This window comes from Suilimivivens sp., from assembly GCF_037359455.1.
In the GTDB taxonomy this organism is placed as follows: Bacteria; Bacillota; Clostridia; order Lachnospirales; family Lachnospiraceae; genus Suilimivivens; species Suilimivivens aceti.
In genome coordinates this window covers 1-46,767 of record NZ_JAXXXI010000056.1, presented here as the reverse complement: position 1 = coordinate 46,767, position 46,767 = coordinate 1, and the positions used below count along the sequence as shown (strand labels likewise).

The window sequence follows — 46,767 nt, the reverse complement described above, 5'->3', positions numbered from 1 at the left end:
ATTCTGTTGTTTTGTCCATTGCCTAAGTTCCATCATCTGTTTCCCGAAAATTTGATCAGTGTCTTTCTCCCTTTTGCCAGTTCTCATAATACATAAAATCCGTATACTCCGTACTGGTTATCCGCTGTGATGTATCATTATATTTATGGTTTTTATCGCTTACAAGGGTATCTTTTTCCTGTGCCTGCCTGAAGTAATAGCTTGCATAGCCTGCAAGAAAATCTCTGTCTACCTTATCCTCTTTGATCCCGGAAAGCTCTTTCTGCTCAGCCTCCAGAATCGCCTGTACAATTCCCCTGTTTGCCTTAATCGTTCCCGAAGTAGATACCGTGATCTTTCCACCGGCAATGACAAGACCCTCTACGCTGCCGTTAATGATAACATCACCTTTACAGATGATAATCCCTTTAACATTGCCATCAATTTTAGAAGGATCAGAACCATTAATTGTTCTAATTTTAATATCATATCCTTTCAATTTTCTGTCTTTATCATTCACGATATTATCAAATTTAATAAAATAACCTGCCGGTAATTCTGCTTCCGATAATCCTTTCGCTGAAATATCAGAATTCAGGCTATCCAGAACCAGCGTATCGTCTACCATCCCATACGCCTCTGCCGGATCCAGCCTTTTCGTGAAATATACAAAATGCTTTGCCATATTCAGGCTTTCTGTATATACTTCCGGTTTCGGAGCCGTATTATCTATAACACTTCCATCTGTTGTACTTGTCACTGCACCCTTAGTATAGATCTTGCAGCCACTGCCATCGATCTGAATGTCAGATTCAATTCCTGTTTTTTCTGCTCTTTTTAAAACACTCTGTTTTAATTCCCACTTCTGTCTTTCTTTTGTATATTCTGCCGAAGTTTCTACAGGCTCTGTAGCCTTCATGACCTCTTCCACATATTTGGCTTTATTTGATTCACTTTGGAAATTCAGGTAAAAATAAACATAATTCTTTCCATTCACCTTATATTCCACTGCCGTAACGGGATCAGCAGAATTGAGTTCTCCACTTCCAAACCATTCTGTCAGCTTTGATTTTTCATCCCCCACTGGTGGGCACGCCTCTTTCACATTAATATAATCTGCTGCACCTGCGTTTTTCGTCTGTCCCTCCACCGGATTGGTTTCATACAGAATTTCCTGTGGTGCCAGATATAAAAGCTGATTATAGCGAAGCGCCAAGGATTCTCCCGTCTGATACTCATCCAGCTTATCTCCTGTGCCTTCTGTATCTGCATAGGAAGCTTCCGGATCTTTGAGATCCACATAAGCAAGCCCTGTAACAATAAGGCTGTCAAGTCCGGTCAGATCTAAGGTTGTATCATTGGCATTCAGGATAATTGATGAGCTACTGGCATGCGCTGCACCATTGCCTTCTGAATCTCTCTTATATTGATCACGAATCTCACTTTTCCCTGATGTCTCATAAGCAGAATTCACACCACTGACAATTTTATTATTATTGTAACCATAATAATTGCCACGAAGAGATGCTGAGCTCCCTCTTGCATTCAGTTCCAGATCGTCAGCAAGATAGAAATTAGCATCTGCTGATAATGTACTTGTACTTGCAGGTGCATCTTTTCCTGTTACCAGTGCTCCGGGATGATTATTTTCAACTGTTCTGATATTTTCCGCCCACAGATTTGTAACCGCTTTTTTCCCACTTGGAGAAGATATCGTCAGATCTGACTCGCACAGGTTCAGATCTCCTTTCGTGATCACATAATTGGTATTTGCAAAGGTAATCTTACTTTGATAAAGGTTCATGCCATCATATACCTTGCCTTCAGAATAATGATATCCCTGATACGCAGCATTCTTATCTTTGGAATCCGTTCCGGCATAAACATTTCCTTCAATCCTTGCATCCGCATTTTTGAAGTAAATACCCTGATTTCCAATCAGAACATAATCAAGTACTCTGGAATAATCCTGAAAAAAGCTGATATAAGGCACCTCAACCACGATATCTGTCGTCACGGTTGCTTCAAACCCCGTTGTTGCATTACTTGCCACTTCCCGGTACCTGACTGTCACACCTTCAAAAGTATATCTTGCCATGCTGCCAGCAGCGTCATTTTCCACTTTCGTCTGTATATAATCCAATACCTCTGCCTGCTTTGCCGTACTGCCATCCGCATTCTGCCCTGTTGCAGCTACCGTCAGATAGCTTTGCAGAATAGCAAGGGTTTCGTCCCTGTGCTCCCCATCAGCTCCGAATTTACTTTCCAGCCTGCCCCCAAACAGGTTTACAAACTGCTGATAAGCTGCTGTCTGACTTCCATATTGTGAAGTCCCGTCTGCCATCGTTACCATAGCAAGGGTATCGTTATACGCCTTGGCCAGATATTCTGAAATATCTCTTCCAAGTCCGTTATACACATCATCCAGCACCTGTTCATCCTCATAAAAGTTTCTTTTATTCCGATACTCCAGCTGCTTCATCTTCAGATTGGAAAAGCTGACTGACAGAATAATTGATGCCAATACCACCATAAAGCTGACTCCAACCAGTACTGTGATCAATGTTGAGCCGTCATTTTTCCGGTACTTACCTTTACTTTTTTCTTTAACTATCACGCCATATCCCGACATTAACAATCCCCTTGTCTTTATCAGATTTCCTATTTCTTCTCTATCTTGGTAGACTCTACCCTGACTGCAGCTTTTCCATCCTCATCCAATAGTTCCACCGTTATCTTATAACAGCGTGCTTCATAATTCCCTTTGCCGATCAGCTTCTCCAATTCTGAAGACTCATCATCAATTTCCCCGCTTCTATCCCACAGATTGCTTTTGATATTAGTATAAAATGTGCCGACATCTCCATTTTCAACTTCGCCATTTTTATAATAAGATTCACTGCTGAAATAACTGATGCCAAATACTGTAATCTCATCAAAATTGTAATCCGTCTTGTTTTTACCATTTTTCGTATATCCTCTGATCAGGTATACATTTACAGGCATATTCTCCGTCCCGCCACCAGTAATTGTAATCGTATTTTTGCAATGCTCTGATGTTGTTGGTGTAATTCCCTCCGGCTGAAAAGCTCTGGCAAAAATAAATACATTTCCTCCGCTTCCTTCACCGCATTCCTCTGAAATGGAAGAATCAGCATTTTTTTCACTTTTCGTCGGGGAATACGGATAGGTTCCCGTATATACTCTGTAATTCAGTTCTTCTCCGCCGCACCGGTACGTTACATCACAGTTCACACTGATCGTGGCACTGCCGGAATCATCTGTTTTAATTTCTATATTAATGTCTTTCTCAATCTGCCTGCTGATCTCATCTGCAGTCATGGAAATCCCTTTGGCAGACAATCGGTTCTGAAGATTCCTTACTACTGCACTGACTGAGCCGGAAGCAGCCTCATAGCTGTTGATTTCATCTGAGATCACAGGATATCTGGACGCATCTGCATCCGTCACGTTCACCAGTGCTGATACATTTATATCTGATGCCATTCCCGCTGCATTTTCCTGACTGTACACAGCAGGCTCAAAAATTGTCCTCATGGTATATGTCCTGCCAGATATCGTCACATCATCCTTCTGGAAATAAAAGGGCGTAAAGAGTTCCTTCTGTTTCTCTGCATCAACTGTACCACTGAATGCCGCCTTAATGCTTTCTGCATTATTATAAACGTCCGGGAACAGATCTCCATTGACAATGTCTGTCCTTGCTACTCCCTCCGCACTCATTTTGTCCGTGTACTGCTGAACTGTCAGTGCTTTGATCTTTTCGATTTCCTCCTGTGCATATGCAGTAGCCTTCTGGGTTTTATTTGCTTTGAAATTCAGTGTCGCTGCTGTTCTCATTCCCTGAAGAATAGGGATACTGATAATAGAAATAATAGCAACGCAAACAAGGACTTCAACCAAGCTAAAGCCCTCATTTGCGTTTTTACCATTTCTGCTGTTAAATTTCATTGCCTTCATGGAATCGCTTCCTTTTATCTCTTGCTACTTTGTAAAAATATCCCCCGTCTTTCCCTTGATCGTTACTCTGGGATTTTCTTCATCATCATTCTGTACAGAAAGATATACGATCGTATCTGTGTTGTTAACAATATCTACCTGAACAGATACCTTGTCCTTATCATCTGCCCTTTCAGAACTTAAAATTTCAAATCCGATCTGTCCATCTGCAGTAAAAGGAATTCCTTCTTTTACTGTTTTCTCTTTTCCCACGCTGTAATATGCTGTATACTCGCCATCCGTACCTTCAAATTCGATCGCAGCCTTCTGTAATTTGTTTTCATCATTTACAAGATAGGTTTTCTCTGCCACATCTGACATCTGCCCCATGATAAAGGCTTCATCATCTGCGTCCGGCTGATTCAGCATCAGGAAAAACTGAGCACTCTGATTAGTTTCCTCATTAAACACCCCGCTTGCCTGCGTAAATATATTATTGGTTCCCTGAATCATCTCAGGTTCCAAAAAGCTGACAGGATTCCGGTCTTCTCCCTTTAATGCATACTGGATCAGTGTAAAATTACCGTTTACCTGATTCATATCCATTGCATAGCTTGCTGTAAGTGAGGTAATAACCATTCTGTCATTATAATTCTCTATATAATCCAGGAACTCTTTGAATTCCTCATATCCAGCCGTATATGAAAAATCTGTACTTGTTGATATTCCGGTCAGTCCCGACGTAACTGCTGTCTGACTGGTTGTATCTGCATAGACAGAATCATCCGTCACATCCCCAGTATCTGCCTCTACCTGATCAATTGCTTCCTGCGTTGGCGCCGATGTCATCTGCATTGCTACATCTTCACCAAATCCCACCTGATATAATGAGATCGGTAATTTTTTCTCTGTATTATCCATAAAAAGCAGACTGGCTTCCTGCGGAATATCTGAAGGGAAACGGTTCATCAGCTCTTCTTTTTTCACTGCAATATTTTCGGCTTCCTCCTGATAAGTACTGCCTGCTGCTACAATCTGATCCAGGTAGCTTTTTCTGCTCTGCAGTTCACTGATCTCACGCGTAAGAGCTTCACATTTATTCATTGCCGGCTGTACCAGCAATACAAGAGGCAGACAAAAAGCTGCAATTACAGCAAGAATCAATAACAGGTTTTTATCCTTTTCCGTTAGTTTCATGACTCACTGTCCTCCCCTGTACTTTGTTCTGTATTTTCCTCTTCCGTCACTTCCTCACTATTTTCCTCAGGAAAATTCAATTGAAGGTTAAGATTATAAGCAGATGTACTATTTCCAAATTCATCATACGTATCTGCTACATTTTCCACCCTTACATTGGATACATAGGAAAGCTTCTTCAGTTCAATCACAAACTTGCTCAGTGCGCTTTTCCCTCCTGCAACACCAGTAATATCTACCGCTCCATTTTCTGCAGTCAGGTTTGTAATTCCGACGCTTTCCGGCATCACCTCTTCCAGATCAAGAATCATCGTATACAACATCTCATTACTGTTCTTCGTACTGTCATAATATTCTTTTATCTGTGTATAATCCGACTGTGCGTTATTATATGCATTATAGACTGCCTCTGCCGGTTCTTCTGCTGCGATCTGTGTTTCCAGATTAGCCTTTACTTCCTTCATAGTAAAGTATTGCCAGATAAAGAATCCAGCCATGGCTGCATTGGCAAGCAGTGCAACTGCGATCAGCAGGTAAGCGATCCTATGCCAGTCCGTACCTTTCTTCTGTTCCCCTGCCTTTAAATTCAGGGACTGCATCATGCTTCCAAGAAGCGGCAGATAGTCAGCCAGCAGCTCATAATTCAGTCCGTGCAGATTCTTCTTGGCAATCTTTACCCCATTCAGCTCCTTGATGGTCACTACCTCAAGTCCCAGCTCCTTGCCAAGGATCTCAGTAAAGCCGATCAGATTGATTCCGGTTCCCATCAGCCGGATCTGTTCGATCACAGTACCAGGATTCCTGCTGGTATGGAATTCTGCCATTCTTGTTACGGAAGATGAGAAATCGCGGATCACTTCACTGTATTCCTCCGGTGTCAGCTCCTGACCCAGTTTTCTTGGATCTGACAGAATCGCTTCTGCCTCTTCCTCGTCTATGCTCTTAAATTCAGCCAGGTTTCTGATAATAGTCTGCTTTCCATAAGGTATGGATCTTTTGAAAAGCTGCACCTTGTCCCGCATGATGCTGACCATGGTTGCATTTTCGTCCATCTGGATAGCCAGTACAACACCCTGCGTCAGCTGCTTTCTCAGAAGCTGGTACAGAGAGTTATTATAATAATCGACTGTTTCCACCGGCATTTTCAGCATGGAAGCCAGGCGGTAATATTCCTCTACCATCTGCTTCTGCACCGCTGTTACCAGAATGTTATTATTCTTTCCTTCGGCATTCTCTACCGTTTCCAGTACCGTATGCCGGATAATATAATCTTCCAGATTATTCATCGGGAAGTAGTCTTCTATGTTAGCTTTGATCATTTCTTCAATCTTGGCTTCGCTCTTTACATAAGGAAGGATTACTTCCTTATTTGCGATTTTTCTTGAAGTAATGACAAAAGCGATCTTTCCACGTTTAATGTTATTATTCTTCAGTGCAGCATACAGTACCTTTGCGACAGCTTCCACGTCTACAATAACACCATCATCTACTGTGCCGGATGGCAGCTCCACCTGAAAAGCATTTTTCACAGTGATCGCAGCACCGCTTTTGGCAATTTCGCAGATCCTCATATCACTGTTTTCTATTAATACGGAGAGTATATTTCCCATGAATAACTCTTCTCCCTTCTTCTGTGTTTTGAGCTGTTTCTCCTACATATAAATATCTTTACGGGCATCCGGGCATTCAACCGTCCATCATTTCCCGTCTTTGTTCTAAAAAAACAGACGTAAGTACCATGTTATTATAGCATTCCCATATAACATTGCAAAGAAAATTCCCAGTGCAAGATATGGTCCAAATGCCAGCACTCTGTCTTTTTTCTGTACCTTCATCAATATCAAATGAATGACAGATCCTGCTACGGATCCGATCACCAGTGCAAGCAGGATCTCCTTCCACCCAAGCAGAAGTCCTGCTGCCGCCATCAGCTTGATATCACCGCCGCCGATTCCATTGCCTCTGGTGATCCAGTAAATAATCATAAAAATCCCACTGACAGTAAAAAAACCTATCACATAGCTATACCAATGTGGCAGGTCTAATATAAGCCGGACAGCACCAAGAGCCAGAATAACCAGATTACATCCAAAAGGTATCTCGTAGGTTCTGAAATCGATCATGCTGATCACTATCAGAGTAGATGCACATGCACAAAACAGTACACTTTCCAGTTCAAAACCCTTTACAGCAAAGATCCAGATATAAATCAGTCCGTTTGCCAGTTCAATAAGCGGATACTGCAGGGAAAGCTTTGTCTTACAGCTTCTGCATTTCCCACCCTGTATCAGGAAGCTGATCACCGGGATCAGCTCATACCACTTCAAAACGTTCCCACAGCTCATGCAGTGGGAACGTTCTAAAACGATATCTTCTTTCCTTGGAATCCTGTATATACATACATTCAAAAAGCTTCCAATGGTGATCCCGAAAAGGAACACCATGAGAAATAAGATTAGGTTGATCATTACCATTTATTACTTAATTTCCAGATTAGCTGCCACTGACGCATCTGCTGTGGGAATTGAAACTGTAACAGCACTATTGCTGGTTACCTGATACTTAATTCCCTGACCCTTATATGCCTTGGATTTCAGTTTTGCTTCAACATTAGCTGCTGTGTCACCCATAATTTCTTCTACTAATGCACCAAACTTCTTACTTGTATCAATTGATGTAATATCTTCTGCAGTACTCATTGTTGAAGGAGCACTTCCATCATCTACTGTAGGATCAAGCATGGCTGTAACGATTGCTGTTCTTACTGTATCTGCTACCTGTGTGTCAGCTGAAACTCTACTTCTCTCAACATACTTCAGTAACTGGGGTGCCAATACACCAACCAAAATTGCCATAATGGCAATTACAATAATCAGCTCCACTAAGGAAAATCCCTTGTTTCCCATACTCTTTTGTTTCTTCATAACAACTATCTCTCCTTTTTCCTTTTTAGCAGAACATGTTATTTATCGCATAATTCCGCTTAATTCTTTTTCATTCTATCACTTTATCGTCATAATGTACAGATTGATTTAGCATTTTCTTCGATTTTTTTACATTCTGCTGTATCATTTTTCCTATTCTGCTATTTTACAGGCATTTTTTCCCTTATCTCGTCGATTGTTTTCTGTCTGCACTTCACTGCTGCCCTGATATCTTTATCCGTAAAATTCCGGTTGATCATATTCTGGATTATTGAGGTCTTTCCTTCTTCTCTCCCTCTGGCTCTCTCGTCTGCCAGTATCTCTTTCCATGCACTGTCCATATCGTATCCTTCTCCTTCCTCTTCCGTTTTCTGATACCTCTTCTTTTTCTTTAATAGTTCCGGCCAGTCTGTCAGTGTCACTATCGTCTCCCATGTTTCTTCCGTCAGGTTTCCATAGGCTTTCTTATATCTGATCCAGTGCTCCCGGCTTATCTCGCTGCCTGGCAGGCATTTTTCTCTCTTACCTCATCGATTGTTTTCTGTCTGCACTTCACTGCTGCCCTGATATCTTTATCTGTAAAATTCCGGTTGATCATATTCTGGATTATTAAGGTCTTTCCTTCTTCTCTCCCTCTGGCTCTCTCGTCTGCCAGTATCTCTTTCCATGCACTGTCCATATCGTATCCTTCTCCTTCCTCTTCCGTTTTCTGATACCTCTTCTTTTTCTTTAATAGTTCCGGCCAGTCTGTCAGTGTCGCTATCGTCTCCCATGTTTCTTCCGTCAGGTTTCCATAGGCTTCTTATATCTGATCCAGTACTCCCGGCTTATCTCTCCGCCCGGCAGGCATTTTTCTCTCTTATCTCGTCGATTGTTTTCTGTCTGCACTCCACTGCTGCCCTGATATCTTTATCCGAAAAATTCCGGTTGATCATATTTTGGATTATTGAGGTCTTTCCTTCTTCTCTTCCTTCTTCTCTTCCTTCCTCTCTCCCTCTGGCTCTCTCGTCTGCCAGTATCTCTTTCCATGCACTGTCCATATCGTATCCTTCTCCTTCCTCTTCCGTTTTCTGATACCTCTTCTTTTTCTTTAATAGTTCCGGCCAGTCTGTCAGTGTCGCTATCGTCTCCCATGTTTCTTCCGTCAGGTTTCCATAGGCTTTATCCTGCAGCAGATTCAGAATTCCCTGTTTGTTTCCACGACAGTTCAGGATCTGAAACACTTCCCTGATATCCGTATGATAGTGGCTCAGATCTGTCTGTTCATTGACACAGACAAGCCACATCGGATAATCCCTGAACAGCAGACTGTCCTCACGTCCTCTCCCTGCAGCTTCAAAGTTCATCATATGCCAGAGATCTCTCGGTCCATCCCATGGCTCCCTTCCATAATACAGGCACATGGTATAAACCGGATGCAGACGGTCTGTTTTCATCACCCTGCAAAGTCTTTCTGCCGTAGTCGGCATTACCTTCTTTTCCAGGATCAGCCTGCTGTTCTTCTGCTGAAGCTCCCGGAGCTGCTTCATATATTCCTGTGCATCATAGTTCATACAGCGCACCGGCATGCTGTAATCCACATATTTCTGTGCTTCCACTGCCAGGATCCGGAGCTGTGTGCCGCAGGATAAATACATCTTCACATCCCGTTCTCTTCTTTTCTTCTGCAGGGGACTTTCTTTTTCTCTCTGCTCTGCATATTTTTCAGAGGCTGACAGCAGCTCCTCCGGAAGTATCACCCGCTTTCCCAGAAACAGGCTCCCGTTAAAAAGATCTGCAAACCGCTCCTTATCCTGCAGGAATTCCTCCATACATATTGCATCCTTCCCCATAGATCTCCTCCTTTTCTCCAGAAGATCCACCAGGTATAAAATGGATGCAGGACTGTCCTTCAAAAATATACAGTCCATCAGTATCAGACAGGATCCTCTGCTTTTCATGTTTGGAATAAAAGCACGGACTTTTCTGATTTCTGACAGATCATTCAGAAGGGAAGATTCCCTGTAGACCAGCCTGTTTCCAGCATCAGCATGAAACCGTCTCTGACATCCTTTACAAATGTCATTAAAACAAGCTGTAAAAAAAGAAAACTTCTATGCTTTGATTTCAAAATATCATAGAAGTTTTCATTTGTCAATAAACGTTATTTCGTTTATTCTATCTGTTTGTTATGTTTTATTTCTAATTTCAGATCATCTGATAGCTGAGCCACTCATACTTAAGCCTGCTGCCCTCCTGGATCTCAGGTGGAAGCAGTGCCCTTGCCACCAGCTTCAGCTCATCACTTTCAATATCGGTACGTTTCAAATTGGCATAGTCACCATCTATACTGACTACTTCATAATAAAAAGTCTCCATTTTCCCTCCCTGGTCACACAGTATCCGGAACGCCTGACGGCTTAACCGATCGATTCATATAAGGTAAGCATAGGCTGCATGATCGCCATGATCAGGACACCTACTACGATTGCCATGACAACAATGATCATGGGCTCCATCAGTGCCATAACCTGCTCTGTGGCCACCTGTACATCATCTTCGTAGTAATTGGCTACATTTTCCAGCATGGTTTCAATATTACCGGTTTCTTCACCAATAGATACCATATGTACTACCATCGGAGGAAAAAGTCCACAGGTCTTTAGTGGTCTTGACAGTGCCATACCTCTCATAACCTGATCTTTGGCATCCATCATGGCCTTTTTATAGTGGACATTTTCCATGGATCTTCCTGTGATCTCGATCGCATCCATCATTGGCACTCCGGCACCAAGCAGTGTACATAAGGTTCTTCCCAGTCTGGCACACTCACTCTTTGTCTGGAGCTTTCCAAAAACGGGGATTTTCAGTGCAATGCCGCCAAGTACAAATTTACCCGACGGGCTTGCCGCATAAGCCTTAAATAAAGCAATCGCTGCTGCCACTACCAAAAGGATCAGCCACCATTTGGCTATTACAAAATCACTCATATTTACAACTGCCTGCGTGATCGGTGGCAGCTCTGTATCCAGCTCCGCAAACATTCCCATGAAATTCGGGATAACCCAGATCATCATAAGGAAAAGAACGCCAACCATAACTACTAACAGTACAATCGGGTAGATCATGGCTTTTTTTACTGACTGTTTCAGTTTGTTTTCTTTTTCGAACTGTACCGCCATACGCTCAAAGGCAACCTCCATGCTTCCGGAAGCCTCTCCTGCCTCTACCATATTGCAGAGCATGCTTGGAAATACCTTGGAATGCTTCTTCATGGCTCCTGCCATGGATTCACCCTTTGACACATCTTCATATACTTCACCCAGAGCTTTTTTCAGCGTTCTGTTTTCAGTCTGATCCCTCATCATTTCCAGCGCATTGATGATGCTGACACCGGCACTGATGATACTGACAAACTGCCGGCAGAAAATACTGTAATCCCTGGCACTTACCCTGCCTCCCAGAGAAAAATTGATATCTCTGTTCATCAGACTGGCTTCCGATACACTTAAGATAACATTTTTTTGTGCTTTCAGGACACCGGTAACCTGCTCTATACTTTTCCCCTCCATGGTGCCCTTTTTTTCTTTTCCTTCCGGGGTGATCACCCGGTACTGAAATTCAGCCATTTTGCTTCTGCTCCCCTGTCCTTTTCTCTTTAATCTGCTTCATAATCATAGGCAACCTTGATCATTTCAGCACAGCTTGTAATACCTTCTTTGACTTTTTTGGCTGCTGCCATACGAAGTGTACTCATTCCTTCGGAAACAGCAATTTCCTGCAGTTCATCTGCTGTCACTTTATCATGGATCCGGTTACGGAGCTTTGCAGTAACCGGCATGATCTCATAGATCGCAGTACGTCCTCTGTAACCAATGCCTCCACAGTCTTCACAGCCTACCGGTTCATATACCGTCTGAGGCATGCTTGCAGGCACCATCAGAAGCTTCTTTTCCTGATCTGTAGCCTCTCTTGCCTTGCGGCACTTTGGACAGAGCTTTCTAACCAGACGCTGTGCAATAATACCCACCACAGAATCACCGATCAGGTAGGGCTCCACACCCATATCGATCAGACGGGTAATGGATGCTGCTGTTGAATTTGTATGCAGTGTGGAAATAACAAGGTGTCCGGTAATGGAAGCCTTAACGGCGATGCCGGCTGTTTCTCCGTCTCGGATTTCTCCGATCATTATGATATCCGGATCCTGACGGAGAATGGAACGCAGGGCATTGGCAAAGGTCAGGTCTGCCTTGACATTTACCTGCACCTGGTTTACACCATCCACATTGGCTTCCACAGGATCTTCTACGGTGATAATATTAACCTCTTCACGGTTCAGTTCGCTCAGAACAGTATAACAGGTCGTTGATTTACCACTTCCGGTAGGTCCCGTTACCAGAATGATTCCATGAGGATTTTTCAGGATACCATCCAGTCTTTCCTCATCCTCCGGTGTAAGGCCGAGATATTTCTTTTCTCTGGAAAGACCATCCTTGGCGGTAAGACGCATAACCGTCTTTTCTCCAAATACAGTAGGAAGCACGGAAACACGGACATCATATTCCCGGTTATCTACCTGCAGGGTCAGCCGGCCGTCCTGTGGCTTTCTCTTCTCGGAAATATCAAGTCCTGACATGATCTTGACCCTGGCTACCATAGCCGGCAGGAGTGTGGTGTTGTAATCCATCACTTCACGCAGGGCACCGTCAATACGGTAACGGATCCGCAGGTTTCTCTCCAGTGGTTCAATATGGATATCACTGGCTCCCTGACGGATCGCCTGCTCCAGCATAGTCCTTACGATCTTTACAATCGGTGCATTGTCTACTTCTGCGTTGGATGCACTCTCTTCTTCCTCTCTCAGTTCATCCGCATGCTCCAGCTGATACTGGGCTGCAGCCTCCATCGCCTGCTTCTTACCAAACATACGGTCAATCTGCATGGCGATCTGGGCGGTCGGTGCAAAATAAGGCACAACCTCCATACCTGTGATCAGGCTGACATCATCAATCGCCGGCAGATACATGGGATCCGACATGGCAATCTTAAGGATATTGGAATTATTCTCATCTATGGCAAAGGGTACCAGTTCATATTTCTTCATGATATCCTCCGGCACCAGACGGATCGCAGCATCCTGCAATCCCTCCTTCCGGAGGTCTACTGATTCTACGCCAAGCTGCCTGCTCAGGACATCAGCAAAATCCTTCTGCGACACATATCCAAGTGCGATCAGTGTTTCCCCAAGCTTCGTCTTTCTGATCTTCTGCTCCGAGAGTGCGGTATCAAGCTGCTGCTGTGTGATCATCCCCTGTGAAAGCAGCAGATCTCCGATTCGTACTCTTTTTCCAAACAATGCCATACCTACCTATACCCCTGTCTGTCTTTTCTTTTGTTCTTACTTTGCTTATTATACCGTTTCTGAACAGTTTCTGCAATCATGGAGATGAAGCAGGAGCTGTCTCTACACCAACGTCATCAGTTTGCTTTCTGCTTCCTTGTACTCATCTTCCGAATACTCAAGTTCCAGAATAAGTGACTTGTCAAATCCTTTTTTTATCAACCGTTGTATCGCACTGATTCTTTCACGAGTTCTTTCTTCCTCAAGGCACTCTTCCATTATTTTACACATAGTTGATACACCCCTTTCGCTTTTCAGTTCCTGAAATCTTCTTGTCACCGCCGGAAATGCAGTGCTAGAAACCATTTCCGCTTTAAAGCATTTCATCAATTCTGCAATATTGCTCCCATCATCAACTGCTGTATTGACAAATATTTCATGCAGTCCATCATCAACTGTTGTTCCAGTCTCCCGGATGGTCTTGTCAACATGATACACCGTCAGTCCTTCTTTCAGAAAGTCAAATTCTGAAATATACACGATATATAAAGTAACAACACCCTTATACTTTTCTCCCGTCTGTGACTCTCTGACCGTTATGCTGGATGCATTAAACCTTGCCCTTTTCAGATGATCATCATTATCCATTCGTTGTACTTCAATATTACATCTTATACCACTTCCAAGGGTACAAAGTGCATCTAGTCTCACTGATCTGCCATACAGATTCCGTTCACTGCTCTGTACGATAACGTCCTGTACTGTCAGGTTTACGTCTTCCAGTATTGTCCTTAAAATTTCCTGACAGGCCGGAATATCTTTTGCAAACACTTCAAAAAATACATCGTCTATCAGACGAAATTTCTGTACTCTTTGTACTTTTTCCTGTAAATCCATGTTCTTCCCTATTATACCATCTCAGTCAGAATACGCAACTGCTCTGGCAAACCAGTTGCCGGATACCTGTCTGGCTTTTCCTTCTATGCACAGGCCAATCAGCTCTGTCAGCAGTTCCTGCATGGTCAGCTTCATTCCCTTTTGCCTTGCTGACTCATACAGGGCATCCGCTGACTTTGGTTCCAGATCAAGAAGTCCCAGTATCCCATCCTCCGCTGACAGTTCAAGGCTCATTTGTCCGCTGATCTGCTTATCCTGCTCCTGCCGCCTTCGTTTCTTCTGCAGGTCTTTTGTCCTGTCACTGCCATTCCCCCTGTTTTTCAGCATCACAAGCTCTGCGATCAGATCTTCCGGAGACAGTACCAAACCACAGCCCTGCCGGATCAGAAGATTGCAGCCATCGCTGAGGCGGTCAGTCAGTCTCCCCGGCACTGCATACACATCCTTTCCCTGTTCCAGTGCCATATCTACCGTAATAAAGGTACCACTTTTCTGTCTGGCCTCTATCACAAGGACTGCATCTGAAAGACCTGCCACAATGCTGTTCCTGTAAGGAAAAAGCTGCTTTTTCGGCGGTGTTCCCGGTACAAAAGGGGAAATCACACCGCCCTGTACACAGATCCTGTCATAAAGTCCCCGTTGGGACGCCGGATAGCAGACATCTGCGCCGCACCCAAGTACAGCATAGGTTCTTCCACCGCCATCAAGTGCCGCCTTCTGTGCAATACCATCAATCCCTCTCGCCATGCCGCTGACTACCCGGATTCCAGCCCTTCCCAGCCGTTCCCCAAATGCACTAGCCGCATAGCTTCCATATTCAGAACAGTCTCTGGCACCGATCACCGCTACCGTACAGTCCCTTTCCCTCGGCAGTTCTCCCATGCAGTAAAGTGCCATGGGCGGGCTTGCCATGGCAAACAGCCTCCTTGGATACTCCCTGTGAAAAACCGTGATCATACGGATCTGTTTCTTCTGCAGCTCCTCAAAGGCCTGTTCCAGCTTCCACTCCTTCCGAAACTGCTCAAAAGCCTCGGCCTTTCTTTCTGCCACCTTATCCCGCCAGCCCCAGCCTATCAGCTTTTCCTTCAGCTCCTGCCTGCTCATCTGGTAGATCTGTGACGGGCTTTCACAGTTCTCCAGCAAAAGCACAGCCGCTTTTTCCGAAAGCTCCGGTATATTGTGGAGCCAGAAAAGATATGGCTCCTCCTTCTTCGTTATTTTCATATGTATTAATTCCTTTTCACTCCTGTCCCTGACAGTAGCAGGCTGCCTCCAGAAGATCCTCCTTCCTCACGATCTCACTGCCTGCAAGATCCGCAATTGTTCTTGCCACCTTCAGCAGCTTATGGCAGGCTCTTGCTCCCAGCTTCATGGAAGTATAAATCTGTTCCAGTACCTGTTCTTCCTTTCTACCAAGCTTACAGAAGCTGCGGATATTTCCTGCTGTAAGCTGTGCATTGAACCTTATCCCTGTGTCCCGGTACCGGAAGTCCTGCCGGCTTCTTGCTTCCATCACCATATTTCTCATACCTTCACTGCTTTCCCCTCTTTTTCTGTTCTCCGGATCCCGCAGCATGGAAAATTCCGTTTCCTTCAGCCGGATCTGCAGATCGATCCGGTTCAGGATCGGCCCGGAAAGATGGGAAATGTACTGATGGATCTCATACGGCGTGCAGCGGCACCTGTTTCTGTCCGGAAAGTAGCCACAGGGACAGGGGTTCATCGCCCCTACCAGCATAAATTCTGTAGGATAGGTAACATTCCCCCGGGTTCTGGTAATCTGTATCTTCCTGTCTTCCAGTGGCTGTCTGAGCAGATCCAGTGTCTTTCTGGAAAACTCCGGCAATTCATCAAGAAACAGTACCCCTCTGTGTGCCAGACTGACCACGCCAGGGCTTGGACGCACACCGCCGCCCGCAAGAGCCTGCGGTGTCAGGGAATGATGAGGACTGACAAAGGGACGCCTTCTTGAGGATGCCCGCGTTCCATCGAGAAGTCCGGCTATGCTGTAAACAGAAGCAACCTCCAGTCTCTCCTCTTCCGAAAGAGGAGGCAGGATCGTAGGGATCCTCCTTGCCAGCATGGTTTTGCCACAGCCCGGCGGTCCGCAGAAAAGCAGATGATGAAATCCGGCTGCTGCGATCATTGCCGCTCTCTTGCCGCTTTCCTGTCCAGATACCTCCGAAAAATCCATTTCTGTCTCATTTCCCTGCAGAAGATCATCCTGTTTTTCTGTCATAAGTTCCCGGATAGATTTATTTTCCCATTCCTTCTGTTCTGCTTCGCTCATTTTTAAATATTCAACAGCTTCTGTCAGACTGCCTATACCTGCGATCCGTCCTTTTCCGATCAGCCTTGCCTCCTGCAGATTCTCAAGCGGCACAAGAAACCTTGTGATCCCCGCCCGCAGACCTTCCCCGACCATGGGAAGTATGCCTCGCACCTTCCGTATCTCCCCATTCAGTCCAAGCTCTCCAAGGATCATCATTCCTTCTGTCTCTTTCTCTGTAAGCCTCTCCATTGCTGTCAGTACAGCCAGGGCAACCGGCAGATCAAAACCCGTTCCCTCCTTCCTGACATCAGCAGGTGAAAGGTTCACTGCAATATGCATGGCAGGAAGGTGTATCCCGTTATTTTTCAGCGCGATCCTGACACGTTCTGCGGATTCCCGTACTTCCCCCGACAGGTGCCCGACCATGATAAAGCACGGAAGTCCCGCAGAAAGATCCACCTCCACCTGTACCAGACAGCTTTCCATGCCAAGCACCGTTCCCGATAAAATTGTACTGTACAAAAAAACCTCCTTTTCTTCAGATAGATGTACTGCTCTGTGAATAAAAATGATTGTGAAAATTTGAAATGTTCAGGATCTGAAATGGAGATCCCGGTTTGAAACAGCAGATCTGCAAAAATGTTCTCTTCTCTGCTGTCAGGAATACAAAAAGCCTGCCACATGTCAGTCTTTCTGTATTATTTGATATAAAAAAGATACAGTAAATGTAATCACTGTATTGATTGCATTTACTGTATCTGATTTTCGAATATTTGTCAAGAGTGGAAATCCAGTTCTTTTCACAACCTGTTTCCAGAATCACTTTCCGTATCTGGTTTCAACGGATCAGAATATTTTATTTTCCATGCCGTCAGGATCCTGTGCAAACTGGATCGCCATCTCTCTGTCGATCTTGCCTTCATAATAAAGCTGTGCAATGGCCTCATCCATAGCGATCATGCCTGCCTTCCGGTTGGTCTGCATGACGCTCATAAGCTGGTGGGATTTGCCTTCACGGATCAGATTCCGCACTGCATGGTTGGCATGAAGTACCTCAAATGCTGCCACACGTCCCCTGCCGTCCGCTTTCGGGATCAGCTGCTGGGAAATAACCGCTTCCAGTACATTGGCGAGCTGTACACGGATCTGTTGCTGCTGATGGGGTGGGAAGACGTCGATCACACGGTCTACGGTACTGGCTGCCCCGATAGTATGTAAGGTAGACAGAACAAGGTGTCCTGTCTCCGCTGCCGTAATGGCAACACTGATTGTTTCAAAGTCACGCATCTCTCCTACCAGAATGACATCCGGATCTTCACGGAGTGCAGCCCTGAGGGCATTGGCATAGCTCTGGGAATCCAGTCCGATCTCTCTCTGGTTTACCATGGACATCTTATGACGGTGAAGATACTCGATCGGATCTTCCAGCGTGATCACATGACACTCCCTGTTATTGTTGATCTTGTCAATGATAGCCGCCAGTGTGGTAGATTTACCGCTTCCGGTAGGGCCTGTTACCAGGACAAGTCCTCTTTTTCTCTGATAAAGGTCAATGACAGAGGCGGGTACACCAAGGACCTCCGGCGAAGGTACCTCTGTTCCTACCAGTCTCAGGGCGATTGCCACAGACCCCCTCTGCTTATAGGCATTGACACGATACCTTCCAAGCTCAGGAATAGAAAAAGACATATCATGCTCTCCCTTTTCCTCGAATTTCGCCCGCTGGACCGGATCCATGATCTCATCTGCCAGGGCTTCCGTATCCGGTGGCAGCAGCCTTTCAAAATCCATGGTGATCAGCTGGCCGTTCACTCTCATTTTCGGCGGTACTCCTACTGTAATATGCAGATCGGATGCCCCCGCATCCTTTGCAATTGCAAGCATTTCTTTAATCGTAGCCATGTTCAAACCCTTCCCTCAGTTTCAATAACGCACGTTTTTCTATTCGTGAGACATAGCTTCTGGATATATGAAGCATCTCTCCGATCTCACGCTGTGTAACTTCCTCTCCATTCAGAAGACCATACCTCAGATAAATGATCTCTCTTTCCCTCTCGTTCAGAACTGTAGAAAGCAGAATACGGAGCCGTCCGGTATTTTCACACAGTTCCATCTGATCCGTAACATCTGTCTGCTCCTGTTCGATCACGTCCAGCAGATTGATTTCATTTCCTTCTTTATCTGTACCAATGGGATCATAGAGCGAAACTTCCTTTGCCGTTTTTTTTCTGGATCTGAGAAGCATAAGCAGCTCATTATCAATGCAGCGTGAAGCGTAGGTACTCAGCTTTCCCCTGACGGCATCGAAGGAGGAAATTGCCTTGATCAGCCCGATCGTCCCAATGGAGATCAGATCCTCCATGTCCTCATCCACATTCTGATATTTTTTGGCAATGTGGGCCACCAGGCGCAGATTCCTTTCAATCAGGATATTCCTTGCTCTCATAGCTTCTTCGCCGCTTCCCTCTTTTAACAGTCGTAAATAATAGGCCTCTTCCGAAGCGGTCAATGGCTGACTGAATGTTTTCAAAAAGGGCGCCCCCAAAGTCATTTTTATTATTCTATGACTTCCAAGGCGCTGCAGTGCCTTTCCACAAAACTAATTATACAAATTTCACTTTCTGATTGCAACTGCCTGGTCTTTTAATCAAACAGAAACTCCGCCATCACCCGGTTGCTGACATCCAGCCCGAGCTCTGTAAGCTTTAATCTGTCTCCTTCCTGCACAAGAAGTCCTTCCCTGATCAGCTTCTCCGAAATACCCGGATAAACGTCCATAAATTTCTTTCCAAAGGTCTTAAAGAAGTGCTTTTTGGAAACCCCTTCTGTCAGGCGGAGTCCAAGGAACATAAACTCTTCCATCTGCTCCCGCTCTGTCAGATGACTGACCTCCTGTCTGAGGTGTTCCGTCAGCTGTCCTGTCAGAGGCCTATCTGCAGCTTCCCCAGAAAGGAGCTTCAGATACGTCTGCAGATCCCGTATATTTGAAAATCTTGTTTCCTGCATCAGTGACGCTGCCCCGATGCCAAAGCCAAGATATTCCCCCCGCTCCCAGTAAACCCGGTTATGCCGGCATTCACAGCCTTCCCTGGCATAATTGGAGATCTCATACCTGTGATATCCGGCGGCCTTTAAAATATCATTCGTTATTTTATAGAAGAGCCGATCCATTTCTTCATCCGGCAATACCGGTGTATTCTCGTAAAACGGCGTTCCTTCCTCAATGATCAGACTGTATGCCGATATATGTGACGGCGGTCTGTCCAGGGAAAGGAGCTGTCTTAACGTATCCTGACAGGATTCCAGCGTCTGCTCCGGTATGGCAGACATAAGATCTACATTTATATTATTAAATCCTGATTTAATAGCCATGCTGTATGTCTGGAAGAAGTCCTCTGTACTGTGGATCCTGCCAAGTGCCTGAAGCTCATTTTCCTGCAGGGACTGCACCCCGATGCTCAGCCTGTTAATACCGGCAGCATAATACGCAGCCAGCTTGTCTGCATCCACAGTTCCCGGATTCACCTCTATCGTGATCTCCGCATCCTCTGCCAGGCTGAAGGCTCTGCGCAGAGCTTCCATGATCTGGCAGATCCGTTCCTTTTTCAGAATGGACGGTGTGCCGCCGCCAAAGAATACTGTCCGCACCTCATGATCCGGATACAGCTTTCCTGCTGCCTCTATCTCCCGGCAAAGACAGGAAGCATAAGCCTCCATCGTTTCCCCGGATGCCGGTGCTGACAGAAAATCACAGTAAAGACATTTCCGTACGCAGAATGGAATATGAATATAAATACTTAATGGCCGCTTAGTTTTCATCCAGCTTCAGTACGCTCATGAATGCCTTCTGAGGGATCTCCACGTTGCCGATCTGGCGCATACGCTTCTTTCCCTCCTTCTGCTTCTCCAGGAGCTTCTTCTTTCTTGAAATATCGCCGCCATAACACTTGGCAAGAACATCCTTACGCATGGCCTTTACTGTTTCCCTTGCAATGACCTTGCCGCCTACTGCTGCCTGAATGGGGATTTCAAAGAGATGCCTTGGGATCTCCTCCTTCAGCTTCTCGCACATCTTCCGTCCTCTTTCATAAGCGCTGTCACTGTGTACGATAAAGGAAAGGGCATCCACCTCTTCCTTGTTGATCAGAATATCCAGCTTCACCAGATCAGACTGCTCATAGCCCTTCATTTCATAGTCAAAGGACGCATAGCCTCTGGATCTGGACTTCAGGGCATCAAAGAAGTCATAAATGATCTCATTTAAAGGCAGCTCATATTTCAGCAGTGCTCTTGTCTCCTCAATATATTCCATGCCAAGATATCTGCCTCTTCTCTCCTGACACAGCTCCATGATGGATCCGATAAATTCAGTCGTTACCATGATCTCAGCAGAAACAATAGGCTCTTCCATATATTCAATGGATGCCGGATCCGGCAGATTGGAAGGGTTGGTCAGCTCGATCACCTCCCCGTCTGTCTTATGCACCTTGTAGATAACACCGGGGGCTGTGGTCACCAGATCCAGATTGTACTCTCTCTCCAGTCTTTCCTGGATGATCTCCAGATGAAGAAGTCCAAGGAAGCCGCATCGGAAACCAAATCCAAGAGCAATGGAGGTTTCAGGCTCAAAATTCAGGGAAGCATCATTGAGCTGCAGCTTTTCAAGTGCATCCCGGAGATCCGGATATTTGGAGCTGTCCGCCGGATACACGCCGCAGTACACCATGGAATTTACTTTTTTATAACCGGGCAGCGGTTCACTGCAGGGTCTGTCATTATCAGTAACCGTATCGCCGACTCTGGTATCCTTGACATTTTTGATGGATGCCATGATATAGCCTACCATGCCTGCACTAAGTTCCTCACAGGGGATAAACTGTCCTGCCCCAAAATAGCCAACCTCTACTACCTCTGCTGTTGCGCCGGTAGCCATCATGCGGATATTGGTTCCTTTTTTCACACGTCCTTCCCGGATCCTGCAGAAGATGATAACTCCCTTGTAGGAATCATACAGGGAATCAAAGATCAGCGCCTTCAGCGGTGCATCCGGATCGCCTGTAGGTGCCGGGATCTTGTGCACTACTGCTTCCAGTACCTCATCGATCCCAATCCCGTTCTTGGCAGAGATCAGCGGTGCATCAGAAGCATCAAGGCCAATGACGTCCTCGATCTCCTCCTTCACACGCTCCGGCTCTGCACTTGGCAGATCGATCTTGTTGATAACAGGAAAAACCTCCAGATCATGATCCAGTGCCAGATATACATTGGCAAGGGTCTGTGCTTCGATTCCCTGCGCCGCATCCACAACAAGGATAGCACCGTCACAGGCTGCCAGACTCCTGCTCACCTCGTAGTTAAAGTCTACATGTCCTGGCGTGTCGATCAGGTTGAAGATATACTCTTCCCCGTCCTTTGCTGTATAAATGGTCCTGACGGTCTGGGCCTTGATCGTGATGCCTCTTTCCCGTTCCAGCTCCATATTGTCAAGAACCTGTGCCTGCATTTCCCTGCTGGTCAGCAGTCCTGTTTTCTCTATAATTCTGTCTGCCAGGGTGGATTTACCGTGGTCAATATGTGCCACGATACAGAAATTTCTGATTTTACTCTGGTCGATATGCGTCATAAGTACCTCCTTGTGCCGTCAGCAGCCTCTTTTTAGCCATGGCTGCACATTTATCAGCATATCACATCTGGCCGTTCAAAACAATGGAAATGATATGAGCCAGGGGATCACAGGCATTCATGATCTCCTCTACCGTATTTGTCTGCGCACCCAGCTCGACCAGAAGACTCTTCGGGCAGAGGTGCAGATTATAACGATAAGCTTTCAGATAGATCTTTCTGGCAAGACCCGGATAATACTCATTGGCTGCCACCTGCATCTGGAAGGAAAATGCCAGATTTTCCTGCAGATACGGATTTTCCAGATAAGCGATCTTCCCCTTGTTCCTCAGATAGCTCATGCCGTTAAAAAGCATAAACCTGGCTGTCGGCCGTCCATCCAGCTCCATGACCAGCTTCTTTCCTTCCTTCATCTCATCCCTGTGCAGGTCGATCACCACCTGGATGGTTGGATTTTCCGCAAGGATCTGTTCGATGGCTGGCAGCGATTTATTATAGGCCTCATCTCTTGCCTCCACATCATATCCTCCTATGTCATGCATCACGGAAAAGCCATAGGTATCCTGCAGGATCTCCGTAAGCCTCTCACCTGCGCCGACAATCGTGGTTGACGGATCCCCCGGCACAGAATCTGCAAAGTCCTCCAGGGAATGGGTATGATAGATCAGGATATCCGGCCCTTCTGGAGACCTTGTAATCGCCATATCCTGATAGAGAAGCTGATCCAGCCCCACATAGGAGCTGTCAAGACCAGTCGTACCGTCTATGGCATAAAAGTTCGAAACCAGCTTCTCATAATCCCATTTCTCAGACCAGTCATAGGAATACGCCGGAAATGCCGCAGGTTCAAATGCTTTCTCTCCATCCATGCCATCATCCTGCTGAGATTCTCCCTGTGATCCGGTATCCGTATCCTCTTCCTTGTCTGTATTTTCCTGATCATTCTCTTCTGATATTTCTGCCTGATCCATATTTTCCTGATAACCATCATTTTCCTGCTGCATCCTGGCGATCAGATCACTGTCAATATGTAATGCACCTTCCCCATAATCCAGATTTTCTTCATCTATATTTTTCTGATCCTCATCCTCCCCTTCCTGCACCTCATGAAACGTATAGGTATAGAGAGGGAACATCTCTTCCACGGCCTTTCCTGCCGGACTGTCATCTTCCAGTGTCCCCTGCCCCTGTTCCAGAAAAAAAGGCAGAAGACAGGAGTCCGCCAGTGCCCTTTCCATAGCAGCCTCTGCCAGACCTTCCATGATCCTGCCGCCAGTACTTTTTTCTTTTCCGTTTTTCCTTGCAGTTCCCTGTATCAGCAGTCCCAAAACCAGTATGATAATTCCTGCAGTAAGCAGTGCTTTCCTTTTCCATTTCCCTGACATACGGATTCTCTCCACAGGGAAATATATGCCGGAAAACGGACATTCATGCCTGCATATCCAGTGCTCCTTCTATGGCATCACAGATAATATGACTGATCTGCTTGATCTCATAATCCACATCCTTGCCGGTTACATACATATTATACAATTCAGAAAATCCCTCCGGAAAATCCTGCATTCTCATCCATTCCCTGCCTTCCCCGCCAGAAAGCTTTGCAAATGCATCATTCACGATCGTGGCAGCATCTACTACCGTCGGCACGCCAATGGCGATCACCGGTACACCAAGACTTTCCCTGGTGATCACATTTCTGTTGTTTCCCACTCCTGAACCCGGATGGATCCCGGCATCCGAAATCTGAACTGTCCGGTTCAGCCTCCTTATGGATCTGGCTGCCAGCGCATCGATCACAATCACTGCATCCGGCTTTGTCTTCTCCACAACACCTTTTATGATCTCAGCAGATTCCATGCCCGTTTTTGCCATAACTCCCGGAATCAGGGCACTGGTCACATGCATGCGTTCCTTCCCATAGGCTGCCTTTCCGAATTCCTTTACCATATGCCTTGTCACTGTCAGATTATCCACCACATTAGGTCCAAGAGCATCAGCCGTCACATCCCGGTTTCCAAGCCCTACCACCAGGATCGAGCTTTCCTTTTCCAGCTCAGGTATGATCTCTCTAAGCTGCATGGAAAGCTCACCGGAAATTTCCTGATGGTAATTCTCATCCTGCTGTGTCATGGCCGGCGCTTCCAATGTGATATAGGTTCCCATGGGTTTTCCAAGTGCCCTCGCACTGTTTTTCGATGTGATGCTGACTTTTGTGATCCGCACCTCACTGTCCTCATGGTAAACTTCTTCTACTGAAACACCGGAAAGTGATTCCGCTTCCTCCTCCGCATTCTCTCTGGCCTCCAGTGCCAGATCGGTTCTGATCTTAAAGCTGCCCATCTAAATATCCGTCCTTTTTATGCCTGTTTTATCCTGTTTTTCTCATACAGGCTTTTCTGTGCCTTCAGTATGTGCACTTTTATGCAGATTCATGCAATTTCTCTGAAAAATCTATTGACAGACTGCTCCTCTCCGGCTACAATAATATGCGTGTGTGTTGCATTAAGACGTCCGTGTCTCCGGCTTTAATGAAACATCATGGCAACTGATGATTTTATATAGGAGGTAAGAATCATGGCTAACATTAAATCAGCTAAGAAAAGAATTTTAGTCAACAGAACTAAGGCTGAAAGAAATAAGGCGATCAAGTCTGGTGTTAAGACTGCTGTTAAGAAGGTAAATGCTGCAATCGAAGCAAACGATAAGGCTGCTGCTGCCAGCGCACTTGTTGCTGCAACAACCACAATCGACAAGGCTGCTTCCAAGGGCGTATATCACAAGAATACAGCTTCCAGAAAAGTATCCCGTTTAGCTCAGGCTGTCAACAAGATGGCTTAGTTCTTTGGATATCATATAGAATAATAAGCGATCCGGCTCATACCGTCATGTGAGCCGGATTTTTTATTGCCTGTATCTCTCTATCCTTTCTGCAGGTACACCTGCCAGCTCATACTGTTCTGTGGCACCGCACAGAATTCCTATAAGCCTGCCCGAATCATCAAACATCCCGCTGCCGCTCATGCCAGGCACAGCGCCTCCATCTGCATAGATCATTTCACAGCCAAACTCCTCAAGATACCTGTCCGGATCTACCACATACCCGGTAACAAATGAACACTCTCCTGTACTGATTTTATCCGGCATATGGAAAGCATCATTTTTCTGAAGGCTGCTGCTCTCCCTGATCTGCAGAAATTCCCCGGATTTTCCGTCTGCTTCTTTTTCAAAGTATGCCTTTTCCTTTTCTGGCAATTTCTCATAAGGAAGATACACATATCCAAGGTCACATTCTTCCGCTGTGAGAAAAGAAGCAGCCGGCAGCACTGTACCATCCGCAAGCTTAACCTCTATGCTGCCCTGCAGCTCCTTCAGTACATGTCCTGCTGTGATGATCACAAGCACCTGTCTCTCTTCATCATATCCATAAATACAGCCGCTTCCCTCTGCGTTTTCACCCCACAGCACCACAGAAAGCTGCCATATTCTGTTTTCCAGTTCTGCTTCTGAGAGTGCTGCAGATGAGTTTCTGCCTTGAAAAGCCGCCAGCAGTACCAGCAGCAATAGAATACAGGGAAAAAGAGCTGAAAATAATCTCCTCATGGGTTCCTCTTTTAAAAGCTTCCTGAATGAATAAAAATATCAAGCAGGACGATAAGCCGGGTTATGTCGTCGAATGGTCATCTATCTAATACTGCTGTTGCCAGCAGTCTTAAGCAACCTACCTGAAAGCTCACCGGGCCGGTTCAAACGCTTTCTGTTTGGTCTTGCTTCGGATGGGGTTTACATGTGCCCTGTCTGTTACCAGACAGGCGGTAGTCTCTTACACTGCCCTTCCACCCTGGCCGTCATGCATGACATGACGGTGGTACATTTCTGTTGCACTTTCCTTGGAGTCGCCTCCACCGGACGTTATCCGGCATCCTGCCCTGTGAAGCCCGGACTTTCCTCACCTGTCATAAAGACAGCCGCGACCATTTGTCCTACTTGATACATTTATTTACTATAACTTATTTCAGACCGGAAAGCAACTCCCACCGATAAACTCACGGCAGATCGAATTGCTCGGCACATTCTGACTGTCAATTCCCTGTACATATTCCAGGAATTTCAGCAGTCTCTTGGCCTCATAATATTCCGGTTCTCCCGGCTCTATACTGTAAAGGAGCGGTTCTGCGTACTGCTTCAGCACAGAAAGCTCATAGATCAGTACAGAATTAAACATTTCATCCGCTTCCTCCTGGAACGGGAAAATATAGTTTTCCTCACCCCTTCGGACAGAGGGCCACATTTCGATAGTTCTTCTGGCGCTGGCACCCCTTGTTCTGGCATCTCTCACCATCCGGCGGAGAAGACGCCCATCCGTCGTCGGAATGCGGTTATGCTCATCCAGGTTCAGGCTTGTCAGGGCACTGATATAAATTTTGAATTTACTCTCATCCGGAAGGGAATAGGTCGTCTCCGGATTCAGCCCGTGAATCCCCTCGATCACCAGGATATCCTCTTCTCCAAGCTGCTTATATCTGCCGTGGTACTCTCTCTTCCCTGTCTTGAAATTGAATGTGGGAAGTTCAACCCTTTCTCCGCGCAAAAGCCGTTCCATATCCTCATTGAACTGCTTTACATCAATAGCTTCCAGACATTCGAAATTATAATCTCCGTTCTCATCCCTTGGTGTCAGTTCACGGTTCACGAAGTAATCATCCAGTGCGATCGGATGCGGGATTTTTCCATAGGTACGGAGCTGTATGGACAGTCTGTGGGAAAAGGTAGTTTTCCCGGAGGAGGAAGGTCCTGCGATCAGGACAAACTTCACATTGCCCTTTTTCACAATAGTCTCCGCGATCTCCCCAATCCTGCGCTCAAGCAGTGCTTCCTGTACCAGGATCATATCATTCATTTCCCCTGCACAGATCGTATCGTTCAGGTCGCCTACAGAATCAATATTCATCATTTCTCCCCAGTGTGAGGCTGTTCTCAACGTCCGGAACAGCTTTTCCCTGGGACCAAACACTTCAAGCATGCAGGGAGCATCCATCCCCGGCAAAAGCAGCAGCAGTCCTTTTTCATACAGCATCAGGTCAAAATATTTCACGTAGCCTGTATCTGGCAGCATAAAGCCATAATAGTAATCATAGTAGCCATCCAGGCAGTATACATTGGCAAAGGAGCTTCTCTTATACCTAAACAGCTTCCCTTTGTCCTCCATCTTCTGTTTTTTGAAGATCTCCCTGGCTTCATCAATAGAATAGGTCTTCTTGGTGATCGGGATTTTCTCATCTACCAGTTCCTGCATTCTTGCCCGGATCTGCTTTACCATATCCTCTGTCAGCTTTTTTTCCATGCGTACATCACAGTAATAACCGGGGCCAATGGCAAATTCCACTTTGATATTTGCTTCCGGGATCACATCTACTGCCGCCCGAAGCAGTACCATGACTGCCGTTCTTACATATGCCTTGTGGCCAATGCTGTCCTTCAGCGTCAGAAAGGAAAGGGTACAGTCCTTATGCACTGTTTTGATCAGCTCCCGTATCTTACCATCCTCCAGGACAAGTGCTATGGTATTCTCATACCTGTCCTGATAGGCATCCGCAATCTCCTCATAGGTCATTCCATCCGGGTATTCTCCGGTAACCCCGTCTATGGTAATCTTTGCCATCTCAAAGAATCCTCCCTTTTATTGATACAGGCGCTCTGCCTGTGTAAGCAGTGAAAGCTCTGCCTTTAATTCCTCTCTCCGCTTCCTGCACCGCTCACTTTCTTCCTGTCCTCCCATGGCATGGATCAGTCTCAGGATATCCTCCTTCTGCCTGAAAATATATTCATACAGCACCGGATCTCTCTTGGCAAGCAGGCAGGAACCAAAGGCATCGGCCAGCTCCTTTGTAATGCCATCTGGAAGACCACTCTGCTGCCGGCTGCCATCTCCTGCACTGACACATCCTTCTGCCCGGCATATTCCATATACCGGCTTTTTTCGTGCCTTCATCATGGGGTAAAATTTCCCACTCTCCAGGATCATCTCCTCCTGCACGATCGTATATCCTTCTGTGCGCAGGAATTTCCGGAAAAGAGCAAGCTCCGATTGGGGCTGCAGGATCAGCTCCTCAAAATCCTCTGTCTTTTCTTTATCCTTTTTCAGAATGGACTGCATCAGTCTGCCGCCCATTCCTGCAATAACAAGGCTCTGTGCCTCACCTGTCCTGTAGGCATCCAGCCCGTTTGACAGTCTCAGCGTTATGTAACCGGTAAGGCCATGCTTCTCCACATTGATCCTGGCTCTCTCCAGAGGTCCTCTGTTGACATCCATAGCAAGCACGGCATCTGCCCTTCCACTTTCTATCAGATAAATGGAGACGTAGCCATGGTCACAGCCGACATCACAGACCCTTTTCCCGGGAGAAACCAGATCAGCAACCGCCTGCAGCCTCCTGGATAATCCGTTTTTTCCAGTATTCATGGCTTAATCCAGATAATCCTTCAGCTTGCGGCTTCTGCTGGGATGGCGGAGCTTTCTTAGTGCTTTGGCCTCGATCTGTCTGATACGCTCCCTTGTGACATTGAACTCCTTGCCAACCTCCTCGAGGGTTCTTGCACGTCCATCATCCAGTCCGAAGCGGAGTCGTAAGACCTTCTGCTCTCTTTCTGTCAGTGTGCTGAGTACCTCTACAAGCTGCTCCTTCAGCAGGGTAAAGGCAGCGGCATCTGCCGGCACGGGCACGTTATCATCCTGGATAAAGTCACCAAGATGGGAATCCTCTTCTTCACCGATAGGTGTTTCCAGCGAAACCGGCTCCTGTGAGATCTTCAGGATCTCCCTGACTCTCTCAACAGGCAGGTTCATCTCCTCTGCGATCTCTTCCGGGGTAGGTTCCCTCCCAAGCTCCTGCAGCAGCTGTCTGGATACCCGGATCAGCTTGTTTATGGTTTCTACCATATGCACGGGAATACGGATCGTTCTTGCCTGATCTGCGATTGCTCTCGTAATAGCCTGACGGATCCACCAGGTTGCATAGGTGGAGAACTTGTATCCCTTCCGGTAATCAAATTTTTCAACAGCCTTGATCAGACCAAGGTTCCCTTCCTGGATCAGATCAAGGAACAGCATTCCTCTTCCCACATATCTCTTGGCAATACTGACAACAAGACGAAGGTTTGCCTCAGCCAGACGTTTCTTTGCTTCCTGGTCGCCCTGCTCCATCTTCTTGGCAAGCTCGATCTCCTCCTCGGCTGAAAGAAGCGGCACCTTACCAATCTCCTTCAGATACATCCTGACAGGATCCTCAATGCTGATACCATCCGGTACAGAGAGATCGAGGTTCTCCATATCCACTTCATCCTCATCAGAGAGAATGATCTCTTCATCATCCACATCATCATCCTCTGTGATACGCAGTACATCAACACCGTTCTGCTCCAGGGTTTCCATGATCTTGTCAAACTGCTCCTCATTCAGAGCCATGTCTGCGAAATAATCATTGATCTCCTGATACTCCAGAACATTCTTCTTTTTTTTGGCAACTGCTAAGAGGCCTTTCAGTTTCTCATCAAATTTTGCCTGTGTGTTTTCATCCATTATGGGTTTCCATCCTTCCTGAAAATATAGTAAAAGTATTAGCTTTCCTCTATGGAAATATGCGTTTTGTCAAGTTCTTCCAGTGCTTTTTTGCCCTCGATCACACCCTTTAACGCATTTACATCACTTCCTGAGCCAGCAAGATACTGTTCATAGCTGTTTTCCTTCACTGCAAGAACAATATCATGGAAGGCTTTTTCTCTCTCCTGTCTGTTCGAAAGCTGCGTGAGCTTCGTGCTGAACACCTCGGCAGCCATACGCTGCTCCTCTTCCTCCTCGAACATGCCAATGATCCCGGCAGGATCCATTGTCTTCTGTTCAAGCTGATCAAATAATTTCTCTGCCACCCTCCGGTAAAGTTCCTCGGTAAAGTCCTCTGGTGTAATAAATTTCTTTATCTTTGGATAAAGGGAGGGCATATCGGTGAGCCACGTCAGAAGCAGCCTCTGGCTTCTTCTGACGCCCTCTTCTGCTGTATTCTTCTTCCGTATTCCGGATTTTGGCCTTTCTACCGGCTGTGCATAGCCTGTCTGCATGGCATAGGAAAGCACCAGTCTGCGCAGATTTTCCACACTGATCTGATAGCGCTGTGCTACCGCCTGAATGTAATTTTCACGCTCTACCTCCTCTGAGAATCCGCAGAGCTTTCTTGCGATCTCCCGGTAAAATTTCGTCTTGGATTCCGGATCCTGCATGTTATAATCCTTCTGCAGCATCCTGATCTCAAAGAAAAAGGTATTCTCTGCCCCGTCCAGCCGCTTCTGAAAGGCCTCCTGACCGCAGTTCTTGATAAATTCATCCGGATCCTTATAAGGCTCCAGGTTCAGCACCCTTCCCGTCATCCCGGCTTCCTTCAGGATGCTGATGGCCCGCAGTGCTGCTGTCACACCAGCCCCGTCACTGTCATAGGAAAGGATCACCTCGTCTGTATAGCGCTTCAGCAGGGAAGCCTGTCCTTCTGTAAATGCCGTTCCAAGGGATGCCACTGCCTGGGAAAATCCCGCCTGGTGCATGGTAATGACATCCATATAGCCCTCACAGAGAATGATCTGGTTCTTCCGTGCCGTTCTTGCGATATTCAGTCCGTAAAGGTTCCGGCTCTTATCAAACACTGGTGTTTCCGGTGAATTTAAGTACTTTGGCTTACCATCCCCCATGACTCTTCCGCCAAAGCCGATGACCCTGTGGTTGATATCCTGGATAGGAAACATGACCCTGTTCCAAAACTTGTCATGGAAGCCAAATTTCTCATCAAAGGTGGCAAGCCCGGCATCCCGGATCACCTCATCCTCATAGCCTTTGCTTTTCAGGAATTTCACCAGATCATTACTGGTCATATTGGCAAAGCCAAGCCCGAACTTCCGGATCGTTTCATCTGACAGCTCCCTTTTCTTCAGGTACTGCCAGCCTGCCCTGCCGTTTTCACTGCGGAGCTGATGAAAGAAGTAGGTCGCTGCTTCCTTGTTTACCTGCAGGAGCCTTGCCCTTTTGTTCTCCTTCTTTCTGGTTTCCTCACTGTATTCTGCTTCCGGAAGCTGTATCCCTGCCTTCTTAGCCAGGAATTTCACAGCCTCCTGAAAGGTATAGTTTTCATACTGCATGACAAAGGAGATCACGTTTCCTCCTGCCCCGCAGCCAAAGCAGTAATAGATCTGCTTGCCTGGGGACACGGAAAAGGAAGGTGACTTCTCATTATGAAAGGGACACAGTCCAAAATAACTGCTCCCCTTTTTCTGCAGCTTCACATACCCGGAAACCACGTCCACTATATCATTTTTCATCCGTATTTCTTCGATTACTTCTTCCGGATAATACATGTAACCATCCCTGCTTCTCTGCGATCACACTGCTTCCTGTCCCTGTCAGATATGCCAGGATCTGGGAATATAGATCTCCTCATATTTAGCTATGGCAAAACGGTCTGTCATGGCTCCTATGTAATCGCACACTACTCTTTCTTCCGGTTCTCCCCGGTTGATCAGTCCGATCATATCCTCCGACAGGAGTTCCAGATGATGACGATAATAGCTGTAAAGGGTCTGCACCAGCATCTCTGCCTTTCCCTCTTCGCTCTTTGCTTCTTTATTCTTATAGACACGTTCAAACATAAAAGCTCGCAGCTTTTTCATGGCTTCCGCTACCGGCGATGACATCATGATGTCATCCTTCCCATAGCTGGTGCTTACGATATCATGGATGAAATGATCCAGCCTCTCCCCTGTGGTAAAGCCAATCACTTCTCCAATCTCCCTCGGCACATCTGCCTCTGTCAGGATCCCGGCACGGATCGCATCATCCATATCATGATGGATATAGGCAATCTTATCGGACAGTCTGACAATACGCCCTTCCAACGTCATGGGCATACCTGCCGTCTGGTGGTTCAGGATGCCGTCCCGTACCTCATAGGTAAGATTTAAGCCCTGTCCGCCCTTTTCCAGAATGTCTACCGTCCGTACACTCTGTTCATTGTGCTTGAAGCCGTAAGGGCAGACCGCATTCAGCGCCCTCTCTCCAGCATGTCCGAAGGGAGTGTGTCCAAGATCATGGCCAAGGGCAATCGCCTCCACCAGATCTTCATTCATCTGAAGAGCCTTGGCGATCGTCCTGGCATTCTGCGATACTTCCAATGTATGGGTAAGTCTTGTTCTGTAATGATCACCTTCCGGTGAAAGAAAGACCTGTGTTTTATCCTTCAGTCTCCGGAACGCCTTGCAATGAAGGATCCTGTCCCTGTCCCTCTGATAGACAGGACGGATATCGCACTGCTCCTCCGGATGGAGCCGTCCCCTGGAATCCCGGCTGTGTGCTGCGTAGGGACTTAAATTATCCTGTTCCAGCTGTTCCAGATTTTCTCGAATGTTCATATGCTTCCTCGTATTTCCTGTGTCTACTATAGATTATTCTGCGAAAGCTTCTGATTTCCTTTTTTATTTTAACGGCAGATGTCATAAATAAATTCAGCGCACTTTTCCATGGCCTCATAGGATACCTTTAAGGGTGACATCTGGAAAACGTGCCACATTCTTTTGTACACATTCATCCTGACAGACACATTTGCTGCAACCAGCTTCTTATGCAGTGACACAGAATCACTGAGCAGGATCTCATTATCCCCTGCCTGGATGTACGTAGGCGGAAAGCCTTCAAAATTTCCAAATAACGGAGAGATCAGCGGATCTGTCAGCTCCATGCCCGGTGCATAATTCTGGATCATTCTGTTTAAATAATCCTCATCCAGTACCGGATCTACTTCCTTCCTGCTTTCATGGCTCTTACCTGAGGAAGTCAGGTCTGTCCAGGGTGAAAGCAATACCAGTCCTCTTGGCAGGAGTCTTCCTTCCTCCTTTAGCTTCAGTGTCAGGGAAAGTGCCAGATTGCCGCCTGCTGAATCGCCTGCAATGATCACATCTCTTGCCCCATAACCATACAGCATCAGGTAATCCCATACCTTCAGCGCATCCTCAAGAGCTGCCGGATAGGGATTTTCCGGAGAAAGCCGGTAATCAAAGCAGAGCACATCCATGGAGGTAGACTGTGCGAGCTTGTCTGTCAGTGTCCTCGCATAGATCCTGCTGCCAGTTGAATATCCGCCGCCATGGCAGTACAGGATCACGTACTTTTTCATATGGACGCGGTTGGCACATACCCACTCGGCTTCCATGTCCTTTATCTTTACCGGTGTGATCAGCACATCCTTCTGATTGCCAAGAAGTGCTCCCACCTGGTTCTGGGAATGTCTGTGCTTCTCTATATCAGGATCATCTATCATACCATGTACCTTCCGGATCAGATTCATCATCCGGAAATTCACATTTTCTTCAGATAATCTGATATTTTTTCTTTTTTCTCCTGCTGCCATAAATTTTTCTCCTTCTTTTAAGCTTTTGTGGTAGAATTAGCATAATATGAAAATAGTCAGGAGTCTATACCTTTGAACAAAGAAACTACTACAGCTTCACATACAGCTCCATCACAGGAAAGAAAGCATACCGCAGGTGCCGCCAAAAAGATCTGGTACCGGCTGGATCTTTCTGCTATCGTCTACCCGACCCTGCAGCGCAGGGACTTTTCTTCCGTCTACCGGCTTTCTGTCGTACTGAAGGAGCCCATACGTCCGGATATCCTGCAGCAGGCTGTGGATGCCAGCCTTGTCCGCTTTCCTACCTATAAGACTGCCATCCGTAAAGGGCTTTTCTGGCGGTACTTAGAACCCAATAAGCGGCCAGGTCCCTTTGTCCGGGAGGACATCCGGAATTTCTGTATGCCCATGCCCTTCAAGGCCGGGAACCGGTATCTGATCCGTATCTACTATTATAACTGCCGGATCTCACTGGAGGCTCATCACAGTCTCGGCGATGGAAGCGGCGGCATGTATGTGCTGCAGACCATCACAGCCGAATATCTGCGGCTTCTCGGGCACCAGATCGACTGCGGTTACTTCGTAAAGGATATCCACGAAACGCCGCCTGCCGAAGAGTTCGAGGATGCCTATATGCGCTATGCCAATTCAAAGCTCTGCCCGAAGCGCACCGGTGCAAAGGCCTACCGTGTACGCGGTACCAAGGAGCCTTTTTATACCTTCCATGTCATTGACGGCATCATGTCCGTTTCTGAAGTCATGAAGGTTGCCAAAAGCTATCAGGCATCCCTGACAGAATACCTGAACGCTGTACTCCTTTATGCCCTGCTTCAGAAGCAGAAGGATGACCACCCGCTTCACTTAAAGCCGGTAAAGATCGCCATGCCGGTAAACCTGCGCCGCTTCTTTCCGTCAAAGACCCTGCGCAACTTTATTACCATGATCTATCCCGGTGTGGATCCAAGGCTTGGAGAGTACAGCTTTGATGAGATCGTCAGTCAGGTGCATCACTATATGCGCTATTATATTAACGAAAAGTTCCTGCGTGGTGATATCACTACAAATGCCAATACCAAGCGCAATCCCCTGATCCGCATCACACCGCTTTTTATCAAGGATTACGTGGTGAAGCAGTTCTATTCCCGGATCCAGGACAAAAGCTCCTCTGCCGGACTTACCAACATGGGAGCTATCAGGGTTCCTGAAAATATGGAGCCTTATATTGACCGCATGGATATTTATATGGGACAGCCCTTTTCCTCCAGAACCAACTGTGCTATCGTCAGCTTCGAGGATACCCTTACCATCAACTTTGCAAGCTGTATCGTAGAAGCAGATGTGGAACGGTACTTTTTCCGTAAGCTGGTGCAGGACGGAATCCATGTAAAAATAGAAAGTAACCGTTTTTAAACGAAAGGAGTTTTTCATGTCATACTGTGTAAACTGCGGGGTGGAGCTGGACAGTTCCCTGGATCATTGCCCCCTGTGCAATACCCCTGTCATCAATCCAAATGAACTTAAGAGGATCGCAGATGCCGTTCCTCCCTTCCCGGAGCAGCGGGGAGAGGTGGATACTGTAAAGCGCCGGGATTTTACCCTTCTGATCGGCATTATCCTGACAGCTACCAGTGCCAGCTGCCTTTTATTAAATCTCCTTGTTTTTACCGGCAGCCTCTGGTCCCTTTTTATCATCGGTGCCTGCCTGCTGCTCTTTATCGTGCTGCTTCCGGCGATCACCACGCTGCATCTGCCCATGTACTTATCTCTTGCCCTTGATGGTGCGGGTATTGCCTTTTACCTGTATCTGATCAGCTTTACGACCACGGATCAGCACTGGTTCTTTGCCCTTGCGGTTCCCATTGTTGGATTATGCACGATCCTCTGTGAAATATTTGCGATCCTGATGAAGCATTTCCGGGTATCCTATCTGACGACAACGCTTTACTTTTTCGTAGAGACCGCTCTGCTTTGCATGGGGCTTGAGCTTCTGATCGAGCATTTTTTCACAAAACCCATGCGGCTTACATGGTCTGCTATCGTCCTGACTGTGTGTGCTGTGATCTCCATTACACTGCTGACGATCCTGTCAAGGCAGCGGCTCCGGGAAGCTGTAAGAAGGCGGCTGCATTTTTAATATGCAGTCCTTTCCCAAAAACAATTTCTATTCTGTCTACTCCGTGCCGGATCCATTTTGGATCCGGTTTAATTTTTCTGAGGTCAATACCATCAGCACCTCAAACACAAGCAGAAATACCGGATACAGCCAGATGCCGATCCTTGCTGCCAGTGTTCCGAACAGCGGCGGCATAAAGGTACTTCCGACATAGGCACAGGCCATCTGAATGCCGATCAGCGCCTGAGAATTCTCCTTGCCAAAATAAAACGGCGTAGAGTGGATGATCGCCGGATAGACAGGTGCACAGCCAAATCCAATGATCACCAGTCCAAGGAGCGCCGGCGTCGTCACCGGAAACGGGATCAGCACAAGCAGAATACCGGCTCCGACAATACCACCTCCCAGTCTGATCAGTGCTTTGTCTCCCATCCTGTCTGCCACAAATCCGCACAGGAATCTTCCTACTGTGATTCCCAGATAAAAGAAGGAAGCGAATTTTGCTGCCTTCTCCGGTTCCATCAGAAGGTACTGCACCAGATAGCTGCTGGCCCAGAGTCCTGTGGTCGTCTCCATGGCAGAATAGGCAAAGAAGGTGATCAATATGTACGGTGCACCCTTGATCCGCAGGATCTCCCGGAAGCTCAGCGCCTTTGAGGATGCGGCTTTAGTCTGATCTGTCTGGATCTGCTCTGCTTCTGCACCCTTCGGCTCTATTCCTCCCTCTTTTTCATCCGTCCGGGATTTCCAGAGCGGCAGGCTGATAAACAGGATCGACATGATCACGATCTGGATCATGGATACACTGAAGTACCCCCGGCTCCAGCCAAGCCCTTTTCCAAGGCAGAAGCCCATGATATATGGACTTGCCGCTGCCCCGACACCCCAGAAGCAGTGAAGCCAGCTCATATGCCTGGAGGAATAATGAAGTGCCACATAGTTGTTCAGTGCCGCATCCACTGCGCCGGCGCCAAGACCATAGGGAATCGCCATAATGCATAATAGGTAAAAGGAATCTGATACCGAAAACCCAAACAGGGCTCCTGCTGTCAGAAGGACACTGACCGCTGTCACCAGTCCTGCTCCGAATTTCCTTGTCAGTCTGTCTGAAAAAAAGCTGGAAACGATGGTTCCCGCTGAAATGATCATGGAAATGATCCCCGCATAGGAGAAGGGAACCTGCAGCTGTGTATACATTGTCGGCCAGCCGGACCCAAGAAGTGCATCCGGAAGTCCAAGGCTGATAAATGCCAGATAAATCACAGCAAGTAATAAAGAATACATACTAAAAGATCACCATCAGCAGCATTTTAAGCTGCTCCTTTCCATAAGCTTCATCTGATTCATTTTGTTTCTCTCAACTAAAATCAATATTTTTCCCAGTCCGGCAATTATACTACCAAACCTCCATCTTTGGCAATTTTTTTACAAAATAGACTCAATGATAAAATTTTTATCACTCCCTGTTTTTTGCTGATTGGAATTCCCTCAAAAAACACATACTATAAGTTCACAGAAACAAAAAAGCAGCTTTAAATCTATCGGATAAAGAGAAAGGTGGTTTTTATTATGTCAGGAAAGAAAAATATTTCACTTGGACTGGCAGCTCTTGCCGCAGGTGCAGGCGCTGTAGCCATTGCATCAAAGGGCCGCAAGGCAGGCGCTGCAAAAAAGCAGAGAACAGCATCTGTTGCTGCTGCCAAAAAGGAATACCGTAATACCGAGCTTGGCAGGTATGACAAGAACAGTAAAGGAATTTATTATTCCAATGGTAACTACGAGGCCTTTGCAAGACCGAAGAAGCCCGATGGCGTAGACGAAAAGAGCGCTTACATCGTAGGAAGCGGACTTGCTTCTCTTGCAGCAGCATGCTTCCTTGTAAGGGATGGCCAGATGGAGGGAGATCATATCCATATTCTTGAGGCTATGGATATCGCCGGCGGTGCCTGTGATGGTATCTTTGATCCTTCCAGAGGCTATGTCATGAGAGGCGGCCGTGAAATGGAGAACCATTTCGAGTGTCTGTGGGATCTGTTCCGCAGCATTCCTTCCCTCGAGATTCCCGGTGCTTCTGTCCTGGATGAATATTACTGGTTAAATAAAGAGGATCCCAACTACTCTCTCTGCCGTGCAACCGAGAACCGTGGCCAGGATGCCCATACAGACGGCAAGTTCAATCTGAGCCAGAAGGGCTGCATGGAGATCATGAAGCTGTTCATGACAAAGGACGAGGATCTTTATGACAAGACTATTGAAGATGTTTTCGATGAGGAAGTATTTGATTCTACCTTCTGGCTATACTGGAGAACCATGTTTGCTTTCGAGAACTGGCACAGTGCCCTTGAAATGAAGCTCTATTTCCAGAGATTCATTCACCATATTTCAGGGCTCCCTGATTTCAGTGCACTGAAATTTACCAAATATAACCAGTATGAGTCCCTGATCCTGCCCATGCAGAAATATCTGGAGGCTGCCGGTGTTGACTTCCAGTTTAATACTGAGGTTACCAACGTTATCTTTGACATCAAGGATGACAAGAAGGTTGCCAAGGCCATCGAATGCAAAGTAAACGGTGTGGAAAAGGGTATCGTCCTTACCGAAAATGACCTGGTATTTGTTACCAATGGAAGCTGCACAGAGGGCACTATTTATGGTGATCAGAACCACGCTCCCAACGGAGACGCTGAGGTTCGTACCAGCGGCGTTTGGAGTCTCTGGAAGAATATCGCCGCACAGGATCCATCCTTCGGACATCCTGAAAAGTTCTGTTCCGATGTTTCCAAGACCAACTGGGAATCCGCAACTGTTACTACACTGGATGACAAGATCATTCCTTATATCACCAATATCTGCAAGCGTGATCCCAGAACCGGCAAGGTTGTTACCGGCGGCATCGTAAGCTGCAAGGATTCCAGCTGGCTGCTGAGCTGGACGATCAACCGTCAGGGTCAGTTCAAGACTCAGGACAAGGAAAAAGTCTGTGTATGGGTATATGGTCTGTTTACAGATGTACCCGGTGACTATATCAAGAAGCCCATGAAGGATTGTACCGGTAAGGAGATCACTGAGGAGTGGCTGTATCACCTTGGTGTTCCGGTAGAGGAAATCGCTGAACTGGCTGAGCACAGTGCAGTCTGCGTACCGACCATGATGCCTTACATTACCGCATTCTTCATGCCAAGAGCTGCCGGTGACCGTCCTGATGTCATCCCGGATGGCTGCGTAAACTTCGCATTCCTTGGCCAGTTTGCACAGACTCCAAGAGATACCGTATTCACTACAGAATATTCTGTCAGAACCGCTATGGAAGCTGTTTACGGCCTGCTTGGTGTTGACAGAGGTGTTCCGGAGGTATGGGGCAGCGTTTATGATATCAGAGAGCTTCTGGACAGCAGTGTCAAGCTGATGGATGGTATGTCTCCTCTGGAGATCGAGCTTCCCGGCCCGTTAAATGCACTGAAGAAGCCTCTGCTCCATGTAGTAAAGGGTACTGTCGTAGAGAAACTGCTCCGTGACCACAATGTGATCAAGGACGGTATGATGTAAATAAGATATTGGCTTTATGGGTTGGCTGGCAGATTACTCTGCCAGCCAGCGTCCAATTTTTCTCAATCACCCGTAAAAGGGGCTGTTGCAAAATAGATGAGTAATCATCTATGGAGCAGCAGCTCCTTTTTGTGCCAAAAAGTTTGTGCCAAAAATGAAAAAGCAGGCTCCGAAGAACCTGCCATTCATGGTATAATAAATTATGACTAGTAAAATAAAATACCAAAAAAATTATACCGAATTCAACGAAACTTATCAACTGGTTTTGCCATTAAGTTTAGAAGGTTTTGTCCCAGATGACGATTCTGTCCGGCTGCTGAGCCATGAGCTTGAGGAACTCGATTATACTTTATTGTATAAGGCTTACTCTTCCAAAGGAAGAAATCCTGCGGTGGATCCGAAGACCATGTTCAAAATCCTGACCTATGCTTATTCCCAAAACATCTATTCTTCCCGGAAAATCGAGCAGGCCTGCCGCAGGGATATCAACTTTATGTGGCTGCTTGCTGGGCAAAAAGCTCCGGATCACAGCACAATTGCACGCTTCCGAACCGAATTCCTTGCGGATGCCTGCGAAGACCTGTTTTATCAGATGGTACGCCGCCTGAAAGATGCGGAAGAATTATCCACAGAAACCGTTTTTATTGATGGAACAAAACTGGAGGCTTGCGCCAATAAATATACGTTTGTCTGGAAGAAATCTGTAGGAAAATGGGAAGAAAAAATGTTTCATAAGATTCAGGAAGCTGTAAGGCTTCTGAATCATGATTATATGCAGTCTTTTACTGTAAATGCGGAATCCAGAGCGCAGGATCTGCAAAAAATCTCTAGCTATCTGGAAGAAAAATGCCAGCAGGATGGAACAGAGTTCGTCTATGGACGTGGCAGACGAAAAAGCAAAAATCAGAAATATCTGGAGCTTTTCCAAAGGTTCCGGGAACGGCAGGTGACCTACAACTGGCATACGGCCAGCTTCCAGGGAAGGAACAATTATTGTAAGACCGATCCGGATGCAACATTTATGCACATGAAGGATGACCATATGCGGAATGCCCAGTTGAAACCGGGATATAACATACAGATTGGGGCAGACAGCGAATACATTGTATCGGCAGATGTATTTCAGGACAGAAATGATGTCTGGACACTGGTTCCATTTTTAAAGATGATGGATGAAAAACTGGGGTTTCGTTATCCAAGCGTCACGGCTGATTCCGGGTATGAAAGTGAAGAAGGATATACTTATCTGCGTAGTTCAGGTCAGAAGCCGTATATCAAGCCCCAGACCTATGAAAAATGGAAGAAACGTAGTTTTAAACAGGACATCAGTAAACGTGAAAATATGGGGTATGATAAGGAGACGGACACATATACCTGCCATGCCGGTAAAAAGTTGAAAGCTCTTTTCGTAAAGAAGCAGAAAAGCAAAAGTGGCTATGAATCGGAAGTAACCGTGTATGAATGCGATGATTGCACCTATTGTCCCCATAAGGAAAAATGTACCCGTGCGAAAGGGAATAAACGGCTGTATATTTCAAAAAGCTTTCTGGAGAAGCGTCAGGAATCATACGAAAATATCCTGAGCGAAACCGGGATCCAGTACCGGATGAACCGTTCCATACAGGTGGAAGGGGCATTCGGAGTTTTGAAAAATGATTATGAATTCCAGAGATTTCTGCTCCGGGGAAAAACCAAAGTAAAACTTGAGATTCTTTTGCTTTGCATGGGGTATAATCTGAATAAACTGCATGCAAAAATCCAGAAGGGGCGAACCAGAACGTATTTATTTGAAGTACAGTCAGCCTAAAATATGTAAAAAAAACAAAGGCTTATTAAAGTACGGCAAAAAACCGGGATGAAATCCAGAAAAATAGATTTCATCCCGGTTTATGTCTATAACGGCAGAGGCTGCCACTCAATCATCTATTGTTGATGATTTTGCGACAGCCCCTTTTTGTCAGTTTGTCTGCCTCATCGGGGCATCTGACTCTTTTTCTCTTTCCTGTGCCCCGTTTATTCTTTCTCACTGCTCTCTTTTTCTATTCCCGGGGCACCACACTCACAATTCTCTTCTCATGCCCCGCTTTTTGGTACTTTTCTCAACTTTTCTATGCTTTCTCACAATTTTCTCGGTTTTTCGGGGCATCTGACTCTTTTTTCTCTTTCTATGCCCCGTTTATCCTTTTTCACTGCTCTCTTTTTCTATTCCTGGGGCACCACACTCACAATTCTCTTCTCATGCCCCACCGCATGCGAAACCACAACATAGTAGTGATAAAGCATGCTTATTGCTCATTCTAATCCTGTAACTGTTTTTGCTGAAATGAGAAACCATATGTGCTCACGCAAAATGTATCTTTTTACTGTAAGCTTCATATACTGCTTCTATGAATCCTTTAAAACGTTTTACTCTCATTGGAATAATTTTTGTTCTGGTCACCGGAAGTCTTGCTCATTTTGTGTATGACTGGTCTTTGCAGAACTTCATCATCGGCTTTTTCTTCCCGGTCAGTGAATCTACCTGGGAGCATATGAAGCTTATCTTTTTTCCCATGCTTCTCTATGCCCTTTTCCTGTACAGCAGGCTGAAAGAGGACTATCCCTGCCTCGCTTCGGCACTGCCTGCCGGCATTCTCTCCGGCACTTTCCTGATCCCGGTACTGTTTTATACCTATTCCGGAATCCTCGGCAAAAATTATATGGCACTTGATATTACTACCTTTGTAATTGCCGTTCTGGTCGCTTTCATCCGGACATACCGCCTTACTCTGTCCTGCAGGGGAGTTCCCTTTCTGATCCCGCTGTGGACAGCTGTCATTATTACTCTGGTGTGCTTCCTCCTGTTCACCTATCTGCCGCCGGATCTTGGCTTATTTGTGTCACCGGTTCCTGGATGATTCAGCATTATCATGTCCGTTTCTATCTGTTTTTCACCATTGCTATCACAGCAAGAATTGCATTCAACAGGCACCAGAAAGACCAGATTACAAGATCACTGTAATTTCCATGTCCTGCCAATCCTATAAGTGCGGCCAGTCCAAAAAGAATCAAAATCGCTATATTTCCACCATTCCCGATTGCATTTCTGGATGCTATTGACACAATTCCACCTGCCAGCATCAGTATTCCAACCAAAATTCCAGCAGAACCAGATGATCCCCCATTTGCTTCCATTGCATTTACCATGCCTGCGGCACAGGACTGCAGTGCTACAATAAAAAATAAAATAATTGACAAAACTCCTGATACTAACTTCCATGTTTTCATGCTCTTTTCTCCTTCTCACAGTACCTTGCAGGTACTGCTTTCTCATATTATTTTTACTGTGTATTTATTCTGACTGGCGATGTATCCACAATCGTTCCATACGTATTGCTGTCGTAGATATGAAGCGAAAAATCAATCCATTCTACCCTTGTGATCCCATTTTCTTCCAGATCCGAAGAAAAAATAGTAATATCATCAATAGATTTTCTTCCACTATAGATCGTACTCGCCAGAAGTGGTGTCATCATATAATCATTAACTGAAAGATCTTTACAGGAAACTCCTATATTTCTTCCCGAGTTATTTTCTATATATAGCAGCACTGCTGTACCCCAGAAACTGTTTTCATCCACTTCTTTTCCGACGATCCTGATTCCTCCTGCATTATACAATTCCTTTCCCATGTCATTTGGTGTACTGTCCATATAATCATAAGCTGAAGTTTTAATTGTTACGCATTCTGAATCATAAATATTATCCCACGAATCGCTGTCGTAAATATGGAAATATATCTCTATTTTCCCGATCATTTCTATTCCTGCTGCCTTCAGTTCACCGCTCAGGAAATAGACTGTTGACTGATCCTTCTTTCCGTCTGCTACAGTTACCGCAAACAGATCAGAAATCATATAGTCATTGACAATCAAGGCTGTACATCCTACTGTCACATTGCGGCCCGAATGGTTTTCTATTAAAATCTGAATTCCATCACCCCAAAAGTCATCCGTCACATATTTCTGCGCTGTTATAGTCACTCCGCTCTGATCCAGTAAAAGCTGTGGTTCAATGCTTACAGGTCCACTTTTATTTCCTGCCTTGTTTTCTCCTCCGTTTTCTGAACTTCCAGTGTCAGCAGACTGCCCATCTTTTTCAGATTTGTTCTCGGTCTGCACTGCACTGTTTCCTTCGATACTTCCATCTCCCACATCTAAAGCTTCTGCCGTTACTACGGCATCTGACCGCTTCCCGGCTTCCTGTATTTGTCTGTTATGACTCCACATTGTAATTGCACCAAGAATCACACCGGCAAAGACAACTCCTGAAACGGCCACTAGGCCTGCCATAACCGCTACTGCTTTTCCTTTATCTCCCATAGTAAATCCCCCCTTTCTTTCTTATTCACTGAACCCGCTTGTACGCAGTGGTTCCAGACCATTACGCTTCAGCAGTTCATTTACATCAATAATGCTGCCAGGTCTTTCATTAAATATGATCATCAGCAGCGCATCTCTTGGCATTTTGGCATATAATTGCGGCATTTCGTATTTTTTCAGTGCCTCCTGTGTCTCCTCCAGTGTCAGCTCCGCTGCATAACAGATCCTCAGGATCGTATCCCTCTGCTTTGTATGCTTTTCTCCTGACAATATCTTGTACCCATATCTTTCCGGAATATCTGCTTTCAGAAAAACCATCTGCTGTGTCATCTTTTTTTCCCTGAATATGTTTTTCATATACACCGGAAAAGATTCCTGTTCCGTCATCATGCTTTCCCTGTTATTTTCATAAAATATGGCAAAATCTTTTGTATGGGCACCCTCCAGAATATTCTCCAGTTCCCGTGTATTTTTTTTACGCATAAAATTCTCCCATCTGGTATAATAAATATAATTTATGTCAAAGGAGTTTTATCCTATGGATTTTAAAAACCAACTGTTCCTTTCCTGTTATCATAATATCACAGCATTAAACGAAGAACATCACGTGTACCTTGTCCGTCGCAAAGAGACAGACAAACTATATGTAAGAAAATTTCTTACCAGATACAATCTCTCTGTATTTCAGGCTCTTAAAGATCCCCCAATTACCGGAGTGCCAAGAATCATAGAATTGCAGGAAACCAACAATATTCTTACTGTAGTAGAAGAATATATCTCCGGTGATACTCTACAGGATAAAATAGATTCCGGATGTCTTTCTGAAACTGCCATTTACCATTATATTTCCGAGCTCTGCACGATCCTTCAAAAACTCCATTCCCTGAATCCCCCAGTCATTCACCGTGATATCAAACCATCAAATATTGTCATCACCGCTTATGACCATGTTGTGCTTCTGGATTTTAATATCGCAAAATACTATACAGAAGGGCAGATTTCAGACACTGCACTTCTCGGGACCCAGGGATATGCTGCTCCCGAACAGTACGGCTTTGGTTCTTCCTCGCCCCAGACAGATATTTATGCCATTGGTATACTTCTTGGTACACTAAATACTTCTCTTTCCGTACCATCTCACAAATTTGATTCTGTCATTGATACCTGTACACAACTGGATCCTGCCAGAAGGTTTTCTTCCGTTACACAGTTGCAGAAGAAGCTTTCCCGTCTGTCCATTTCCGAGCCGGATGAAAATTCATCTACTTACACAAAAAAACGTTTTTCCATACTCCCGCCCGGTTTTCGTACTCTTACACCATGGCATATGCTCATCGCCATTCCCGTTTATCTTATGGTGTTCTGGCTGTCTCTGACGCTGACCTCCAAAACTGTCAGCAGTTTTTCTGCTCTTATTGCAGAAAAGATTTTTACGCTGCTGATTTTTCTTTCTGTCATTGCCGGAAGCTGTAACTATATGTGCATCCAGAAATTCATACCTCTTTGTAGTTCTTCTAACAGACTGGCCAAACTGATTGGAATCCTGCTACTTGACTTTGCTCTTGTATTCATTTTACTTCTTCTGATGGTAATGGTCTCCAATCTGCTTGCCTGAAATTTATATCATCTGTTTTTCTTTCGTGCTCATTATAGCATTCTTTTTTCTGCTATGTTGCCACCGTTACGGTGGCAATCTTCTATCCCCTTTTCCACGCAAATAAGGCCGGAAATCCCTGTAGACTCCCGGCCATAAATCTGATATCTTTTATTCATAAACAACGGTTATCCGCCTGTCTTCTTACCTCTCCGGTACGATCTCAAGCCAGTATCCGTCAGGATCAGTAATGAAGTAAATTCCCATCTCCGGATTTTCGAAGCAGATACATCCCATTTCCTCATGAAGCTTATGGGCTGCTTCAAAATCGGCTGTCCTGAATGCCAGATGGAATTCGCACTCTCCAAGATCATAGTTCTGGGGATGATCCTTGACAAAAGTCAGCTCCAGCTCAAAATCACTCTCTGCATTTCCCACATAGGCAATAATAAAGCCTTCTCCGTTAATCCTTCTTTTTTCTGTAAGTCCAAGTGCTTTTTCATAAAAAGCAAGGGATCTGTCCAGATCTGCCACATTATAGTTCTCGTGTACCATTTTAAATTTCATATTCTGATTCCTTTCCTTTAAGCTTTTTCCTTCCCGGCTGTCTCCGTATCCTGTATGATCCCGGTGTATTCCGGATATTCCCGGAGAAACTGCCCGATCACATCACTGTTTCCCCAGTAATGCATGGGATATACCTGCTTTACCGGAATCTTCTTCAGAAAATACAGCAGACCTCTGTCATAATCCTTTTCCTGCCTCGGATCCAGGGGTACAAAAGCAAGATCCACTGCCGGTATTCCCTTATCCTGCAGCAGGCCGGCGATCAGATTGATCTCATGCCGGTAGCTTCCTGTCATCTGGCGGTTATCCCTTTCCGGTTCCCCTTCCCAGACCCAGTCATTCAGATCCCCCGCATGATACAGCACCCCTTCCGGACACGTGAGCAGGAATGCCACTCCTTCATCTGTGGAATGAAAGGTATACAGCTTTGTCTCACAGGGCAGTCCATAAGCTCCATTAAAATTCACAGTCACAACAGACAGATTTCCTCTGTAAGCTTCTGCATCCGGATACTTTTTCCGGGAAATGTCCTTCGAAAGAACCGCTGTCACCTGCTCCATCCCCATTTCCTGCAGCAGAGTAAATATCTCCGGATTGTAATGATCCGGATGCCTGTGGCTGGCAAATACAAAAATGGGCTTTTTACAGTCAAGCTGTGGCAGTTTCTTCCTATAATAATCAAACAGATAATAACACCTCCCGGTCTCCACCAGAAAGCCGCTGTGGTCAATGTATGATACCTTCATGTCCTTCATCCTTCCGCTCTGCATACGCCACATGGCATGCAGGGATTCTGTATTAAGAGTACACCATGCTGGCACCACAGGCAAGAAGAAAAACGGGATCTGCAGCTCCTTTCGGTTCTGCAGATCCAGAGACAAATTGTCAAGGACTTTTTAATCAAATTCACAAAAAATCTACAAAAAAGGTGCCAGAAGCACCGTATGGCTCCTGACACCTCGTTTGATAGATTA

41 protein-coding genes and 1 other RNA gene are annotated in these 46,767 nt (G+C 46.0%); 7 read left to right on the top strand and 35 right to left on the bottom strand.

What is annotated here, in order from left to right; translation table 11 throughout:
* Nucleotides 1-55: 55 nt before the first annotated feature.
* From WJQ40_RS12735 to gpr, 21 genes are all read right to left on the bottom strand, one after another.
* Nucleotides 56-2,596, bottom strand: coding sequence for a polymer-forming cytoskeletal protein (locus tag WJQ40_RS12735; RefSeq protein WP_337540663.1), 2,541 nt, complete (start codon nt 2,594-2,596; stop codon nt 56-58).
* A gap of 44 nt (nt 2,597-2,640) precedes the next feature.
* Nucleotides 2,641-3,960 carry a prepilin-type N-terminal cleavage/methylation domain-containing protein gene (locus WJQ40_RS12730; protein WP_337540661.1) on the bottom strand — a complete coding sequence of 440 codons (1,320 nt, stop codon included), beginning with the start codon at nt 3,958-3,960 and terminating at the stop codon, nt 2,641-2,643.
* A 24-nt stretch (nt 3,961-3,984) separates the two neighbouring features.
* Nucleotides 3,985-5,136, bottom strand: a complete 1,152-nt coding sequence (locus tag WJQ40_RS12725; RefSeq protein WP_337540659.1) for a hypothetical protein — start codon at nt 5,134-5,136, stop codon at nt 3,985-3,987.
* Nucleotides 5,133-6,746, bottom strand: coding sequence for a pilus assembly protein PilM (gene pilM / locus WJQ40_RS12720; protein ID WP_337540657.1), 1,614 nt, complete (start codon nt 6,744-6,746; stop codon nt 5,133-5,135). Before pilM ends, WJQ40_RS12725 begins: the two co-directional genes overlap by 4 nt.
* Before the next feature lie 105 nt (nt 6,747-6,851).
* The gene (locus tag WJQ40_RS12715; protein WP_337540656.1) at nt 6,852-7,610 is read right to left on the bottom strand and encodes a prepilin peptidase; all 759 of its coding nucleotides are present in this window, start codon (nt 7,608-7,610) and stop codon (nt 6,852-6,854) included.
* Between the two features lie 3 nt (nt 7,611-7,613).
* Nucleotides 7,614-8,060, bottom strand: a complete 447-nt coding sequence (locus WJQ40_RS12710; protein WP_337540655.1) for a type II secretion system protein — start codon at nt 8,058-8,060, stop codon at nt 7,614-7,616.
* Between the two features lie 161 nt (nt 8,061-8,221).
* Complete coding sequence (locus tag WJQ40_RS12705) at nt 8,222-8,482, bottom strand: hypothetical protein (RefSeq protein ID WP_337540653.1); 261 nt, start codon at nt 8,480-8,482, stop codon at nt 8,222-8,224.
* 68 nt (nt 8,483-8,550) lie between these two features.
* Nucleotides 8,551-8,739, bottom strand: coding sequence for a hypothetical protein (locus WJQ40_RS12700; protein WP_337540651.1), 189 nt, complete (start codon nt 8,737-8,739; stop codon nt 8,551-8,553).
* 148 nt (nt 8,740-8,887) lie between these two features.
* Nucleotides 8,888-9,892, bottom strand: coding sequence for a hypothetical protein (locus WJQ40_RS12695; RefSeq protein WP_337540649.1), 1,005 nt, complete (start codon nt 9,890-9,892; stop codon nt 8,888-8,890).
* 355 nt (nt 9,893-10,247) lie between these two features.
* Nucleotides 10,248-10,418: a chorismate--pyruvate lyase gene (locus tag WJQ40_RS12690; protein WP_337403689.1), complete on the bottom strand. Its 171-nt coding sequence runs from the start codon at nt 10,416-10,418 to the stop codon at nt 10,248-10,250.
* 41 nt (nt 10,419-10,459) lie between these two features.
* Entirely contained in the window at nt 10,460-11,668 is a 1,209-nt protein-coding gene (locus WJQ40_RS12685) for a type II secretion system F family protein (protein WP_337540648.1), read from the bottom strand.
* Between the two features lie 29 nt (nt 11,669-11,697).
* Nucleotides 11,698-13,404: an ATPase, T2SS/T4P/T4SS family gene (locus WJQ40_RS12680; protein ID WP_337540644.1), complete on the bottom strand. Its 1,707-nt coding sequence runs from the start codon at nt 13,402-13,404 to the stop codon at nt 11,698-11,700.
* 102 nt (nt 13,405-13,506) lie between these two features.
* Nucleotides 13,507-14,280 carry a PD-(D/E)XK nuclease family transposase gene (locus tag WJQ40_RS12675; RefSeq protein ID WP_337540642.1) on the bottom strand — a complete coding sequence of 258 codons (774 nt, stop codon included), beginning with the start codon at nt 14,278-14,280 and terminating at the stop codon, nt 13,507-13,509.
* A gap of 21 nt (nt 14,281-14,301) precedes the next feature.
* Nucleotides 14,302-15,504 carry a DNA-processing protein DprA gene (dprA, locus tag WJQ40_RS12670; RefSeq protein ID WP_337540640.1) on the bottom strand — a complete coding sequence of 401 codons (1,203 nt, stop codon included), beginning with the start codon at nt 15,502-15,504 and terminating at the stop codon, nt 14,302-14,304.
* Nucleotides 15,505-15,520: 16 nt separating this feature from the next.
* Nucleotides 15,521-17,074, bottom strand: coding sequence for a YifB family Mg chelatase-like AAA ATPase (locus WJQ40_RS12665; protein WP_337540638.1), 1,554 nt, complete (start codon nt 17,072-17,074; stop codon nt 15,521-15,523).
* A 324-nt stretch (nt 17,075-17,398) separates the two neighbouring features.
* Nucleotides 17,399-18,454, bottom strand: a complete 1,056-nt coding sequence (locus WJQ40_RS12660) for a type IV pilus twitching motility protein PilT (RefSeq protein WP_262573516.1) — start codon at nt 18,452-18,454, stop codon at nt 17,399-17,401.
* A complete protein-coding gene (gene sigK, locus WJQ40_RS12655; protein ID WP_118797579.1) occupies nt 18,441-19,082 on the bottom strand; it encodes an RNA polymerase sporulation sigma factor SigK in 642 nt (213 codons plus the stop codon). The genes WJQ40_RS12660 and sigK overlap by 14 nt, the downstream gene beginning before the upstream one ends.
* Nucleotides 19,083-19,195: 113 nt before the next feature.
* Nucleotides 19,196-20,371, bottom strand: coding sequence for a radical SAM family heme chaperone HemW (gene hemW / locus WJQ40_RS12650; RefSeq protein WP_337540636.1), 1,176 nt, complete (start codon nt 20,369-20,371; stop codon nt 19,196-19,198).
* The gene (gene lepA, locus WJQ40_RS12645) at nt 20,361-22,175 is read right to left on the bottom strand and encodes a translation elongation factor 4 (protein WP_262573523.1); all 1,815 of its coding nucleotides are present in this window, start codon (nt 22,173-22,175) and stop codon (nt 20,361-20,363) included. The genes hemW and lepA overlap by 11 nt, the downstream gene beginning before the upstream one ends.
* 61 nt (nt 22,176-22,236) lie before the next feature.
* Nucleotides 22,237-23,559: a stage II sporulation protein P gene (locus WJQ40_RS12640; RefSeq protein WP_337540633.1), complete on the bottom strand. Its 1,323-nt coding sequence runs from the start codon at nt 23,557-23,559 to the stop codon at nt 22,237-22,239.
* 43 nt (nt 23,560-23,602) lie between these two features.
* On the bottom strand, nt 23,603-24,514 hold the full coding sequence (gene gpr / locus WJQ40_RS12635) for a GPR endopeptidase (RefSeq protein WP_118797575.1): 912 nt from the start codon (nt 24,512-24,514) through the stop codon (nt 23,603-23,605).
* A 234-nt stretch (nt 24,515-24,748) separates the two neighbouring features.
* On the opposite strand from gpr, the gene rpsT reads away from it, so the two are divergent.
* A complete protein-coding gene (rpsT, locus tag WJQ40_RS12630) occupies nt 24,749-25,012 on the top strand; it encodes a 30S ribosomal protein S20 (protein WP_118797574.1) in 264 nt (87 codons plus the stop codon).
* A 63-nt stretch (nt 25,013-25,075) separates the two neighbouring features.
* Here the strand turns inward: rpsT and WJQ40_RS12625 are convergent, their stop codons facing one another.
* From WJQ40_RS12625 to WJQ40_RS12590, 8 genes are all read right to left on the bottom strand, one after another.
* Entirely contained in the window at nt 25,076-25,774 is a 699-nt protein-coding gene (locus tag WJQ40_RS12625; protein ID WP_337540630.1) for a serine protease, read from the bottom strand.
* A gap of 36 nt (nt 25,775-25,810) precedes the next feature.
* Nucleotides 25,811-26,161: RNase P RNA component class A (rnpB, locus tag WJQ40_RS12620), an RNA gene on the bottom strand.
* Nucleotides 26,162-26,186: 25 nt separating this feature from the next.
* Complete coding sequence (locus tag WJQ40_RS12615) at nt 26,187-27,833, bottom strand: nucleoside kinase (protein WP_337540628.1); 1,647 nt, start codon at nt 27,831-27,833, stop codon at nt 26,187-26,189.
* A gap of 18 nt (nt 27,834-27,851) precedes the next feature.
* Nucleotides 27,852-28,634 carry a class I SAM-dependent methyltransferase gene (locus WJQ40_RS12610; RefSeq protein ID WP_337540626.1) on the bottom strand — a complete coding sequence of 261 codons (783 nt, stop codon included), beginning with the start codon at nt 28,632-28,634 and terminating at the stop codon, nt 27,852-27,854.
* 3 nt (nt 28,635-28,637) lie between these two features.
* Entirely contained in the window at nt 28,638-29,750 is a 1,113-nt protein-coding gene (gene rpoD, locus WJQ40_RS12605; RefSeq protein WP_337540624.1) for an RNA polymerase sigma factor RpoD, read from the bottom strand.
* 38 nt (nt 29,751-29,788) lie between these two features.
* Nucleotides 29,789-31,567, bottom strand: coding sequence for a DNA primase (gene dnaG, locus WJQ40_RS12600; protein WP_262573542.1), 1,779 nt, complete (start codon nt 31,565-31,567; stop codon nt 29,789-29,791).
* A gap of 45 nt (nt 31,568-31,612) precedes the next feature.
* Nucleotides 31,613-32,617 carry a deoxyguanosinetriphosphate triphosphohydrolase gene (locus WJQ40_RS12595; protein ID WP_337540621.1) on the bottom strand — a complete coding sequence of 335 codons (1,005 nt, stop codon included), beginning with the start codon at nt 32,615-32,617 and terminating at the stop codon, nt 31,613-31,615.
* Nucleotides 32,618-32,685: 68 nt separating this feature from the next.
* On the bottom strand, nt 32,686-33,612 hold the full coding sequence (locus WJQ40_RS12590) for an alpha/beta hydrolase (protein WP_262573545.1): 927 nt from the start codon (nt 33,610-33,612) through the stop codon (nt 32,686-32,688).
* Nucleotides 33,613-33,684: 72 nt separating this feature from the next.
* Here WJQ40_RS12590 and WJQ40_RS12585 point away from each other — a divergent pair, with 72 nt between their 5' ends.
* Together WJQ40_RS12585 and WJQ40_RS12580 are read left to right on the top strand one after the other, a co-directional pair.
* The gene (locus tag WJQ40_RS12585) at nt 33,685-35,022 is read left to right on the top strand and encodes an alcohol acetyltransferase (protein WP_262573546.1); all 1,338 of its coding nucleotides are present in this window, start codon (nt 33,685-33,687) and stop codon (nt 35,020-35,022) included.
* Nucleotides 35,023-35,038: 16 nt separating this feature from the next.
* Nucleotides 35,039-35,746 (top strand): DUF6320 domain-containing protein, encoded by a 708-nt coding sequence (locus WJQ40_RS12580; protein WP_337540618.1) that lies wholly within the window; start codon nt 35,039-35,041, stop codon nt 35,744-35,746.
* A gap of 36 nt (nt 35,747-35,782) precedes the next feature.
* Here WJQ40_RS12580 and WJQ40_RS12575 read toward each other — a convergent pair whose 3' ends face one another.
* On the bottom strand, nt 35,783-37,009 hold the full coding sequence (locus WJQ40_RS12575; RefSeq protein ID WP_337540616.1) for an MFS transporter: 1,227 nt from the start codon (nt 37,007-37,009) through the stop codon (nt 35,783-35,785).
* Nucleotides 37,010-37,294: 285 nt separating this feature from the next.
* Here WJQ40_RS12575 and WJQ40_RS12570 point away from each other — a divergent pair, with 285 nt between their 5' ends.
* The 3 genes from WJQ40_RS12570 (at nt 37,295) to WJQ40_RS12560 (ending at nt 42,168) form a co-directional block, all read left to right on the top strand.
* The gene (locus WJQ40_RS12570) at nt 37,295-39,271 is read left to right on the top strand and encodes an oleate hydratase (protein WP_118797565.1); all 1,977 of its coding nucleotides are present in this window, start codon (nt 37,295-37,297) and stop codon (nt 39,269-39,271) included.
* Nucleotides 39,272-39,473: 202 nt separating this feature from the next.
* Nucleotides 39,474-41,078, top strand: a complete 1,605-nt coding sequence (locus WJQ40_RS12565) for an IS1182 family transposase (protein ID WP_337540614.1) — start codon at nt 39,474-39,476, stop codon at nt 41,076-41,078.
* A gap of 580 nt (nt 41,079-41,658) precedes the next feature.
* Nucleotides 41,659-42,168, top strand: a complete 510-nt coding sequence (locus WJQ40_RS12560; RefSeq protein ID WP_337540612.1) for a DUF6512 family protein — start codon at nt 41,659-41,661, stop codon at nt 42,166-42,168.
* Nucleotides 42,169-42,190: 22 nt separating this feature from the next.
* Here WJQ40_RS12560 and WJQ40_RS12555 read toward each other — a convergent pair whose 3' ends face one another.
* The 3 genes from WJQ40_RS12555 to WJQ40_RS12545 are packed head-to-tail and all read right to left on the bottom strand — an operon-like array spanning nt 42,191 to nt 44,115.
* Nucleotides 42,191-42,538 carry a hypothetical protein gene (locus WJQ40_RS12555; RefSeq protein ID WP_337403647.1) on the bottom strand — a complete coding sequence of 116 codons (348 nt, stop codon included), beginning with the start codon at nt 42,536-42,538 and terminating at the stop codon, nt 42,191-42,193.
* A 53-nt stretch (nt 42,539-42,591) separates the two neighbouring features.
* Nucleotides 42,592-43,632, bottom strand: coding sequence for a hypothetical protein (locus WJQ40_RS12550; RefSeq protein WP_337540609.1), 1,041 nt, complete (start codon nt 43,630-43,632; stop codon nt 42,592-42,594).
* 21 nt (nt 43,633-43,653) lie between these two features.
* A complete protein-coding gene (locus WJQ40_RS12545; protein ID WP_262573561.1) occupies nt 43,654-44,115 on the bottom strand; it encodes a hypothetical protein in 462 nt (153 codons plus the stop codon).
* A gap of 55 nt (nt 44,116-44,170) precedes the next feature.
* Here WJQ40_RS12545 and WJQ40_RS12540 point away from each other — a divergent pair, with 55 nt between their 5' ends.
* Nucleotides 44,171-45,247: a protein kinase gene (locus WJQ40_RS12540; RefSeq protein WP_337540607.1), complete on the top strand. Its 1,077-nt coding sequence runs from the start codon at nt 44,171-44,173 to the stop codon at nt 45,245-45,247.
* A gap of 183 nt (nt 45,248-45,430) precedes the next feature.
* Here WJQ40_RS12540 and WJQ40_RS12535 read toward each other — a convergent pair whose 3' ends face one another.
* Together WJQ40_RS12535 and WJQ40_RS12530 are read right to left on the bottom strand one after the other, a co-directional pair.
* Nucleotides 45,431-45,793 (bottom strand): VOC family protein, encoded by a 363-nt coding sequence (locus WJQ40_RS12535; RefSeq protein WP_118797563.1) that lies wholly within the window; start codon nt 45,791-45,793, stop codon nt 45,431-45,433.
* Between the two features lie 17 nt (nt 45,794-45,810).
* The gene (locus WJQ40_RS12530; protein WP_262573569.1) at nt 45,811-46,539 is read right to left on the bottom strand and encodes an MBL fold metallo-hydrolase; all 729 of its coding nucleotides are present in this window, start codon (nt 46,537-46,539) and stop codon (nt 45,811-45,813) included.
* Nucleotides 46,540-46,767 lie beyond the last annotated feature (228 nt).

Bases quoted from the DNA above. Each gene is read 5' to 3' on its own strand.
- WJQ40_RS12730 (WP_337540661.1), bottom strand. From the start codon at position 3,960: ATGAAGGCAATGAAATTTAACAGCAGAAATGGTAAAAACGCAAATGAG.
- WJQ40_RS12725 (WP_337540659.1), bottom strand. From the start codon at position 5,136: ATGAAACTAACGGAAAAGGATAAAAACCTGTTATTGATTCTTGCTGTA.
- pilM (WP_337540657.1), bottom strand. From the start codon at position 6,746: ATGGGAAATATACTCTCCGTATTAATAGAAAACAGTGATATGAGGATC.
- WJQ40_RS12715 (WP_337540656.1), bottom strand. From the start codon at position 7,610: ATGGTAATGATCAACCTAATCTTATTTCTCATGGTGTTCCTTTTCGGG.
- WJQ40_RS12710 (WP_337540655.1), bottom strand. From the start codon at position 8,060: ATGAAGAAACAAAAGAGTATGGGAAACAAGGGATTTTCCTTAGTGGAG.
- WJQ40_RS12700 (WP_337540651.1), bottom strand. From the start codon at position 8,739: ATGGACAGTGCATGGAAAGAGATACTGGCAGACGAGAGAGCCAGAGGG.
- WJQ40_RS12695 (WP_337540649.1), bottom strand. From the start codon at position 9,892: ATGGGGAAGGATGCAATATGTATGGAGGAATTCCTGCAGGATAAGGAG.
- WJQ40_RS12690 (WP_337403689.1), bottom strand. From the start codon at position 10,418: ATGGAGACTTTTTATTATGAAGTAGTCAGTATAGATGGTGACTATGCC.
- WJQ40_RS12685 (WP_337540648.1), bottom strand. From the start codon at position 11,668: ATGGCTGAATTTCAGTACCGGGTGATCACCCCGGAAGGAAAAGAAAAA.
- WJQ40_RS12680 (WP_337540644.1), bottom strand. From the start codon at position 13,404: ATGGCATTGTTTGGAAAAAGAGTACGAATCGGAGATCTGCTGCTTTCA.
- WJQ40_RS12675 (WP_337540642.1), bottom strand. From the start codon at position 14,280: ATGGATTTACAGGAAAAAGTACAAAGAGTACAGAAATTTCGTCTGATA.
- dprA (WP_337540640.1), bottom strand. From the start codon at position 15,504: ATGAAAATAACGAAGAAGGAGGAGCCATATCTTTTCTGGCTCCACAAT.
- WJQ40_RS12660 (WP_262573516.1), bottom strand. From the start codon at position 18,454: ATGGCTACGATTAAAGAAATGCTTGCAATTGCAAAGGATGCGGGGGCA.
- hemW (WP_337540636.1), bottom strand. From the start codon at position 20,371: ATGAAAACTAAGCGGCCATTAAGTATTTATATTCATATTCCATTCTGC.
- lepA (WP_262573523.1), bottom strand. From the start codon at position 22,175: ATGACGCATATCGACCAGAGTAAAATCAGAAATTTCTGTATCGTGGCA.
- WJQ40_RS12640 (WP_337540633.1), bottom strand. From the start codon at position 23,559: ATGTCAGGGAAATGGAAAAGGAAAGCACTGCTTACTGCAGGAATTATC.
- gpr (WP_118797575.1), bottom strand. From the start codon at position 24,514: ATGGGCAGCTTTAAGATCAGAACCGATCTGGCACTGGAGGCCAGAGAG.
- rpsT (WP_118797574.1), top strand. From the start codon at position 24,749: ATGGCTAACATTAAATCAGCTAAGAAAAGAATTTTAGTCAACAGAACT.
- WJQ40_RS12625 (WP_337540630.1), bottom strand. From the start codon at position 25,774: ATGAGGAGATTATTTTCAGCTCTTTTTCCCTGTATTCTATTGCTGCTG.
- WJQ40_RS12615 (WP_337540628.1), bottom strand. From the start codon at position 27,833: ATGGCAAAGATTACCATAGACGGGGTTACCGGAGAATACCCGGATGGA.
- WJQ40_RS12610 (WP_337540626.1), bottom strand. From the start codon at position 28,634: ATGAATACTGGAAAAAACGGATTATCCAGGAGGCTGCAGGCGGTTGCT.
- rpoD (WP_337540624.1), bottom strand. From the start codon at position 29,750: ATGGATGAAAACACACAGGCAAAATTTGATGAGAAACTGAAAGGCCTC.
- dnaG (WP_262573542.1), bottom strand. From the start codon at position 31,567: ATGTATTATCCGGAAGAAGTAATCGAAGAAATACGGATGAAAAATGAT.
- WJQ40_RS12595 (WP_337540621.1), bottom strand. From the start codon at position 32,617: ATGAACATTCGAGAAAATCTGGAACAGCTGGAACAGGATAATTTAAGT.
- WJQ40_RS12590 (WP_262573545.1), bottom strand. From the start codon at position 33,612: ATGGCAGCAGGAGAAAAAAGAAAAAATATCAGATTATCTGAAGAAAAT.
- WJQ40_RS12580 (WP_337540618.1), top strand. From the start codon at position 35,039: ATGTCATACTGTGTAAACTGCGGGGTGGAGCTGGACAGTTCCCTGGAT.
- WJQ40_RS12575 (WP_337540616.1), bottom strand. From the start codon at position 37,009: ATGTATTCTTTATTACTTGCTGTGATTTATCTGGCATTTATCAGCCTT.
- WJQ40_RS12570 (WP_118797565.1), top strand. From the start codon at position 37,295: ATGTCAGGAAAGAAAAATATTTCACTTGGACTGGCAGCTCTTGCCGCA.
- WJQ40_RS12565 (WP_337540614.1), top strand. From the start codon at position 39,474: ATGACTAGTAAAATAAAATACCAAAAAAATTATACCGAATTCAACGAA.
- WJQ40_RS12560 (WP_337540612.1), top strand. From the start codon at position 41,659: ATGAATCCTTTAAAACGTTTTACTCTCATTGGAATAATTTTTGTTCTG.
- WJQ40_RS12555 (WP_337403647.1), bottom strand. From the start codon at position 42,538: ATGAAAACATGGAAGTTAGTATCAGGAGTTTTGTCAATTATTTTATTT.
- WJQ40_RS12550 (WP_337540609.1), bottom strand. From the start codon at position 43,632: ATGGGAGATAAAGGAAAAGCAGTAGCGGTTATGGCAGGCCTAGTGGCC.
- WJQ40_RS12545 (WP_262573561.1), bottom strand. From the start codon at position 44,115: ATGCGTAAAAAAAATACACGGGAACTGGAGAATATTCTGGAGGGTGCC.
- WJQ40_RS12540 (WP_337540607.1), top strand. From the start codon at position 44,171: ATGGATTTTAAAAACCAACTGTTCCTTTCCTGTTATCATAATATCACA.
- WJQ40_RS12535 (WP_118797563.1), bottom strand. From the start codon at position 45,793: ATGAAATTTAAAATGGTACACGAGAACTATAATGTGGCAGATCTGGAC.
- WJQ40_RS12530 (WP_262573569.1), bottom strand. From the start codon at position 46,539: ATGAAGGTATCATACATTGACCACAGCGGCTTTCTGGTGGAGACCGGG.